The sequence below is a fragment of the Pseudoalteromonas sp. MMG007 genome, from assembly GCF_018100985.1.
Classification (GTDB): domain Bacteria; phylum Pseudomonadota; class Gammaproteobacteria; order Enterobacterales; family Alteromonadaceae; genus Pseudoalteromonas.
This window is the reverse complement of sequence record NZ_JAGJEI010000014.1, coordinates 1-57,671: the sequence shown is the minus strand read 5'-3', so window position 1 is coordinate 57,671 and position 57,671 is coordinate 1. Positions and strand designations below refer to the sequence as shown.

Genomic DNA, 57,671 nt, shown 5'->3' with positions numbered 1-57,671 from the left:
GCGACTGAAAATATTTTTTGCTGCTCTTTATTTCGTGGATTATCACCATAAATTGGCGCTGCATCTGGGTTATTAATCAGCTTTTTTAAGGGTGCTAAATTAATATGAGTACGTTTAACTTTGCCAGGCTCTGCTGAGTAAGTAAGAATTTTGCCGTTATCATCTACAAAATAAAATTCAAATGCGGGGCCTAATAGCATTAAGGTATGAAAAAGGTTTTCGAGTGCTTTGTAGTCGTACACCCCTTCTTTTATTAGTGGATTATCTTGTACTAAGTGCTCGGCAAGCGCCAAATGTAAGTTTTGCTCAGCATGATGTTTTGAGGTGAGCTCCAGTTGTTTGCTCCAGCTGTAAACTAATGCGCAAATAAAGCAAAATATAACAACTAACGACACTGCTAATTTTTTATACAAAGATAGTTTCATTATTAAAGCTCTTAAGTGAGTTGGCTTGGGTTGAGTTTGTAGCCAACCCCCCAAACAGTTTCGATAATGGGTGCTTGGTGATGCTGCTCAAGCTTTGCGCGTAGCCTATTTATATGTGAGTTAACGGTGTGCTCGTATCCGCTGTGTTGATACCCCCACACTTTATCGAGCAGTTGCTGACGGCTAAAAACATGGTTTGGATGGCGAGCAAAATACACAAGTAAATCAAATTCAGTGGCAGTTAGGTTAAGAGCTTGTTCGTCCAAATAAACTTGGTGTGAGCTAAATTCAATATTCAGCGATCCTACGTTTAGTGTTTGCTCATTGTGTGTGGGGTCATTATCGTTATTTTGAATGGCAAGTAGTTGTGCTCTGTGGCGTAGTTGGGTTTTTACTCTGGCTTGTAATTCGCGTGCAAAAAAGGGTTTACAAATATAATCATCAGCGCCCATTTCAAGACCAATTACACGGTCCATATCGCTGCTAAGGGCTGTCAGTAAAATAACTGAAATAGTGGGGTAATGTTCTTTTATTTTACGGCATAGGCTTAACCCGTCCATTTGTGGTAGGTTGATATCAAGTAAAATAAGCCCGTAAGGTTGTTTTGCTATTTTTTTTAGTGCGAGTTCAGCGCTTACAACATGATCTACGTGCAAATTTAATGAAGCAAGCTGTGTTGTGATTAATTGCCCTATTTCTCTGTCGTCTTCTACTACCAATAATTTTTCGTGTCGCATGATCAACCTCGTAAAAAGGGGACGTCCATGTCACCTCACTTCCCCATTACAAGCTGTTTTACTGTGTACGAGTGATCACGATTTTTGATACTGGGTTATCAAACTTCAGTTCAGCACCAAGTGCTGAGGTTGATAAGCCATCTTGATTAGACACAATACCTGGATGCATTGTGATCATATCGGCAATATCGTCGCGTATTTCGTTAAATCCTTCGCCGCCAGCGGCGGGACCAGGCACAGTGTCAGCCGTTTCTGTATTTGCTTCCGTACCTGCATCGTAAGCAGCGGTTGTTCTTGATATTGAACTGCCTACTTCCAATGCTGATACATCTACAGAACTAAGACCGGTAAAAGCGTCATTTGTATTCCCAAGCATTGCAGCAAAAGATAAATTAAGAACATCTTGTGCATCTACAGAGATAGTTACAGAGGTTGTTTCTCCAGGACCAATGGCGCCTTCAGCTGATACTGCAGCAAGTGCATTTTCGTCGCTAAGGTATTCTTCATTAGCGCCGCTTTCTGCAATCATTTCTAAACCGACAGAAGCCGATTCACCAAATTGCCATGGCGCGGTATCATCAAACGCAATAACAGATAATGGCGATAGGGGCTGACCGGCTGTTAGGTTACTAAAGGTAATAGTAAACTCATAAACTACTGGTTCTGGCTCAACAACAACGACAGGTTCTTGATCTTCAATAGGGTCGTTATTATCGTTATCGCCACACGCAGCTAATGAGCCGGCTAACATTAAAACAAGCGCACTTTTTTTGAAATTAGAAAGAGATGACATAATTAACTCTCCTATTTAACCGTCACAGTTAATTTTGCAACTGGGTTTAACCATCTGTGTACAGTGTTACTTAAATCACTATTACCACCTTCTAGGTCGTCATCGCCTAAACTACCAGGGTGAATGTGCACCATCGTATTTGTATCGCCCATTGTTACACCTGTACCCGCAGTACCTGCATCAGCACCTGGTGCTGCTGGAATACCTAAAACACCCGGTGCGCCAGAGCCTTCTACAACAAGCTCATTATTTGCTTCTGTACCTGCATCATAGCCATTTAGGTAAACAGTATAAGTACCCGCTTCAGTAGGAACTTTCCAGCTATCAAGACCTACGAAGCCATCGTTCGTTGGAAGTAGCATAGCGGTTACAGATAGGTATTCGTTGCCATCGGTCGTTGTTAGTTCTGCTGTTGCTGACGCCGCAGGGGCTAATAAGCCAGCTGCTGGGTTTTCTGCAATATCGCTACTTGATGCTGATGCCTGAGTAACAAGTGCTGAAATATCGCCGCCTTCAGCCATTGCTTGCAATGCAGAAGAGGCTTCGGTCGCTACTTCGAATAATTTGTCTTCGCTGTCGTGCGCTGTAATTAGTACCGGCGTAAAGTAAAGGCCTTTTGTAAGGTTTGTAATTTTAACGTCTAGCTCTGCTGCCATAGTTGATTGGCTAGCTACTGCTAGAAGAGTTGCAATTGTAAATGCTGAAGCTTTCATTGTTATTTCCTGTAAGTGATGATTCAGGTTAAGTATTAAATAACCACCTCAAGAAACTCTCACGAAGTTATCACTTTTTTATCACAGCATTTTGCGTTGTGATATTTAGCCTTATATAGGCTAATTTGTAGACACATAGCGAATAAAAAGGCAGTATAGATAAAATAAAAAGGAGAGCGTAATGCAAGAAAATCAACAGGTTGAACCAATCAATAAAGATGATAGAACATGGGCTATGCTCTGTCATTTAAGTGCCGTAGCTGGGTTTGTGATCCCGTTCGGCTCTATACTGGGGCCATTAGTAATATGGCTTATTAAAAAAGATGAAATGCCAATTGTAGATATACACGGTAAAAAATCACTTAACTTTCAAATTACTATGGCCATTGCTTACTTTGTATGTTTTTTACTAGTATTTGCCGTAATAGGCTTGGTTTTGTTACCTTTAGTGGCTATTTTTTCTTTTATTATGGTTGTTTTGGCAAGTATTAAAGCCAATGAAGGTAGGGAGTTTAACTACCCGTTTAGCTTAAATTTGATAAAATAAATCTTTAGTTATTATTCTGCAAGCCCAGCTATAAGCTGGGTTTTTAGGTTTAGCCTAAGGGCATTATGCTATATTTAACTTTATTTATTAGTGCATTTATATCGGCCACTTTATTACCAAGCTCCTCTGAAGTTGTTTTAATAACAATGATTACTCAAGCAAAAGCAAACCTATGGTTATTATGGTTAGCAGCCACGTTTGGTAATGTATTAGGCAGTTGTGTAAATTATTGGTTGGGCACGCAAGTATTACGCTTTAAAAATAAAAAGTGGTTTCCGGTATCCGCGCAGGGGCTTGAAAATGCGCAAAATCAATTTAATAGATACGGTGTGTATAGTTTGTTGTTTGCATGGCTTCCCATAGTAGGCGACCCGCTCACCGTGATTGGTGGGATATTTAAAGTACGTTTTAGTGTGTTTTTAATATTAGTTACACTTGGCAAAGGCGCACGCTACTTAGCGGTTATTGCCCTTGCCATAGGTATAGATAAAATAATTTAATGTTATTTAACCCAATCAAGCGTAAGTGACACCGAATCGGCAAAACGCAGTGCATGTGGTTTATCTACACGTGCTTTGGCGTAATGCACGCTTGGGTGTTTATGGCAAACAGCAAGTATCTCCGCAACGAGCTTTTCAAGTAGTAAAAAGTGCCCTTGCTCTACTAAGTTGATTACCTCTTTGGTAATCACTTTATAGTTAAGTGCTTGCTCTACTTCATCCGTTTTACACGCATCGTCGGCAGGGTAGTGAATCTCAAGGTTGATGACCACGTCTTGCTTTTTTTCACGTTCATCAGGGTTAAAGCCAATAAATGTACGCAAGCGTAAGTTAGTTACGTTTATAATTGCGTTAGCCATAATTAACCCTTAATAAGCTGTAAAAACTCGTTACGCGTTTTAGAGTCTGATCTAAAGTTACCTAGCATTACAGAGGTTCGCATACTCGAATTTTGCTTTTCTACACCGCGCATCATCATACACATGTGTTTAGCTTCAACAATAACACCCACGCCTTTTGCACCTGTTACTTCTTCCACTGCTTTAGCTATTTGGTGAGTAAGCTGTTCTTGAATCTGAAAGCGACGAGCAAACATATCAACAATGCGCGCAAACTTAGATAAACCAAGTACCTTACCATCTGGAATGTAGGCAATATGGCAGCGACCAATAAATGGCAATAAATGATGTTCACACATAGAGTAAAGCTCTATATCTTGCACAAGCACCATATCATCGGCGTCAGAGGTAAATACCGCATTGTTAGTAATTTCATCAAGCGTTTGACGATAGCCTTTAGTTAAATACTCCATCGCTTTAGCTGCGCGCTTTGGTGTGTCTAGTAAACCTTCACGGTTAGCATCTTCGCCTACAGCAGTAATAATATTTTGGTAACTTTGTTTTAGTTCGTCGTGCATAAGTTTCTCAGTTTAATGTGTGTTTTACTTTAAATGGCGTCCGCCATCTACAGGTAAAGCGCGGCCTGTTATGTAGTGGCTTTGCAGTAATAAATCAATACTGTTAATAATTTCTTGGCAGCCGGGCTCAATACCCATTAATGACTTTTTAAGCGTTTTTATGCGATACGCTTCATCGTCATGCTCATTAAAAATAATGAGCGATGGTGCAACTGCGTTCACTTTTATTTTAGGCGCATATTTAGCACTAAACGATTTTGTTAAGTTATCTAAAGCCGCTTTACTTGCGGCGTAAGCTAAATGTTTAGGGCTGCCAGTTTCTACAACGTAGTCAGTAAGGTGAATAATATCTGCAGGTACGTTACTACTTGCTTGATAGCTAAGTAGTAAATCAGCGCACATTAAATTAATTAAATAAGGCGTTTTAGCATGAATACGCATCATGCTATCAAACAGCGCGGCAAAGTCTGGGTTGTTAGCTTCGCAGTCCCAGCTTGAAGCGTTATGAATAATAGCGCGCAAGCTACTGGTGTGCGTCTTAAGTGTATTTATAAATGCGCTAATGCCTGCATCGCTATTAAAGTCAGCAAAAATACACACAGCTCCTTGTTGCTCTAATAAATCAACAGCCTTGTGACGAGTGCGATAAGTAATAATAACGCTTTGCCCTTGGGCTAAATAGTGCTTGGCAAGTGCGAGGCCAATGCGCTGGCCTGCGCCGGTAATTAAAATAGGCGATGTCATATAATGCAGTATTCTCTATGGCGGGCAGTTAAAAATATTGAATGCGTTTACTGGGAACAATATACGCAATACAGTTATAGCGCGATCAAAAAGCAACTAATGCATAGTTGCACTAGTTGCTTTTAACCGTTGTTTACAAATCGTCGTAAATAGTAGGGATGGCTTGGCGCTTATGTTGTGTGCGCAAGTATATATCTACAAGCTTTTGTTCAACGTCTGCCGCGACTTCTTTACCTTCTAAAAAGTCATCTATTTGTTCATAGCTCAACCCTAGCGCTTCCTCGTCAGTAAGGCCTGGTCTGTCGCTTTCTAAATCGGCGGTAGGCGCTTTAGTAACGAGTAAATCAGGCGCACCCAATGCTGTTGCAAGAGCACGTACTTGGCGTTTTGATAAACCAAATAATGGTGCTAAATCGCAGGCACCATCACCAAATTTGGTGTAAAAGCCAGTTATGTTTTCAGCACTATGATCGGTACCCACTACTAAGCCTTGGCAAAAACCAGCAATTTCGTATTGAGCAACCATGCGCTGGCGTGCTTTTACATTACCTTTAATGAAGTCGATTTTTGCTTGTTCAGGTAAGTTTTCGCCGCTACCTACAACAGCTGCGATTGCTTGGTCGTGCAGTGCATCAGCTGCTGGCTGTACATTTACTGTCATACGCTTGCTTGGCTTAATAAAATCGACTGCCATTTGCGCTTCGTCTTCATCGGCTTGTATACCATAAGGTAAGCGCACCGCAATAAATTGATACTTGTCGGTACTTTGCTCGGCATTTAATTCATCTACCGCTAATTGGCACAAGCGACCGCAGGTTGATGAGTCAACACCACCGCTTATACCTAGTACTAGCGATACACTATGAGCGGCCACTAAACGTGCTTTAATAAAGTTAACTCGGCGGGTTATCTCAGCGTTTACATCAATACTTGGCTGAACTTTCATTTCAGCCATAATTTCGGCGCGCATGGCCAGCTCCTCGTTGGTAAATAATTTTGTTTTTAAGCTTAATTATATTATGTGATTTAGTTAGGCGTAATTAAAGCCCTAAATGTGCTTTAATCTGACGAAGTTCTGCTTTTAACTCATCTATTTCAGTTAGCAGTTCATTTAATTCATCGCTTCTAACGGATTCGCTTGGTAGCCGAGTAGGTGTTACAGCTTGCGTTATTTTCTGATCGCCAAATAAGTGAATATAGCGACTTTCTCGCTTTCCTGCTTCTCGTTCTAACTTGCTGACGTAATCATCTTGGGCTAATAATTTAAGTGCATTTTCAACTTCACTCACATTATTAAATTCAGCTAGGCGTGTGCAGCGCGTTCTTAACTCGCCAGGGGTTTGTGCCCCCCTTAGTAGCAATAAGCACACTATGGCACGTTGTTGCTCGGTGAATTGTAAGTTACTAAATTCGGTATTACAAAAGCGATGCTCATATTTGTTTACTCGCCCTGAAAGGCCTTCATCAACCGTAACTAAACGCATTTCAATTAATTCATCAAGGGCATCTTGTACGTCGGTTTCGCTGAGAGATAAAACGGGATCTCGGTTAGATTTTTGGTTACACGCGTTGGTAAGCCCATTTAAAGACAGCGGGTAATGCTCAGGTGTGGTGCTTTGTTTTTCTAATAAGCAACCAAGAATACGTTGTTGATTTGCTGATAACTGCATAAATAATCTCAAATTAGTAAGCTTATTTAATTAGCTTACACCTTTATTGAGTGCCAAGCCATTGTTGAAGTTTTGGTTGTAATGCAGCGAGATCAAGTGGCTTACTTAAATAGTCGTCCATGCCTGCTTCTAGGCATTTTTCTTTGTCGCCCTGCATTGCATTAGCCGTTAAAGCGATAATCGTAATATCTTGATTATGCTTACCTGCATCACCTTCTCGAATAGCTCTTGTTGCTTGATAGCCGTCCATTTCAGGCATTTGGCAATCCATTAAAATAAGCGTGTATGGGTTACCTTGTTTTGCATTAAGTTTAACTATTGCATCAAGACCGTTTTCTGCAATATCAAAAGTAACACCTGCCTGTTTTAACAGTGCAGTGGCAACTACTTGATTGATTTTGTTGTCTTCTACAAGCAGTAATTGAGGCTCTGTTGAGCTGGTTATAGGTGCTTTTGTTAACTTGTTCTGTAGCTGTGCTTGACGCTGTTGCTGCTCTATAAATTTATCGTTGGTAAGAGAGTCAAATAAATCAGATGGCGTTAATGGTTTAAAAATCATGCAGTCAACGTTCATACCTAATTTTGAGCTTTCTTGGGAGTAGCTCATAGGTGCCATGATCACCAATTTACAGTTATGCAGATTTATAAAGTTTTTTAAGGACGTAATATGAGATTGCTGAGCTTTTTCAAAAAAGTAGTAATCAACTAAAACCGCACTGAGCTTAACGTCTGGATTATTAAAGTGCTCTGTTACTTGGCTGTAGTCGTTAATGCACTTTACTTTTGCACCCCAAACATTAAGTTGTTTATGGGCTGTATTAGCATTTAACGTGCACTCATCAATAATTAAAATATGCTTGTTTTTAATTAAGTGACTCGGTAAATCTTGCTCTTTACTCAGGCGAGGTTGTATTTGTATGGTGAACGAAAATGTACTGCCTTCGTCAACCATACTTGTCACGCTTACTTCACCATTCATGAGTTCACAAAGCTGTTTAACAATAGCCAGCCCAAGTCCGGTACCGCCAAACTGACGAGTAGTTGAAGCATCAGCTTGTGTAAATGAGTCAAATAACGAATTTTGTTTTTCAGGCTTTATGCCAATGCCTGTATCAATTACGGAGCACTGCAAAAACGAAGCATCTGTGGTTTCCTCAATGCGCGCAGTTACAATTATTTCGCCATTTAAAGTAAATTTAACGGCATTGCCGATTAGGTTATTTAATATTTGGCGTAACCTATTTGGGTCACTAATTATTTCACTTACCGTGATTTGAGTTGCGTCTAAAATAAGCTTGGTTTTATTTTGTTCTACCTTTAAAGCAAACGATTCAACAACTTCGCCTAGTAGTCTGGGGAGGTTAAATTGTACATTTTCAATATCCAATTTACCGGCTTCAATTTTAGAAAAGTCTAAAATATCATTAATTATATTTAAAAGTGATTGAGCCGATGATTGCGCCAGTTCTATGTGGTGCTCTTGTTGCTGATTAAGATGGGTCTGCTTTATAATATTTAGCATACCGAGTACACCATTCATAGGGGTACGGATTTCGTGACTCATACTCGCTAAAAATTCACTTTTAGCTTCTACTGCTTGTACTGCAGCATCTTTAGCTGTAACGAGTTGCTCTTCTGTTTCAATGCGTTTTTGACTTGAATGTAGGCTACCAATAAGTGCCGCAACAGCTATTAAAAAGCTCTCTTCATTACGAGACCATAGTTTAGTGCTTTGGCATTGCTCGGCGCATACAACACCAAGTGCGCCTGAGCCTCCAGGAATAACTACGCATAACATGGATTGAATCTGCAATGGGTCTAAGTAATGTGCTCTCAAAGGTTTTAGAATAGGGTGGTTAAGTGCATCGGGTGCACTAAAAACCGCTTGATGGTCTATTGCATTAAAAAGATCTTTAGTGTTTTTTCTTAGCCAAATAGGGTCGCTGTTATCACTCGAGGGCAGAGTGCTGTGTATCGCAAAAGGGCTTAATTGACTTTTATCATCATTAAAAAACCAAATGCTGGCACGTGTTACATCAAATGCTTGGCAAATTGCCTGAGTGATTACGTCTTTTGCTTGGCTTAACTGCCCACTCAATATGAGCTTGTTAACCGTTAAAGAAGCTAAAATTTCATTATGAAGTGCAATTTGGTTATTTTCGATTTCAACCTTTTTACGCGTATCTATATTTTGTATTGAGCCAAAAATACGGATACTTCGACCATTTTTTTGCTCTACCTCTCCATGGGCTAAGACCCATATTGGTTTGCCTTGAGCGTTAATTACTTCCAGTTCAACTTCATAGCTTTGCCCTTGTTTTATTGCACGTTCAATTAGCATCGCTACTTTTTCGCGGCTTTTGCCTGCTTTAAAGTAACTTAAATCACTAGGCCATTCAGGTTGCGTATCGAGTGGGTATTTAAATATTTTTTTGGTCATATCTGACCAATAAACTTGCTTGGTATCTAAATTAAATGACCATGCCCCTATTTGAGCAAGATCGCTCATAGCCTCAAGCATTTTTTCGTTTTGTTGCTGACGGTTAAGCATTTTTAAAAAGAAGAAAAATGCCCATGTTAGTAATCCACATATGATTATGATGGCGAGGCGAAGTGGCAATATAGCTGAGCTTGGTGGGCTCCAACCTCGTTTTGGGGCAACATAAAGTTGCCAAGTTCCGCCTTGAAAATTTAAAGTAAACTCAAGCGGTTCTTGTTGTGTAATATCTTGGTCACCGTAAAAAAATTCACCTTTTTTACCAAGGCCGTGTCGCCCCTGTAAGGCAACGTTATATTCTTTTTCAAGCTCATAGGTACCCGAGTTTTCATACACTTTATCAATATCTAAAACAACAGAAAGCAATCCCCAAAAACGATGTTCAGGTGGTATATATACAGGGACGCGTGCGATAAGTGCAATATCGCCTTGTATTAACTTAAGTGGGCCTGCCATGACAATTGTATTGGTGTCGCGTGCCCTAATTGCATCGGCACGTTGGTTTTTTGCTTCTAAAAAATTTAGGCCGAGTGCTTTTTCGTTACCTTTTAAAGGGTACGTCATTTGAATAATCATATTGGGAGCCCCACCGATATTACGAAGCTCCTTAGAGGTTTTAAATAATGGCCCAGCAATTTGTTCAAATCGTGTTTGTTGTAACTCAGGCTCTGCTGCAACAGCAACACCTAAACCTCGTACTAGCTGAATATTAGAAACCAAAATAGATTCAAGCTGTGCACGGTAGGTGCTTACTTCAGAGAGGATTTGTAGTCGATGCGCATCTTTCACGCGATTGTAATTAATACGATCAAGCACAATGCTTACTAATACTGTAAGAGTAAGTGATAACCAAAAGGTGCGCTTAAAGTTGTGAACTTTATTTTTATTGTTTTTTGGTGGTGACATTAATTACATCGTGCTTTTATTTTAGGCAATTTAACTATAGCTAATTTATTGCATAAATAAAAATGGCGCTAATACATTAGCGCCATTTTATTTTTATAATTAGTAGTTTAGCTTTATTAGCTCAACTATTAGTATTAACTATCGGCAACGTCTCGTGCCCAGTGGTTTTGCTTAGCTACATGTAGCTTGCGGTAACCATCAAGTAGCGCCGCATGCTTTTTAAAGCCGTTAAGCGATAAACCAGGGAAAGTTAAACCGTTAAATAATTTACGACCTTCTGCAATCTCAATGGCAAGTGTTACGTTGTCGCTGCCAAACATTAAACCAAGTGCATCTTGGTAGTCGGCGTATTCACGCTCGTCGTCGTATTTAATTTCAAGGATGGCTTTTAAGCAGCGGAAGTGGCGCATGGCCTCTTCGTTTACTTGGCCTGTGTGCAGTATCCAATCCACCCAATCGATTGCTTCTTCGCTGCCTGCGGCTAAACATAGGTGCGCTTTAAGCTCACCAATACGTAGCGTATGCCAAGGTGTATCGGCATCGGTTGCAAGGCCAATAAACTCTGCTGCGCGAATAATATCGCTGTGGCCTGCTTCTTCTAGGCTGTCGTAAATGTCCATCCATTGCTCAGTATCGTACTGATCAAGCGATAGGAATGCTTCACGGAATTTAGCGCCTTCGTTGTTGTTACGCCAAATAAGCTCATCTACTGGGTAAATATCTGACATGCCCGGTACTAAAATTCGACATGCATACACGTTAAGGTGCGTGTAATCCATGATATAGATATCGTGGTTCATGCTGTGTATTAGGTCAGTACAGAAGTTATATTCTTCTTCAGTTGTACCGCTAAAGTCCCAGTGTACAAAGTCAAAATCAGGCTTTGCACGGAAAAAGTCATGCGAAATTAAACCGCTAGAATCAATAAAGTGCAGCTCAATGTTCTCAGGTGTTGCGACTTCGTCGTTGTCAAACGTGGCAGGTTGAAAAACATCAAGCTGATCTAGGCGGCGACCTTGTAGTAATTCAGTAACGGTACGTTCTAGGGCTACTTCAAATGAAGGGTGAGCACCAAACGAAGCAAACACTGAACCATCAACAGGATTAATCAGCGTTACACTCATTACTGGGTATTTACCGCCTAATGATGCATCGGCGATACGTAAATGAAAACCATGGCTACGCAGTTCTTCACATGCTTCGTGAATTTGTGGATATTGCTTAACAACGTCTTCTGGCACGATTGGTAAACAAAGCCCTTCAGCGATGATGCGGTTTTTTATAGAGCGTTCAAATACTTCTGATAAACCTTGTACGCGCGCTTCAAACTTGGTGTTACCTGCGCTCATGCCGTTAGAGACAAAAATATTACCAATTACATTTACTGGAATGTATACGTCTTGGTTATCGCGCTGACGTGTGTATGGCAGTGTACAAATACCGCGCTCGTTATTACCCGAGTTAAAATCAAAAAGGTGTGATGCGTTAAGTTCGCGCTCTGGGTCAAAGTAATCCCAAAGGCTTTCATCCATAACGCCCTCTGGCACTTCATTTCCTTCAACTTTAAACCATTTCTCATTTGGATAATGAGTAAATTCGCCATTGGCAAATTCTTCACCTAGGTAAAAGTCGGCAAAAAAGTAGTTACAGCTTAAACGCTCAAAGTATTCACCTAGCGCAGAAGCGATAGATGCTTTATCGGTTGCGCCTTTGCCATTGGTAAACATTACACCGCAGTCGCTGTCTTTTATATGCACTGAATAACAGTTAGCTACAGGGTTAAGCCAAAGCGCTTCTTCAACATTGATGTTTAGTGCTTTTAGCTTGTTTTGCATGGTAGAGATTGACGATTCTAGGTCGCGGTCTTTACCTTTGATAAATGTTTTTTCAGTCATATAAGTCTCAACTAGATCTGCACAAAATGTGGAATGCCTATTATCGTGGATTTTGATGTTTATTTCACCCTTTGCGAGCAAGAACATTATTATTTAATAAAACTCTGTTTATTATAGGCTCTTACTGCGCAGTATAAATTTTTATAGGGAAGGCTGATGTTTAAAGTAATCAAACGGTTATTGTTATTAATTGTGATTTTAGCGCTTGCAAGCACGGCGGTAATATATGGTGTGCTGACTTTAAGCCTGCCAACACTTGATGGCAAAGGTCAAAGTAATCATGTGAGCGATAACGTTAAAATATCGCGTGACTCACTAGGTCAAGCTGTCATTAATGCCAATAATAGAAACGATGCCGCTTATGGATTAGGTTATGCGCACGGACAAGACCGATTTTTTCAAATGGATTTATTAAGGCGCAACGCCGCAGGTGAGCTAAGTGAGCTATTTGGCAAAGCGGCCATTGGGCTTGATAAAAAAATGCGCTTTCATCAATTACGCAAACGCAGCCGCGCTATTTTACAAACCCTACCAGAGGCCGATAAACAATTATTAAAAAGCTACGCACAAGGCGTTAACGAAGGATTAGCCCAAGTTGGTTATCCAAGCTTTGAATACTTACTTACAGGCGCGATGCAAAAACCATGGCAAAGTGAAGACAGCCTGCTTGTGATATTTAGCATGTATCTTGATTTACAAAGTGCAACGTTTGAGCGTGACCAAGCGCTAATACAGATTGAGCAAGCATACGGGCAACACATGGTTGATTTTTTAACACAACCTAGCCAATACCAAGCAGCGCTTGATGGCAGTAAACTTACGCCTTTTACAGGCGATATACCTACACTTCCAGCGCAAGCACAGCACACGGTTAAAAATATTCAGGCAAACCAAGAACGCGGTAGTAATAACTGGGCAGTAACCGGTGCGCATACCCAAACGGGAGCAGCCATGCTCTCTGACGATATGCATTTATCGATGGCGGTGCCGGTTATTTGGTACAGAGCGCAGCTTAATTACACGCAAAATGGCGAGCAAACTCAGGTAACTGGCGTATCGCTACCTGGCGCACCCGCTATTGTGGTGGGTACCAATAATAAAATTGCCTGGGGCTTTACTAATGGCTACATAGATACCGCTGATTGGATGGCGCTAAATGATGACAGTAAAACATGGCAAGTAAATGAGCCAATAGCGCTGCCAAATAATGAGGTAGAAAACTACCCATTAACGTTAAGCAAATATGGCCCAGTAAAATATATTAATAAAAAGCCTTATGCACTTAGCTGGGCTGCGCATAAGCCTTACGCGGTTAATATGGAATTAGTAAAACTTGAACAAGCAAATACGGTTGATGATGCATTAGCGATAGCGACTAATGTAGGCATTCCGGTGCAAAACTTGATGGTGGTTGATAGTAAAGGTAGTGCCGCGTGGCAACATATGGGCGGTATACCTGCACGTAAAACGCCAAGCGAGTTAAGTGTAAACGCAAACGAATATTCTGCACTTTTTGAGAAAAATGAAAATGAGCGCCCATTTGTTAAAAACCCGCAAAGCGGGCGGTTATGGACGGGTAACTCACGTGTTGTATCGGCAACTGATAACGCACGTTTTGGTAATGGGGGTTATGCATTAGGCGCTCGTTCAAGCCAAATACGCGATAGATTATTTGAAAAACAAACCTTTGCCGAGAGCGACTTTTACGCGCTACAGCTTGATAACCAAGCCCGTTTTTTAATGCCTTGGCATACATTACTACTTAATCAGCTTAAAAAAGATAAAAGCAAAAACAAGCAATACATTAGCGAGCTTGAAAACTGGCAGCAGTGCGCATGTGCAAGCTCTGTAGGCTATACCTTAGTTAAGCGCTATAGAAGTGCATTAATAAATACTGTTTTTGCAAGCATGGAGAATAAGCTCAATGAGCAAAGCGGTACACTTAAATACGTAAAACGCGATCTTGAGCCGGCAATATGGCAGCTTATTAATACACGGCCCGATTCGTGGGTAAACCCTGAGTATAAAAATTGGGATGAGCAGTTATTAGGTGCATTTAACCAAACAGTGACTGCGCTTAGGGCAGAGTATGGAGATAACTTACAAAACTGGCAGTGGGGCAAAGTAAATGCGCTTAACATTGAGCACCCGTTTGCTAAACAAATACCACTACTGGCTAAGTTTTTAAATATGCCAATAGCGCCTGGGTTCGGCGATAGCTACATGCCTGCAGTGCAAGGTAAAAGTTTTGGTGCGTCGCAGCGCTTTATTGCCCAGCCTGGGCATTTAGAAAATGCCATTATGGCAGTGCCAGGTGGGCAATCGGGGCATCCGCTATCTGAGTTTTATCGTGCAGGCTTTAGTGATTATGTAGAGGGTAAACAAACGCCTTTATTGCCACAAGAATTAGTGCATCAAATAGTAATTGAACCGGTGAAATGAACTAAATGAGCGCTAAGCACGTTCTATATTGGCTGTGATAATTAAAAATATAAACAGGAAAACAACAATGAAAAAAATACTACCCGTATTAATTACAGGCTTATTATTCAGTAGTACTGCGCATGCAGATGAAAGCCCAGTTACCGCTGAAAAGTTAAGTGACCACGTATACGTATTATTTGGTCAAGGCGGTAACATTGCAGCAAGTGTAGGGGATGATGGTATTTATATTATTGACGACCAATTTGCCAAGTTATCAGATGACATTAAAAAAACCATTAGTGATTTAAAACCCGGTAGCGCGGAGTTTGTAATTAATACGCATCATCATGGCGACCACACTGGCGGTAACGAAAACTTTGCCAAAGCCGGCGCGCATGTCATTGCGCATGACAACGTTCATAAGCGATTAGAAGAAAAGCATGGTGCAAACTCAGATTACCTGCCACGCATTAGTTTTGGCCACGATTTAAAACTGCATTTTAATAACGAACACGCACATGTAGTGCATTATGCGCATGCACATACCGATGGTGACTCGGTTATATTTTTTAATAACGATAACATAGTGCACATGGGCGACATTTATTTTAACTTTGGTAGCTTACCGTTTGTTGATGTAGATAGCGGCGGCAGTGTCGACGGTATACTCGCGGCCGTAGATGATGTTATTAAACAAATAGACGAGCGCACCATAGTGATACCCGGGCATGGGCCGGTAAGTGACCGTTCAGGGCTGGAAACGTATGCTAAACTAGTTCAAAAGGCTAAAGACTTAATGCTAAGTTCAATGCAAAACAATGCAAGCCTAGAGCAAGTACTAAAAGCCGATCCGCTGGCTACGCTTAATCTTAAGTACGCAGGCTGGCTGCCAAAGGAGAAAGTGACTACACTTTTTTATCGCAGTTTAAAGTAGTTCGCGTAACGTAAAAAACATGATACAAAGCTGAATGTATTTTCGTACATTCGGCTTTTATTTTCTTATGCCCAAAGGAGTTGTGTATGTCGGCAGAAAAAACCCACCTAGAAATTTGTAACTTAACAAAAGAGCAGTATCCACAAATTAAAACGTTGATGGATCAGGCTTACCCCGACTTAGGTGGCGCATGGCCAAGTCATACCATTTTTAGACTCATTGATCAGTTTCCCGAAGGGCAAATAGGTATAGTCGATGACGGCGTGCTGGTGGGCTTAGCACTGAGTGTGCAAGTAGACTACACACGCTTTTCAAACCCGCATACCTACGAAGACATAGCCGACGGGCATGATCGCGTATTTAGCGATGCTGCAGGCGATGCCTTATACGGTTTAGATGTTGCCATTAGCGATACTCACCGAGGCATGCGTTTAGGGCGTCGTCTTTATGATGCCCGTAAAGAATTGTGCCGCCAATATAACTTGCGCGCTATTTTAGCGGGTGGTCGTATTCCATGTTATTTCAATCACAGCAGCGAAATGACACCAATGGAATACATTGAAAAGGTAGACCAAAAAGAGCTTTACGACCCAATTTTAAGCTTTCAGCTTTCTAACGACTTTCAGGTAAAAAGGTTACTTAAAAAATATTTGCCAGAGGATCAAGAATCGGTAGGTTACGCCACGTTACTTGAGTGGAATAATATTATGTACGAGCCAACCGACACCGTGCTTGAATCGACTAAGTCGATAGTGCGTGTAGGAGCAGTACAATGGCAAATGCGCTGTGTTGAGTCGGTCGAAGAGCTACTTAAGCAAGTTGAATACTTTGTGGATACGGTATCTGACTACCAGAGTGATTTTATATTATTCCCAGAGTTTTTTAATGCGCCATTAATGGGACTCACAGAGCAAAGCAATCAAACCGAAGCTATTCGTTATTTAGCGGAATATACCGAAACATTTAAAAATGCTATGTCGCGTATGGCAATTGAGTACAACGCCAATATTATTACCGGCTCTATGCCACTTGCCGAAGACGATAAAATTTATAACGTCAGTTACTTATGCCATCGCAGCGGTAAAATAGATGAACAACGAAAAATACACATAACCCCTCACGAGCAAAATGATTGGGTTATTCAAGGCGGTGATAAAATTGCCGTGTTTGACACCGATGCTGGACGTGTAGGTATTCAAATTTGTTACGATGTAGAGTTCCCTGAACTTTCGCGAATATTAGCCAAACAGGGGCTTGATATACTCTTTGTACCGTTTTGGACCGATACTAAAAATAGTTATTTACGTGTGCGCCACTGTGCACAAGCGCGTGCAATAGAAAACGAATGTTATGTGGTTATTGCAGGCTCAGTAGGTAACTTACCCGAGGTTGAAAGCCTAGACGTACAGTACTCGCAATCAGCTGTACTAACGCCATCTGACTTTTCGTTCCCGCACGATGCAACACTCAATGAAGCCACACCTAATACCGAAATGTTATTATTTAGCGACCTTGATATGGATAAGCTAAAAATTCTTCATAGCGAAGGTACGGTGCGCAATTTAAAAGACCGCCGCGAAGACTTATACGACGTAATTTTGAAAAAGAGAGATGTTTAATGGCATGGGTTTATTTAGTCATTGCAGGTCTGCTTGAAATAGGTTGGCCAATTGGTTTAAAAATTTCACAACAACCCGACACTCGCTGGCAGGGTATTGCAATTGCTGTGGCATTTTTAACAGCCAGTGGCTTTATGTTGTGGCTTGCACAAAAGCAAATATCAATGGGCACTTCCTACGCAGTATGGACCGGTATTGGCGCCGCCGGTACGTTTTTAGTGGGTATATTGTTTTATAACGATGCAGCTACGTTTGGTCGTATTGCGGGAGTATTAATGATTATTAGTGGTGTGATAACACTTAAAATAAGCTCTTAGAATCAGTTCTTAAAGCTATAAAAATTATAACAGCGCAGGTATAAAAGCCTGCGCTTTTTTATGCCCTTAACTTGGCAACATGACCAAAACAGCGGCAATGGCTATGAGGATTAAGCCTGCGGTGTCTTGCTTTTTAAGCGGTTGTTTTAGCCAAAGCACAGCAATTAGCATCGTAAAAAATACTTCTACCTGACCGAGCGTTTTAACATACGCCACGTGCTGTAAACTCATTGCACTAAACCAGCCAATAGAGCCTACACAGCTAAAAATACTAATTGCTGTTGTAACGCTTTTATATTGCCAAAGTTTACTAAGAGTATGTGGCTCTTTTAGTAATAAATAGCCAAGTAATATAAGTGTTTGTAAGCTTATTACAAATAGTAAAACCCACGCCGCTGAGTGCGGAAATAATAACCCTGAATTTAAACTCGCTTCACGAACCCAAAGTGATGTAAGAGCAAAGCAAGTACCGCAGGCAAGGCCAAGTAATGCTGTTTTAGCATTAAAGTGTTTAACGCTTGTTATGCCGCTGAGTAGCAATACGGCAATAGCGCCAAAAAACACACCAAGCCAACCGAGCAAAGAAAGTGCCGATCCAAAAAATAATACACCTAAAATAGCAGCCACTAACGCCTCACTCTTAGCAAGCCCCGCCCCTACGGCGTAATTGTTCATTTTAAACAGCTTTACCATTAAGCTTGTCGCAAGTATTTGCATAACACTTGCGCCAATAATAAAAGCCCAAAAGGCATTATTAAATGTAGGCATGGCGGTATCTTGGTATTGATACAAGCCATACAAATACACTGCAGCAATAGGGCCTGCTAAAATAAAACGTGAAAGGGTAACGCCAGCAACACTTACATGTGCGCTTAATTTACTTTGCAGCGCATTACGCCAGGCTTGCATAAAAGCGGCTAAAAAAGTGAAAAAGATCCAAGTCATGGTGTTCGTCGATTAGAAATAAGGTCTTTAAGTTAACAATCTTTAGTTATTAATGCGATGCATTAAGGGTGATAGTGAATATTCATCATCTGCGACATTATGCCGCACTGTTTTATGAGTAAACTTAGCTATAGTCAGTGTGATGTTATTGTTTAGCCGCCAGCGTTTGTCATAAAACGTTTGGGCGGCTTTTTTTATGCGTGTATGTTATATGTATTGGTTAAATAATCAGGTTTTATAATAAGAGAATAAATTATGACGACGTTAGTTGTATGCGCATTATTAGCAGTGTTAATGCCTTATTTTGCAAAAGTACCAGTGGCAGTTGCGATGGCAAAACTTGGACAATACGACAATAAACACCCACGTTCCCAACAAGCAAAATTAACGGGCTTTGGTGCTCGGACGCTCGCTGCTCATCAAAATTGTTTTGAATCGCTTGCTGTGTTTGGCGTTGCTACTGCGGTGGTATTGGGTACTAATTCGGTGAATGCGGTAACCGAAACCTTGGCAGTTACTCATATAGTCTCGCGCACTTTATATTGTATTTTTTATTGGTTGAACCTAGATATTATACGTTCGCTCGTGTGGTTTATTGGTTTAGGTACTGCCATAGCCATGATTGTAGTGAGTATCTAATTTTTTTGTTAAAACCACAAAGCAAGCGGCCTAAAAGGGCGCTTGCTTTGTGTTCTTGTATTACTCAATAGCATTAATGCGATACTTTAATTCGCTCTATTAAATCGGTATTAGCAACCTCGCTGTTTATGGCAAAATCTAGCTGTACGAGTACATCATTAAAGCCTGCTTCAGAGATTTTATACTCCCACTTTGCCAGCGCTTCTTTAGCTGATTTATCAAAAACGTCTGACGGCTTAGATTGAATGACACTAATGTTTTCTGTTCTGCCATTGGCGGTAATATCGTATTTTAATACAACCGAGCCGCTAATGCCTTGCTTAGCTGCTTGGGCAGGGTAGACAGGTTCAATACGTATTGTTGGTGAAATATGATCCTCTTTCGTTATTTCAGCTTGGGGCTGTTTTGCAATGGCTAAACCGCTAAGCATGCTTGCTGCTATTAGCAGTAAGCCACCTTTGGCAAAGCGAGAGTTGCTGCCACTGTGCTTTATATTAGTAAGTCTTTGTAACATGGTCTTTTTATCTCCGTAGTGTGAATAAGCCATTAGGCCTGCGGGCGTTGCTGCCGCGCAGTTAACTAAGGCTTTGCTGTATAAAATGTGTTGATGTGTGGTTTTATTAGCAAGTACCCGTTCATCACAAGTCAGCTCTTGCAAGCGTCTACAGCTTGCGTAAGCCATCCAAGCAAGTGGATTAAACCACAACAAAATAGTAGGCAGTAATATGAGTGCGTTTGTTAAATTGTCTTTGCGTTTAATGTGTACGTTTTCGTGTTCTAAAATAAGCGCTAATGTGGCTTTATCAAACTGGGTATTATAGTTACTAGGTAACACTAGCTTGTTGTTTAAAATACCGACTACCATTGGCGTGGCTACATGTTGGCTGATATAAGTTTTAGCACTTGTAGTAAGTGTATGGTTAAAGTGTGTTAGTTTAGTTAGCTGCAGGCTTTTAACAAAACGAGTATGTGTAATAAAGCTGGCTATTAATAACCCCGCAGTAATAATTACATACATGAGTGCCCAGCTAATACCCATTTCATGTGTAAAAGGCTGGTTAGGGGTAATTAAGTAATGGCTAATATTGCTATTTTGCAGTGGTTTTATCGCATTAGGTAAATTAGCAATAACTAATGCCGTAGGCAGTAACCACGCTAACTTGTATACAAACCGCGCGCCAAGGGTTTTTAAACCAAATCGCTCGAGTAAAATAAATCCACAAAACAAAATACTTAATAGTAGTTGTTGCTCAATTAACCAATTAAACCCAGTTTGAGTAACCATGTTAATCCCTTACTTTTGGTTTTTTTCCCAGTCATCAATGACTTTTTTAAGCTCGTTTATATCTTGCTGAGAAAGCTGCTCCGATTTAGCAAAACCGCTTACCAGCGGCGCTATGCGGCCACTAAAAAAGCGCTCAATAAAGTTTTGGCTCTCTTTTAGGGTGTAGTCTGCGCGCTCCATACAGGGAGTATAAATATATTGGCGACCGTCTTTTTCAAAGGTCAGTGCGCCTTTTTTAACTAATCGACTCAGTAAGGTTTTAATGGTTTTTTCGTGCCATTGCTTATCACCGCTTAAGCGCTCAATAATTTGGCTGGCGGTTGCTGGGTAATTAATCCAAAGTGCGTCAAGTACTTCAAATTCTGCTTTTGATAACTCAATCATTTTGTTGCCTACAAATGTAATCTTTAATTCAAGACTACACCTGTAATCTATTTTTGCAAGGTTATTTTTTAACTTTTTTGTGCGCTATTTAAACGAAGGTTAAATTTTTGAAATATCAGTTTTACTAATTTGTATGTAGTGGTTTTCAGGGAGGTTTAGTTTTGAAAGAGCAAGATCGCTAAATTGCACTCTAAATAAATCAATTACTTTAAAGCCGCAGTAATGCGTCATTTTGCGTATTTGCCTGTTAAGCCCTTGTTTTAGAATAATACTAAATTGGTTGTCAGTTATTTTAGTTACTTCACAAGGCAAGGTTACTTGCTTATCAACAGGGATACCTGCGGCCATTTTTTCACAAAACTCGTTATTAATCGGTTTATCGACCGTGACTAAATAACGTTTAGGCTGGTGGAAGTCAGGGTGAATAAGTTGATTACAAAAATCACCATCGTTGGTCAAAATAAGTAAGCCCCGAGAGTCTTTATCTAATCGGCCAATGGGGTAAACACGGGTAAGTGTAGGTAAGTGGTGAATAAGGCTCGTAGGGTCATCTTTATTTAATTTGCAGTCAATACCTACTGGTTTGTGGTACGCAAAATAAACTAGCTCGGCTGCGCCTTTAACTGCTTGGTCATTAACTATTACTAAGTCTTGCTCATCAACGTGATCAATATGATTAGCAGGGCGGTTATTTACCGTTACTACTCCTTCATCTATTAAGCGCGATGCTTGTTTTCGTGAGCACACACCAGCGTGAGCAATATATTTAGCGAGTCGAATTTTGTTGCTCATAAGCTTAAAAAGCCAGTGATGTAATAATTTGATCGCGATTATAGCAAAGGTGCGTATCTATAAAGTTACTTTTTATAAAAAGGCGATTGTTATGGGTATGAAATTTTCTGAGCTAAAAAAACACGAACCATTACAAAAAGTGGTGGCGCACTCCCTAGAAATGGCGCTCTATCAGGTGTCTGTCATTATAAATAACGTAGAGTATTACATTACTGAAGAAAATGGCGAATTTGTAAAAGCGCTCAGCCCGCTACATATACAAAAACGTTTTGAAAAAATAGCCTACGCCGAAATGGTGCTACGACACACTAGTGCCTACGATGAAATGTGTGGCCAACCCGAAAAAACAACAAGTAATTTGCTCGAAGTACCTTATGGAAAAAACAACCTGTTTTGATAGAGCTAGTTTGCTAGTATCTGCTTCTTTAAGGGCGGTACATGTATCAATTACAAGCAGATAATACCGATGCGTTAAACTCAGCGCTTCGCACTAAAATAGTTCAGTTTAACGCGCAGCACTTTGATGCGCAAAGAGTGCCATTAGGCTATAAATTTGTTGATGAGCAAGGTGAGCTTGTTGCAGGTATTAGTGGGTGTGTGTTTGGAAATTGGCTGATGATTAGTTGGCTTTGGTGTAGCGATGTAGCGCGAGGTCAAGGGCTTGCAGATAAGTTACTAACGGCACTTGAACAATCAGCTGTTGAACTCGGTGCAACGACCGCTCAGCTTGATACACTCGATTTTCAGGCTAAGCCATTTTACGAAAAGCGCGGATATAGTATTAAGTATCAACTTAATAATTATCCGCGCTCTGGGATGCGCTACTTTATGGAAAAGTCGCTTTAATTTTTGCTGACTATTTTGCTTTCAGCGGCTCGCCTTCAAAGGTAACGCCCAAAAATGGCGTTGCCTCCGGCGCTAACATAAACGTGCGAATGTTCATGTGATCATCGCCCTTAGGGTTTTGCAGTACGTCTTCACGGTAAAACTTACCAAAGCAATCCAACGTATTTTGTTTACTTAAATCGTTTAATTTAGCAAACGCAAAAATTTTACATGAACCGTTGTTTTCACTTGCTGAGCTAAGTAAGCCGTGGTTATTAAATTCACATGCAGTAAAGTCGTAATTTGCTTCAATCACCGCCATTGTATCGGTAAATTGAATGTTTTTTGGATTGTCCGTAAGTTGCTGTAAAAAATCGTTTAGGGTCATATTATTTCCTTAAATTTTAGCTATTTAGCACTCAACACTAACTCATCTGTTTGCTGATTTATATTAAATTTAAATCGCGATAAAAAGTTCATCCCTAACAAACCTTGGCCGCGGGTATTTTCGATACTGAGCACTTCAAAACCGTAAATAGTTTGCATCCCCACTTTAAACGACTCAATTTGATAGCGCTTAACTTTAATTTGTCCATTTGCCGTGTTTACGGTTACATCGCCTAAATAAAGCGGTCTTGGTGAGAGTTGGCTAAGCACATCACTCGAAAGAGAAGTAATGCTCGCACCGGTATCTATCATTAGTTCGCTTTGCAAAGAGTTATTTAGCTCGCTACTAATTAAATAATGCGCGCCGTAAGGGGTAAGGGTAATAAAGTCATCTTGCGATTGAGCCTTATTAATTTGTGTTTTTAGTGTATTTACGTCTGTTTTGAGAGGGTTATTACGTGGCATACGCTCAAGAGTGGTTAATGCGCTTATAAAGTCATTTTGCTGGTAATAGGCATAAGCAAGTGCGTATAAAAAATGACTATTGTCGTTTTGATAATCGAGCCAAATTTGAGTTTGTTCGATAATTGCTGGCCAATTTTGCTGCTCACTTAAACTATGAAGCTCGTTTTTAGTCAAATTTTCCAAGCGCACATTTGCAGTGCTTTGCTGTTGCTCATTTAATAACGGGTATAGTTCAAATAAAGCAATAATTGCATTTTGTATTTGCCCACTATTTATTAAGTAATCGACCTGCAATGTAAGTAGCTCTGTATTGTAAGGGTCTTGATCTAATAGTGTGTTTAACAATGGCTCGCTAAGAGATAAGTTAGTATTTAGCCAGGTTTTTAATTGCAAAACCCACGAAGAGTAGAGTGTGCGAGCAAGGGCTGGGGAGCGTTGCTTTAGTTGCTGGTAAGTATTAAACGCCTCGTCAAATTGGTGTTGCTCAAATTGTTGTTTAGCCTTAGTAAGTAGCTCATTTTTAGGCGCTTTAATTGGTTTTTCAGAGGTTTTTTGGATTTCTTGTTTGCCAACAACCGCTACTTGTTCTGGCCATAGCAGGTAAGCATTGAGGCTAAGTGAGCCAATTAATAGTAAAGTTATTAGCTTGGTATAATGGCTCATTGCAACCTCTTAGTTGTATTTAGGTTATTTAATAAAATGCGCTAAGGCATGAATATTCGCAATTTCAACATCGGCAAGTCCTTTGTAGGCGTAGGTAGCGCCTTGATCGTTTAGCCATACCGATTGGCAGCCCGCATTATTAGCACCTTGTACGTCGGTATCTAGGCTATCGCCAATATGTAAAATTTCACTTTTAGGGATATCTAAATGCGCGGCGGCTTTATCAAATAATGTTTTGTGGGGTTTTGCTTTACCGTGCATGCCGGCTTGTAACACGAGTGAAAATTTATTGTGTAAGTTAAAGCGTTCTATTTCCACATTACCATTAGTGATGGCAACAAGCGTAAAATGCTGAGCTAAATTATCAAGTAGTGTTAGTACGTCGTCACTGACGACTATTTTGCTACGTGCGTCAGCAAAAGCGTTATACGCTGCATTTGCATGGTGCTCTACATCATCGGCGTTTAAATTTAATTTTGAAAGCGCTAAACGCAGTGTATGTTGGCGCCATTTGGTCACGTTATCGGCAAGCTCAGGTGATTGTAATACTGCTTCGTTACGACATTGCTGCCAATATTTTGGGCCTTGCTCTAGGTAGCTTGGCAGTGCGCTTAAGTAATCTTGCTGCGCTTTAACCGCCGCTTTTATTATTGGGTGGTTGTTGTACAGCGTGTCGTCTAAATCAAAGCTCATAACAGAAAAAGGGCGAAGAGCACGATTAAATCGGATCATAGTTATTTTCCTAATCGGTTTGTTTTTTAGCACGAGGATGGGTGTTGTCGTACACCTTGGCTAAATGCTGAAAATCTAAATGCGTATACACTTGTGTAGCCGACAAACTACTGTGCCCTAATAGCTCTTGTACGGCACGTAAATCGCCAGAGGATTCTAAGATATGAGAAGCGAATGAATGGCGTAATTTATGTGGATGAACCTGCGAGCTTATCCCTTGTTTGATGCCCCACTCTTGCATACGAAGGCGAACCTGACGCACCGAAATACGGTTTTTTTTACTACTTAAAAACACGGCTATTTCATCGGGTTTTGCAAATTGGCCGCGTATAGTAAGCCAATTTTGCAGGGCATTTAATGCTTTTTTTCCAACCGGAATTAAGCGTTCTTTGTTGCCCTTACCACGTACTAAAATCTCTCCGTTTTTAGTATTTATATCTTGCATGTTAGCGCCAACTAACTCACTAATGCGCAGCCCTGATGAATACATTAGTTCCATCATGGCTTTATCTCTTATGGCTAATGGATCGTCGTCGTTTATTTTCAGCAGGCTTGCCATTTGATCTACATCGAGGTTTTTTGGAAGTGGCTTTGAAAACTTAGGCCCTTTAATCCCTTGTGCAGGGTTATGGTAATGCGATTGCTGTGCAATATTTTTGGCTTTCAAAAATTTATACAAACTACGAATGCAGCTTAATTTTAAACTAATTGTTCGCCCGCTTAATTGCTTTGAACGAAGCGCCATACTGTAGCGGCGAATATGCTCGCCTTGCACGCCAAACCAGTCGTCACATAATTTACTAAAATAAAGCGCTGCAAAGCCAAGTTGGCTTACATACTGATTTACAGTGTGTGCTGAATATTGCTTTTCGTATTTTAAATATTCGCTAAATAAAGTAATAGGCGTACGCCAGTTATCGCTTAAATCGCTAATATTTGGCGTGGGGTTTTCGTTCATGCAAGTTCCAACAGCCTTAGCTGCAGGGCACGTACAAAATCCAGTACAAAGAGGTTGTCTTGTGCGGGTTCAAAGTGGTTAGCATCGTTACTACCAAAGGCTAAAATAGCTACTGGCTTTTTACTATCACCAATTAAATAAATAGCTGCCGATTGGGTTTTATCGCTAAATAATAGCTCGCACTCTTGTTGATTAATGCGCCCTAAATAATGCGTAGAATGTGTAAGGCGGTGCTCAATAAGGCTCTCATACTGTGCTGTATATTTAATTAACTTACAATTGCTTATATTTGGACTTGTACAAATTATATTGGTTAAGTTACTGGCAAGCGTATCGAAGTCGTAATTGCTCCAAAGCTGACTATGGCACTGGCTAAATAATCTATATACAAGCTCGTTTTGTGTTGCATGTTTACTCATGCTCTCTATTTGATTTTTTAACAGCGTGTTGTGCTCACGTAGCTGGCGCTGCTGTATATGAACTAAAGAGGTCGCGCCATTTTCTTTTTGCTGTAGCTCAAGCTTTGCAAGCAGCTGTGGTTGCTCAATTAAAAAATCAGGGTGATGAGCTAAATACTCAGCAACTTGCTCTTTAGTTAGCTCGCTCATAATGCTACTTGTCCATCAAATACATGCTCGGCTGGGCCGGTCATGCGTACTGGGTGGCCTTCGCCGCTCCAGCGCACTTGCAATGTACCGCCAGGTAAATCAACTTGTACCGTGGTGTTAAGTTTGCTTTGAATATGGCCAATAACCATCGCTGCACATGCGCCAGTGCCACAAGCAAGGGTTTCGCTAACGCCGCGTTCCCATACTCTTAACTTTATATGATCTTGCGATACAACTTGCATAAAGCCGATGTTGGCACGATTTGGAAAACGTTCATGGTTTTCCAGCAGTGGACCAAGTACATCAACTTGCGCGGTCGTTATATCATCAACTTCTAATACGCAGTGCGGGTTACCCATAGACACTGCGCCACTAAATACAGTGTGCTCTTGTGCTCTTATAATATAGGTCAGTTCACGTTTGCTGGCTTTAAGCGGTATTTTTGCAGGCTCAAAGTTAGGATGGCCCATATTTACGGTAACTTGGCCATCTTTTTCTATGTATAGCGTTAAGTTGCCCGATTTAGTCGATACGCTAATTTTATGTTTGTTGGTTAAGCCTTTCATACGCACAAAACGGGCAAAACAGCGTGCGCCATTTCCGCATTGTTCTACTTCGCTACCATCGGCATTAAATATACGATAATGAAAGTCGAGATCGGGTGAGTATGGCGCCTCTACCATTAGCAATTGGTCAAAGCCAATGCCAAAGTGGCGATCAGCCAGTTTTTTTATTTGATCGCGAGACAAAAATACATTTTGTGTAATGTTATCAATTACAACAAAGTCGTTGCCTAAGCCGTGCATTTTGGAAAAATTAACTAACATAGCGCTCTAATTCGGTTTTGCTCTGTGCTAATCATGCCACAGAGCAGCGAGTTGGCAAAAACGTTTATGGTAAAATTTTCTCGCCTTGATAAAGGCTTTCAATCGTTTCGCGTTGGCGAATAAGGTGGTGTTGCTGTCCGTCTACCATTATTTCTGCAACACGAGGGCGAGAGTTATAGTTTGAGCTCATAGTGAAACCGTATGCGCCAGCACTACGCTGTGCTAGTAAATCGCCCTGTTTAAGTGCAAGTTCGCGGTCTTTACCTAAAAAGTCACCGGTTTCACATACAGGGCCTACAATATCAAAGTTATGTTTTGGCGTGTCATCGTTTCGCACTGAAACCGGAATGATTTTTTGCCATGCCTGATAAAGCGAAGGGCGTAGCATGTCGTTCATACCCGCATCTACAATAGCAAAAGACTTCTCTTGATTTTGTTTAATAAATTCAACTTGGGTTACTAAAATGCCGGCATTGGCAGCTATAGCACGCCCAGGCTCGAAAATAAGTTCAAGGTGTTTGTAATTAGCTAAACGTTCAGTCACTTGTGCTGCGTATTCACTTGGGTGTGGCGGTTGCTCGTTGTTATACGGTACTCCTAACCCTCCACCAATATCTAAATGCGTAAGCTCAATACCGCAAGCTTTTAGCTCATCAATTAGCGCCATTAATTTATCTAACGCTTCTAAAAAGGGTCTTACTTCTGTTAGTTGCGAACCTATGTGGCAATCAACACCGGTAATTTTTAAACCCGGTAAAGACGCTGCATGCTGATAAACACTCACTGCTGTTTGAATATCAATGCCAAATTTATTTTCTTTTAAACCGGTAGAAATATACGGATGCGTTTTTGCGTCTATATCAGGGTTAACACGAATAGAAATAGGCGCTTCTAAATTTAACTCGCAAGCAACCTCAGAAATACGCTCAAGCTCAGAGGCTGACTCAACATTAAAACATTTAATGCCTAGTTTTAGCGCATACGCTATTTCGTCGGCTGTTTTAGCCACGCCCGAAAAAACCACTTTAGAGGCGTCGCCACCTGCTTTAATTACACGTGCAAGTTCACCCTTCGATACAATATCGAAACCTGAACCAAGGCGCGCTAAAATATTTAATACTGCAATGTTAGAATTTGCTTTAACGGCATAGCAAACCAAGCTTTTATGGTTTTTAGTGGCATTAGCAAAGGCTAAGTAATGACGTTCAAAAGTAGCGCGAGAATACACATAGCAAGGTGTACCATATTGCTGAGCAATAGCTGCCACACTTACGTCTTCGGCAAATAATTGGTTGTTTTGGTAGTTAAAATAATCCATTTATTGCTCCTGACTTTGCTGTGTGTTGTTTTGCTCTGAAACAGTTACTGGTTTAACTGTTTCTTGAGGTTGATTTTGATCAGCTTGTTGCTCTGGTAAATAAAGAGGGCCACTTTGACCGCAACCAGCTAATGCGCTTAGCAGTACAGTGCTCATTATTAGTTTTTTTAATTGTAAGGTATGTGTCGCTTTCATTAGATTAATATGGTTGCTGGCTTTATAATCGCAGAGTAACAGAATATCTAAAAAATGCAGCTATTCGCGGATGATTTTATTCCTGTTACACTAGCTGCACACTTTTAAAGCTAATTATAAGCTGAAATGTACCCAATATTAGGCGGCTCGCCTGCAAAGGAAAATTACAATGACTGAACACGAATATCACCAATTAGCCGAAGCTCTTATGTTCACAATTGAAGAGCAAGTTGATGATTGCGAAGCTGATTTAGATTATGAGTCGGCGCAAGGTATTTTAGAAATTATATTTGCTGATAAAAGTAAAATTGTAATTAATAAACAAGCGCCTTTACACCAAGTATGGGTGGCAACTAAATTTAATGGTCACCACTTTGAAATGCGCGACGGCCAATGGATTGATAACCGTTCTGGCGCTGAGTTTTGGGAGTTTATGAATCAAGCATCTACTCGCCAAGCAGGCCAAGAGATTAAGTGGCAATCATCACTATGAGTTTAGAATTTGTAGAATATCCGGCGCAATCAGAACACAAAGCAACGGTAATTTGGTTACATGGTTTAGGTGATTCAGGCGATGGTTTTGCGCCTGTAGCACCGCAGCTTAATTTACCCAGTGAGCTAGGTATACGATTTGTATTTCCACATGCACCAGTGCAGCCGGTCACCATAAATGGTGGCATGGAAATGCGTTCTTGGTACGATATTAAATCTATAGAATTAGATAAGCGTGCCGATGAGCAAGGCGTAAGAGATTCAGCTGAGAAAGTTCAAGCGCTTATTAATCAAGAAATGGCTAACGGCATACCTGCTCATAAAATTATTTTGGCTGGTTTTTCACAAGGTGGCGTAGTGTCGCTACATTTAGCGCCACGTTTTGAGCACAAACTAGGTGGTGTTATGGCGCTATCTACGTACATGTGTGTGCCTCAAAAATTTGCAGACGAAGCAAAACATACCGATTTAAACGTATTTATGGCGCATGGTAGTCAAGATAACGTAGTGCCGCATAGTGCGGGAAGAAGTGCGTATGAAGTATTAACAGCACATAACATGGATGTAAGCTGGCAAGATTACCCAATGGCTCACCAGGTTTGTGCAGAAGAATTGCAAGCTATTCGCCAATGGTTAATTGCCCGTTTAAGCTAATTTTGGAGCCGCTGAGGTCAATATGAGTCAAAAAATAGTAATTAAAGCAAATGTTAAACGCGAACCACAAAATAATGTGCCTACGGTTAGTTATGAGTGGCACTGGCGTCGTATTGTGAGTATTTCTATGTTGGTAGTAATGACCTCTGCTGCTGTAGCGTATGGGCTAACTGCATCGGTAAATGCTGACCAAGGTGAGCATGCTAACGAGCAAGCGCAATTTTTAAGCGTTGATGAGAGCCTGCAAAATAGCGAAAAAGTCGACGAGGCAAATATAAATAGTGAAGCACAGCAAAGTGATTTACTTGATGAGCCTGATAACATGACACAAGCGAGTATTGACCCGCTGTTAGCTTCACAAAATTTACAAAATGAAGAGCCTCAATCTGTGGCTTCTGAGAATACAGATTTTGTAGGCGATGAAAATGCGTTAGCGGCAAATAATATACCGCAAAATAATAGCGCTAATACAGCCTTAGACTCTGAGCTTGATAATGAAATACAGCAAGAACAAGAACCTGAAAGCGAAGAGCTGCAAAGTAGCGAGCAACCTGTAAGCGCTAGCGATTTATCAGTTGAATTAGACAGTGATGATGGTGCCTTGACTAGCACAGAAGGGTTTTCTGCTGATGCACATGTAGCAAGTGTAGCGTTAGGCGCACAAATAGATACAGGCAAAATTAGCCGTGCAGTACTTACTCGCGAAGTAAGTAAACGCGAGCCTACAAATGTATTTGCAGCCGATATAAGGTTAAATCAGTTTGATGAGGGTTTGTCATTTTTTAGTGAGCTTAAAAATTTACAAGGGCAACAAGTTAAACATGTATGGTCCTTCGAAGGTGAAACTATGGCCGAAATATCACTAAGCGTGACATCACCCCGTTACAGAACTTACTCAACAAAAAAGATTATGGATACACAAACAGGCCACTGGCGTGTAGATGTTGTTGATGAGCAGGGCAACTTAATTGCTCAAAAAGAATTTAGAATTTTAGCTGACTAAGCTTAGCTATTTAGCAGTAACTATTTGGATACCCCTATGACAGAAAAAACAAAACTAGTACGCATTGCCACCCGTAAAAGTGCTTTAGCACTTTGGCAGGCTGAATTTGTAAAAGCACAACTTGAGCATTTTCATAATGATGTGCGTGTAGAATTAGTCCCAATGTCGACTCAAGGGGATATTATTTTAGATACTCCACTTGCTAAAATTGGCGGTAAAGGCTTATTTGTTAAAGAGCTTGAGCAAGCTATGTTAGATGGTCGTGCAGATATTGCCGTACACTCTATGAAAGATGTACCAGTAGAGTTTCCTGAAGGGCTTGATCTACATACTATTTGTGAGCGAGAAGATCCACGCGATGCATTTGTTTCAAATAACTTTGCTAATTTAAGCGAGTTGCCAAAAGGTGCTATTGTAGGAACTTCGAGTTTACGTCGTCAGTGCCAAGTAAGAGCGCTTCGCCCAGATTTAGAAATTCGTGATTTGCGCGGTAACGTGAATACACGTTTGGCTAAATTAGATGATGGCCAATATGATGCTATTATTTTAGCGGCTGCAGGGCTTATTCGTTTAGAAATGGGCGAGCGTATTGCCGATTACATTGAGCCAGAAGTATCATTACCTGCAAATGGTCAAGGTGCTGTAGGCATTGAGTGTCGTATTGATGATGAAGTAACTAAAGCACTACTTGCACCGCTTGAACATACGCAAACACGTATTCGTGTAAATGCAGAGCGCGCAATGAACCGTCATTTAGAAGGCGGTTGTCAGGTACCAATAGGCGCTTATGCATTAGTTGATGGCGAACAGGTACATTTACGTGGCTTAGTTGGCGCCGTTGATGGCAGTGAAATTTTACACGATGAAGTTACTGGCCATATCAATGATGCAGAGGAAATTGGTATTGAGCTTGCTAAAAAGCTACTAGCTCAAGGTGCAGATAAAATATTAGCTGAAGTTTATAGAGACGCATAAATGACACATATTCTGATAACTCGGCCCGAAGGAAAAGGCGCAGCCCTTGCTCAACAACTTGAGGAAGCGGGTTATCAGGCGTCATTATTTCCTGTTTTAAAACTGACTCATTTAACGCCCTCAAGTACCGAGTTGAGCCCCCTGTTAAATGCCGATAAAATTATATTTATATCGCAAGACGCCGTAACCGCTCTTGCTCAATTAAAGCCAAATATAAATACTAAAGCGCAATTTTATGCCATTGGGCAACAAACAGCCGATACTATTTATGAGCAGTTTGGTGTTAGGGCTGCCGTACCTAAGCAATATGATTCAGAAGGTTTATTAGCATTAAAGTCACTAGCTGAGGTTGATGGCAGCAATATAGTGTTAATAAAAGGCCAAGCGGGTCGTCCCGATATAGCCAAAACACTAAAGGAACGCGGCGCTTTTTTAAATAATTGCGTTGTTTACAAAAGGGAGCCCGTATCCGCTGAAAAAGCCAACTGGACAGACCACTGGCAAGGCCTGAAGGTACAAGGTATAGTCATTACAAGTAATGCAGCAGTAGATGCAATATTTGATAAGCTAACTCAAGAACAATTACAGTGGTTACAACAGTGCCGATTTTATGTTGCTAGCGAGCGCATTGCCGCTTATTTACAGCAGCAACAGGTAAGTTCGGCTAATATACACATTGCAGCAGGGGCAGGCGACAACGCTATGTTTTCCTGCATCAAACAGCAAGGTAGCAACATGAGCGAACAGTCAAAGCCAGTAACGGCAAATAGCAAAACCGCAGCTAAAGCAGCCGCGCCTTCAAATAAAAAAGATCCTGTAAATACAGCTAATAAGCCTAATAATAGTAAGCAAAAAATAAGTAAAGTAGCGGTACTTGCGCTTATTATTTCGCTTGTTGTAGCAAGTGGGGTAGGTTTTGAGTTTTACCAAAAATTGAATGCAGGTAAGGCTCAAGATAGCGCAGTTAATGAGCTGAATGAACAAAACAAGTTACTGGCTCAAGAGCTGCAAGCGCTTAAGTCTGCACAATCTAATTTGCAGCAAGCGCTGTTTAATAGTGAGCAAAAGGTAACGGCAGCGCTAAAAGAAAGTACAGCCAATAATCAGCAGCAATTAAAAGCAGCTCTTCAGCAAGCTCAGCAACAAGGTGTTTCGCTTAACCCGCAAGAAGTAAGTAGCTTACAGCGTATGGCTGAATTTAAGTTATGGGCTGAAAAAGATTACCAAGGTGCAAGTGCTGTACTTAAGCGTTTAGATTCATTACTAAGTGAACATCCTGGAACTGTAGAAGTTCGCCAAGCCATTATGCAAGACATGCAAATGCTTGATAGTTTAAAACCAATAGCAACAGAGGCTATTTATTTACAATTAAACAGTGTTTTAAACAGCATTGATGACCTAGTTTTTAATGCGGTTAATGTGCCTTCGGATAAAGAAGAAGTTGAGAAAAACGCACTAAGTGAAGACATAAGCGATTGGCAGCAAAACTTAAGTAATAGCTGGAATAAAATAGTTGATAGCTTTATCACCATTCGTCATCACGAAGGTGTGGCAATTGAGCCGATGTTAACTGACCAAGAACGCCATTTAATTAATCAGCGTATTAAACTTAATTTAACTCAGGCGCAAGATGCGTTAATGAGTAAGCAAGCGAGTATTTATTTTAATGCCCTAGGTGAAGCTAAGCGCTTGGTTACTGAGTATTTTAAGCAAGACGATGATGCAACTAAGTCAGTATTAAAAGTACTAGCAAACCTTGAAAAGGAGCAGCTAAACTTTAACCCTAAAGTGACCTTAAAAAGCACAGAACAGGTTAAGGAGTGGATGCAATGATAGGGATAATTATATTAATTGTAGCTATTGTTGTAGTACTGGCGGTCACTCCGTTTGTATTAGATGAAAAAGGCTATGTGCTTATTTCGTTTAATAATACAACGATTGAAGGCACTATAGTGTCGTTTTGTATTATGGCGGTGATTACAGCAGCTGTGCTGTACTTAACTTATAAGTTAATACGTTATTTACTATCGATATATCATAATACTAAACATGGCTTTTTTGCGCGTAGCCAAGAGCGTAAGCACGCTGCCATAGAGCAAGCTCTTTGGAGTGCTATTAACGATGATTACGAGCATGTAGAGCAGGCATTATCGGGTAATGGCGTGCCAAGTAAATTTGAAGATATTCGCTTAGCATTATTGGCCAAAGCAGCCCTCACTAATAACCAAGCAGATAAAGCACTAGAGCGTTTATTTGAAATAAGCCCAGAAAACCAGCTCAAAGTAGCAAAACTGTGGCTTGCAAGTGGCGATAGTAGCGCAATTGAGTCGCAAATGCGTACCAGTGCAGATGCTAAAAAAGCAACGCCTTTGGAGCTTAAACTTTATGCCGAAGTGCTGGTGCAACAACAGCATTTTGATGCCCTTGAAGAGTATTTGCCGCGCTTGTATCGTAAAAAAGTGCTCAACGAGACGCAGTGGACACAATTATTTAATGCTTATTTTAGTGCGATCGATGACGACAAACTCACTAAAAAGTATAAACAGTTACCTAAAAAGTTACAGGCTCATGCCCATAATGCTTATTTAATGCAAATGGCACAAGCTGGTCAATTAAGCGTAATTGAGAACGATTTAATTAAAATGGTCAAACATAATGAGCAGCACTTATTACTTGCTAATATATTAAGTAAAACCACTGCTGCCGATGCTGTTAAGTTACAAACAACTATTCAAGAACGCCTTAAGAAAGACGATTCAAACAACGCTTTATTGCTTTCGCTAGCATGTTTAGCTAATGCGCAGGGCGATTATACATTAGCTGCAAAGGTGTTTGATAAAGCGCTAAACGCAGAAAATAAAAAACAATTTAGTGAACAGGCGGCATTGAGTTATAAGCAAACAGCTCAAGCCGATAAAGCACTCGTTTTGTATCAATAAAGGCTACACTGTAATTTATTAAATTTGATGTTCAGGAGCGCAGGCGTTGAAACAGCTTTTTTTTATTACTTTTGGTTTAGCGTGTGCTTATTTTTTTACTGGATATTTTAGCAATTCACTTTTAGCAATAGACGGTTATGCAGTTGCAGCATGGCCGCCTTCAGGCATTGCGCTCGCAGGTTTTTTGATTTGGGGGCGAAGGTCTTTTTTAGGTGTATTTGTTGGTGCTTTTTTAACTAACTTTATACATTTAGAAAATGTATTAGAAATTTTTAAGCTCAGCGTATTCGTTCATGCTGCGGCTGTAACTCTTGCCTCTACTTTACAAGCGTGGATTGGTGCACAGCTTATTATAAAAGTAATAAAAGCCCCGCTTGATTTATCCTCTTTAAAACATTGCGTTCAAAGCTCGATTGTTGCAGGTCCTCTGTGTTGTGTTTTTGCCGCTGGCGTGGGCACTAGTTTATTAATTTTTAACGGCGTGATCCCAAGTTATGCTTGGTCTGATACTTTTATTGCTTGGTGGATAGGAGATAGCATTGGTGTGCTTATCTTTACTCCACTTATGCTTGCGGCATTTAATTATTCAAATGTAAATTACCGCCTACAAGTAATACTGCCTTCGTTATTAATTTATGCGTTAATCAGTATTAGTTTTTACGGTGCTGCGAGCGCAAAAAAAGAAAAAAACATTCAAAAATTAGAGCTTAAAATATTAGCTACGCAAGATGCCATAAATAATCAAATCAACGAAATAACAGCACATTTAGCACTTTTAGCAACGTTTTTTTCTAGCAGTGATGAAGTGAGCTTTACCGAGTTTAAGCAATTTACCTCTAAACAGCTTAGTTATAGCGAAGATATTTTAGCTTTTGAATGGGTGCCGTACCTTCCACACAACCAATTAACTGCATTTAAACAGGCTAATAAAAACACTGAGCTGGCTGGTTATGATTTAAAAGAAGAAGCTGAGAACGGACGTTGGCAGCCAGTTACTCCACGAGACTTTTATTACCCCGTTCAATACGCGCACCCCTTAGCAGGAAATGAAGATGTTATTGGTTTTGATCTTGCTTCAAATGAAATTAGACGCTCAGCGTTAATTAAAGCTAAAGTGCTCAATGAGCTTGTAATAAGCGAGCCGCTAAATTTAGTGCAAAATGAATCTGAGCGAGGTGTATTGTTTTTTCACCCTGTGTTTGGAAATAATATAACAGAGGATGACTTTAAAGGCTTTGTGGTTGCCGTTGTTAGCTTAGAGCGGTTATCTAACTCGTTATTGTTTAATAAAAATAACAATGTTGCAGTGAGCTTTACCGATACGACGCTAGAGAATAGCGCGCAACCTATTTTTATTGCTAAACACCAACAACTACTGCCATTAAAAGAATATAAGTTACTCGTTGGTAAGCGCGTGTGGCATGTAGAGCTTTATCAGCCGATACAAAGAGAATCTTGGTTAATTTACTGGCTCGCACAGATTGTAGGTATGTTATTTGTTTGGTTATTAATAATATTTTTAATTTCGGTCACCGGCACTAACATACGAATTCGTGAGCAAGTTGCAAAGCAAACTAAAATACTGCGACTTGAAAAACAAAAAGCAGATGAAGCGAATCAAATAAAAAGCCAGTTTTTAGCTAATATGAGCCATGAAGTGCGTACGCCTATAAACGGTATAAAAGGGCTTCATTATTTGGCGTTACAGCAGAGTGATTGGCAACAAGCGCGAAGTTATATCGAACAAGCAGACGGCGCACTGAGTGTGCTGCTAAGGGTGTTAAATGATGTGCTCGACTTTTCAAAAATGGAGGCTGGAAAGCTCGATTTAGTACAAGAGCCTATAGAAGTAGATAAGCTTACTGAAGAGGTGGCTAATTTACTGCAATTTGATATTGAAGCAAAAGCATTAGACTTTAATATTGATTACGATAAATCAACTAACTTAGTCATTGAAACCGATCCTATTCGGTTAAAACAAGTGCTGTTAAACTTAATTAATAATGCAATTAAGTTTACTGCTAAAGGCAGCATTACACTTAAGGTATGGCAGTCTAAAAAAATGACTTATTTTAGTGTTAACGACACCGGTATAGGAATTAGTGAAAAGGCACAAAAACAGTTATTTAAGCCATTTGCGCAAGCTGATAGCTCTACCTCTCGTCAGTATGGCGGTACAGGCTTGGGCTTAAGTATATGCAAAAAATTGGTCGAATTAATGGGCGGGGCCATAGATTTAAGTAGCCATGAAGGGCATGGATCTACTTTTACATTTAGCTTACCTATTTATTCACCGCTTCCTAAAGCTGAGCAAATAAAACAGCAATACGATGAAATAGATGTAAGCATGCTTGCACTCGATACCTATAAAATACTGCTCGTAGAAGATAACCCTTTAAACCAACATGTGGCGAGCGCCATTCTAAAAACAAAAGGATGCGTTGCTGACATTGCTAATGATGGTTTTGAGGCTATTGAGAAGCTCACAGAAAATACATATGACCTAGTGCTTATGGATATACAAATGCCAAAAATGGACGGGCTTGAAGCTACCCGAGTTATTCGTAACGAGTTAGGTTTACTTGAACTCCCAATTATTGGGCTATCTGCTAATGCACATGATGATGATGTAAAAAAAGCAGTCGCAAGTGGCATGGATAATTATATTACCAAGCCCATAGAAGCGAATACCTTATTTAAAACTTTATGGCATCACTTATCTCATCAAAGTTAGTGAACAACTTTTATTTTGTTCACTTTTTGAGTAAAAAGCAGACATATGACCGCTAATATTTACTTTAACTGCTCTACACTTGAAAAATAACTGTACCTGCGTATCATGCGCGCAATTTTAACCTAACCGAGTAGCTATTATGATAAATAAAAAAATACCTCTGCTAGACATTCATCGCCACTTAGATGGTAATGTACGTGCGCAAACCATATTAGAACTTGGTCGTCAGTTTAATATTGAGTTACCTGCAGATAACGTTGATGCGCTTATTCCTCATGTGCAAGTGATTGACCCTGAACCAAACTTAATGGCTTTTTTACAAAAGTTAGATTGGGGCGTTACAGTACTCGGTGATTATGATGCATGCAGACGTATTGCAATTGAAAACATTGAAGATGCTCAGGCACAGGGCTTAGATTATGTTGAGCTTCGCTTTAGCCCTTACTACATGGCACAAAGCCAAGGTTTACACCCACAGGGCGTAGTCGAGGCTGTTGTTGACGGTATTAAATCAGCAACACAGGGCACAAATATAAAAGCCAATTTAATTGGTATTTTATCGCGTACTTATGGCGTAAAAACATGTCAGCATGAACTTGAGGCATTACTTGCTTTTAAAAACGATTTAGTTGCTGTTGATTTAGCGGGGGACGAAATTGGTTTTCCGGGCGAATTATTTATTGATCACTTTAAGCAAGTTCGTGATGCTTATTTAGCGTCAACTATTCATGCAGGTGAAGCGCTCGGTGCCCCAAGCATTTGGCAAGCAATTAATGAATTAGGTGCAAGCCGAATCGGCCATGGCGTTAAAGCTATTGAAGATCCTAAATTAATGGACTACTTACGTGATAACCGCATTGGTATTGAATCGTGCCTAACAAGTAACATTCAAACAAGTACAGTCAACGACTTAACTAAACATCCGCTTAAACAATTTTTAGACCATGGGATTTTGGCGTGTATTAACACCGACGACCCTGCTGTTGAAGGGATTGAAATTGAACATGAGTACTTAGTAGCAGCACCTAAAGCAGGCCTAACGCAAGCCGATATGGAAAAAGCCCAAGCAAATGCCTTAGAAATTGCATTTTTAAGCGACGATGACAAAAAAGAGCTTTCAGCGCTCGTTAGTGCACGTTAATTTTAGAGTATTAAAAATGCCGCTTTAAAGCGGCATTTTTGTAACTGTTATTTAGTGCGTTTGGCAGCTAATGTAGTTATCGTAGAGTGCCTTAAGTATATCTGCTCTACTAATCATACCTATAACTTTAACGCCGTCTACTACAGGGTAATTTTTAGGTTTACCTGTTTTCATTTGCTCTGCAAGCTCAATAATGTTGGTATCGCCACTAACGGTGACCACATTAGTTTGCATAAGCTGAGACACTTTAACCATTCCGTCGCAAAAATAACTGCTTTGCGTCAGTGGTTTAAGTAGCTCTTGCTCTGATATAAATCCAACTAGTGATTTGTGCTCGTCAAATACAGGAGCGCCAAGTAATTTAAATTTTTGTAGCTCTGCAATGGCTGTGGTCATTTCTGTATTAGGTGTAATGTTTGGCAACTTGCGTTGCATAAAATCTTTTACTTTTGTATTTAGCATTTGGGTCTCTCCCGCTGATGTTCTATACAAAGTATGGTTTATAGATGTGTTTTTAGGAAATTGTTTATATTGATATAGTTGATAGGTAATACCGATTAACTGTCTAAAGTTTATGCAATAAAAAAGGCACCGAGGAGGTGCCTTTTTTCAATATTTTATGCCTTGTTACTTAATAAAGGCAAAAGCATCTGCGTACATGTTTTCACGTATCGCGCCGTGAGTGATAAAGTCATCACGAACAATTCCTATCATGTCAAAGCGACCCGCCATGTAAATATCGTAAGGTTCGAGCGATACAATATCTTGCATCACAGCTTTATGTACGTAGCCAGTATGACCTTGCCAATTAGCCGATGGGTTTTCTACAACAGGAATAAACTTAAAGTTTTCGTTAGTGTCTGCCCAAGCTTGCATTTCAGTGTGTGCATATAAAGCCGATTCTTCTTTTACACCCCAGTAAAATAATACCGGGCGATCACAATTAATTTCAGCTAAATGATCAGCCATTGATTTTGCGTAAGAGAAACCAGTACCACCGGCTAGTAAAATAATAGGGCGTTCGCACTGAAGGCGTAATTGCGATACCCCAAGGCCTGCTTCAATATCTACCGGGGTATTATCAGCATAGGCACTACGAAGATGTTCAAGCGATTGCATAGCATATGAGTCTGCACCCGATGCACCAATGTGTAATTCAATTTCGTCACATTGTGAAGGGCGGCTAGCAATAGAAAACGCACGTTTGTCTTTTTCACCTAGTACTAATTGCATGTATTGGCCTGCTTCAAACGTAACAGGTTGTTGAGGCTTTAAAATTACTTTATGTACAAATTCTGTAAGTGGGCTGATAGCTACAACTTCAGCTTTTAATGTTTGCATTTTTTACCTTTTAGTAGCGCTTTAAGCAGCAGATACGCAATAGAATGACTCGATTCTAGCATATCTGCAGGGTTACTTTATAGCCTGTTATGTACTTACATATAAACGTTTACAGAATATTCAAGCTTTGCCAAATATCATCTACACGCTCTTTCGTGGCTTTATCCATAACAATAGGTTCGCCCCATTCTCGTGTGGTTTCACCAGGCCATTTGTTGGTCGCATCCATTCCCATTTTTGAACCGAGCCCTGATACAGGTGATGCAAAGTCGAGATAATCAATAGGGGTGTTTTCTATTAATGTAGTGTCGCGTGCAGGGTCCATGCGGGTAGTAATAGCCCAAATAACGTCTTCCCAATCACGCGCGTTAACATCGTCATCGCATACAATTACAAATTTTGTATACATAAACTGGCGTAAAAATGACCATACACCCATCATTACGCGCTTGGCGTGGCCTGGGTATTGTTTTTTCATAGTTACAACAGCCATGCGGTACGAACAGCCTTCCGGTGGTAAGTAAAAGTCGACTATTTCAGGAAACTGTTTTTGTAATATAGGCACGAACACTTCGTTTAGTGCAACACCTAAAATAGCAGGCTCATCAGGCGGACGACCAGTAAAGGTGCTGTGATAAATTGGATCTTTACGGTGTGTTAGGTGAGTCACCGTCATTACAGGAAAGTCATCAACTTCGTTGTAGTAACCGGTGTGATCGCCGTATGGCCCTTCTGGCGCCATTTCGCCTGGCATTATATAGCCTTCAAGCACTATTTCAGCGCTGGCGGGTACTTGTAAGTCGTTAGAGATAGACTTTACTACTTCCGTTTTGCTACCACGCAATAAGCCTGCAAACGCATATTCGCTTAATGTGTCTGGCACAGGTGTAACCGCGCCTAAAATTGTGGCAGGATCTGCGCCTAATGCTACCGATACCGGATACGGTTCGCCTGGGTGTTCTTTACACCACTCTTGAAAATCAAGCGCTCCACCACGGTGTGACAACCAGCGCATAATAATTTTGTTTTTACCTAATAACTGCTGACGATAAATACCTAGGTTTTGGCGTTTTTTGTAAGGCCCTTTAGTAACGGTTAACCCCCATGTAATAAGCGGAGCAGCATCCCCTGGCCAACAATGTTGAATTGGTAGTTTGGTCAAATCAACCTCGTCACCCTCTAAAATCACTTGCTGACAAGGCGCTTTTTTAACTTCTTTAGCTGGCATATTAAGTACTTGCTTAAATACCGGTAATTGTCCTAGTGCTTCTTTAATACCTTTTGGCGGCTCTGGCTCTTTTAAAAAGGCGAGCAATTTACCTACTTCGCGAAGTTCGCTCACATCTTCTTGGCCCATTCCCATAGCTACTCGTTTAGGTGTACCAAACAAGTTAGCAAGCACAGGCATGCTGTGTCCTTTAGGATTTTCGAACAATAATGCCGGGCCTTTTGCACGCAATGTACGGTCGGCTATTTCGGTCATTTCAAGATACGGGTCGATTTCTTGGGTAATGCGTTTAAGTTCGCCTCTTTTTTCCAGCAAATCGATAAAATCACGTAAATCTTTGTATTTCATTATGGGCCGCTATTAAGCAAAAAGTGAAAGTATTATACCCAACTAAATAGCAAATGCATGTGCAGTTATTTAGCAAAGGCGATGGTTAAAGCTCGACTAGTATTACGCAGGTTAATAAAAAAAGGATTAGTACAATAAGACTTTTATAGGCAGCATCACGCTATTACAAGTCAGCGTTTGTTAGTTTACAGCGGTATTTATTGCCAGATACAAATAACATGGCTTCATTCGCCTTTGACCAAAACAACACGCGTTCACTAATGTACTTTACTCCAGAAGCGCTGGGCTCTTTTGTTAACGAATAGGTCTGCTTATTTAAGGTAAGAGTTGCAGCCTCATTTCGAGTTGTTAGCTCTACAGTGTGGTTATTACATAAATAGCGGGTACTCGTAGACTCGTTGTCACAGGCAGATAAAAAAAATATACCTATTAAAACAACCGCGAGTGCTTTCATTAATATCTCCCTGTTTAAGTTTGTCACAAGCTATTACTGCTTTTTATCAGCATAACAAAGCAAAATTAACCGTTGGTGAAAATGTCTGATTAAGCTATGTTGATAGCATTATTTTTTAGCTAGGAAGCAACATGGCAGGTATAAACCTTTTAACTTTATTAGACGATATAACGACCTTACTTGATGACATAGCAACAATGAGTAAAGTTGCCACAAAAAAAACAGCCGGTGTATTAGGTGATGATTTAGCCCTCAATGCACAACAAGTAACGGGCGTGGCTGCAGAGCGAGAGTTACCAGTAGTGTGGGCTGTCGCTAAAGGCTCGTTTTTAAATAAAGCTATTTTGGTCCCCGCAGCGCTATTAATTAGTGTGTGGTTGCCATGGTTAATAACACCGCTTTTAATGATTGGTGGATTATTTTTATGTTTTGAAGGGGCTGAAAAAGTATTCGCTAAGTTTTTACCTCATCATGAAGAAGTAACAAATGAAGGTGAGAAACTTGATTTAGTTGAGTATGAAAAACAAAAAGTAAAGGGAGCTATACGCACTGACTTTATTCTTTCAGCCGAAATTATAGTCATTACTTTAGGCACTGTTACCGGAGCCACTTTAGTTAATCAAGCATTAGTACTTTGCGTAATCGCAATTATAATGACCATAGGCGTTTATGGTTTAGTGGCAGGTATTGTAAAGCTTGATGATGCAGGGCTTTATTTATTAAATCAATCAAAGGTATCGGCTAATAAATTTAAAGAGTTACTAGGCAAAAGCTTACTTGCGGCGGCGCCTCGCCTTATGCAATTTTTAGCCTTTGCTGGCACAGTTGCTATGTTTTTAGTGGGCGGTGGTATTTTATCTCACGGTATTGAGTTACTTCATCATTGGCAGCTAGAAGTCACTAGCATTGGTAAATCTTTATTTAATGGCATCGGTGAAGTGTTAGCACCTCTTATTTTTGATGGCTTGCTGGGTGTAATAGCTGGGTTATGTGTTGTTCTTATTCACGTGACTTATACAAAAACATTAAAAAAATAGCTGTTATGTGAATTTTTTTAGGCTGCGCTTAGCTTTGTATTTGCATTAAAGCGCATACTAATAATTATTTAACCACAATTTAGCTTATTTACATTGGTTGTTTTCACAAAGCTGTTCTAGCTCATATTTAGCTTTGCTATTACCTTGCGCTATTGCTTGCTCATACCAATGTTTTGCTGTTTGCACATTTTTAGTTACGGCTTGTCCGTCTCGGTACATTTGTGCAAGGTTTAACTGCCCCCATTGCGATCCGGCATTTGCTGCAATAATAAAACTCTCAAGCGCATCGCTATACTGTCCGTTTTTAAAATACGTAATGCCTTGTTGGTTATTTTTGTCGAGCTTTAAGCCTTTATATAGGGGTTTTGGTTTAGGCGGAAACATTACAAACCCACCATATAAACTATTCGCTGATGGGCGCAGCACATCGTAAATCACATCGTCGTTATAAAGTCTTGTTACTTCGCTACGAGGCAGCGTAATTTTGTCTGCCGAGAAGTAACCCCTTTGTACCAATAAGCTGGTACGCAGTGCTGTAGTAATGCCGTTATTACGTTTATAGCTGTAGTTACTTACCTGAAAAGTAATAAATTGATCGTCAAAACTTAAAACTTGCGCCACTTTTAAATTGGTTAGCGTTAAGGGTTCGTGTGTGAATTTGTCTGCTTGTACCAAGTAGGTATCGTAGGCTTTAGGGTTATTTAAATACTCTAGTTTTTGTGTTTGTGCATCTAAATACTGTTGATAAAAAAAACAGATAACTAAAAGTATTAAAAAAATCCCAATAAAGTATTTAGGTAAACTGAGTTTTTCAATTAAGGGAAGGTGTTTTACTTGAGTCAGTTCACTGTATCCACAGTGATAGCATTCATGCTTATAGCTTAGCTTTAAAGGAAAGACAGGTATAATAGTAAAACGTAAAAAGCGGCTTTGATTTACTAAATGGTAGGCATCACTTTTACAGTTTGGGCAGCACTGTGTTTGTGTAAAGTGAGGGAAAGATTGACTCGTATTGAAAAGCAACATACAAACACACTCCTTGTTTTACCTAATTAATTTATGTTAACGGTAATCCAAGGAGCGTATTAATTAAAGCTGCAAACTGTAAGTAAGTATGTCTGTTATTACTTATTTTGAGTTTTTGGTTTAATTGTTGTTTTTGCATCTGCTGCCATTAAAGCAAATACCGCGTAGGCAGCTGTATTTTGGCGCAGCTTTGCAGGCGTTACTTTATCGAGCGTATCATCTGCTGTGTGGTGGTAATCAAAGTAGTCGGTACCATCTTGGGCAAGTTCAAATATAGGTGCCGATGTTGCCTTTTTAAGCGGAATCAAATCAGGTCCGCCATTGGCTTGATTTTTACCAATATACTCAACATTTAATGACGCCAGTTCTTTTGCTATAGCACGTACAACAGGGAGTGATGCCGCATCTACATTCGATTCAAACCCGTATACTACATCTGCGCCAAAATCAGACTCAGCAGCTGCAACTATGTTGTGTAAATCGTTTTTATGTTTTGCAAAATAAGCTTTTGCTCCCCAAAGGCCAAGTTCTTCTGCTGCAAAAAGCACAACGCGAATACTGCGCTTAGGGCGTTTTACATCGCTAATATGTTTAGCAGCTGCCATAGTTAGTGCTACGCCAGCACCATCATCTAATGCACCTGTGCCTAAATCCCAAGAATCTAAATGGCCGCCAATTAATACATATTGTTCAGGGTTTTCAGTGCCGTTAAACTGGCCTATTACGTTATAGCCTGTGCCTTCACCTAAATTTTCGGTTTGCACGTTAATGTTTACTGACACGTCTTTGCCTAAGGCTACTAAGCGGGCAATTTGATCCGCATCAGGGTTGGCAATCGTCACGTTAGGTATTTTTTTAACGCCGTCTTTATAGTAACTACCGCCAGTATGAGCAAAACGATGATGGCCGGTACTTACTGAGCGCATCATGTAGGCAACAGCGCCTTTTTTAGACGCCTCTATAGCACCTGTACCGCGTGCTTTTACCGCAGGGCCATAACCATTACCGTCTATATGGCGGTTCATACGGTAATTAATATAGGCTATTTTACCTTTTAAGCTATTTGCTGGGGCTGCGATTAGCTCATCAAGCGTTTCGAACAACACTACGGTCGCTGTAATTCCCTCTTTTGGTGTGCTAATACTGTTACCAAGTGCAGTTAAATGAAGCGGCTGCTCGCTTGGGGTTAGTATTTTTCCGCTTTCGCTGTATCGGCGCCACTCAGGAAAGGTTGCTTCTTCAAGCCATACTTTATCAAAACCAAGTTGGTTAAATTTTGCTTTGGCCCATGCCACTGCTTTTTTATCGTTGTCTGTACCGGGTAAGCGCGGGCCAACTTCAGTAGTCAAAGACTCAAGCAGTTCATAGCTCAAACTGCTATTAAGCGCGGTTGTTCGAAGCTGCGTCACTTGTTTTAATTGCTCAGTGCTAAATTCGGGCTCAGCGGCACTGGCTAAAAAACTGCTGGCCAGCAGTATTGTTGTAATTATTTTATTCATTGTTAACCTTGGCTTGTAAGAGACTTAATAGCTATTAAACCATTAAATACCTTGGTTAAAAAATACAATGAGACAAAATACAAAAAGCCCGCACTTTTTTACAAAGTGCGGGCTTTTTTAACGTATTTAATCTTAAAAATTAAATTGTGCCGCTAGGCGTAAGTTAGTGCCTTCGCCAATAGTTACATTACCATTGCCGCCGCCACCTAAGTAATCAGTATCAAATAGGTTTTCAACGTTAAGGCGAAGATTTATATCTGTATTGCTCATAATAAATTTATAAGTTGCACCCACATCTATACGTGTATAGGCATCTTTGGTAATAGAGTTGTCGTTATCAGCAAAGCGTTCACCTTCATAAAAGGCACCCGCATTAAAAGCAATTGCATCATTTAACTCATAACGAGTCCACAGAGATGCTGACCATTTAGGGGCATCTACAGGGCGTTTACCTTGTAGGTTTTCGTTCGCTCTTTCATAGTTAGCATCTAAATACATAGTTGATGCCATAACAAATAAGCGGTCAGTAGCTGCACCTTGCGCTGCCATTTCAAAACCTTTATGGCGCTGTTCACCAACTTGGTTTGTTTCAGAGGTAATTGAACCGATAGGTGTTTCAAGTTGTTCTGTAACTAAGGTTCCATTTTTACTTATATCGAAAATAGCACCGCTAAGCATTAAGCGCTCATCAAATAGCTGCCATTTAATACCAAGCTCTCTTTGTTCAGAGGTGACAGCATCTATTTTCATACCAAAGTTGATATCTTCTTCGTCAGTAATGGTTTCGTTTTGTGGCTCAAAACCTTCTGTATAACTGGCATAAAGAGTTGCAGATGCATTCGGGTGATAAAGTACGCCGAATTTAGGCAAAAACGACTCGTTATTTTGTCCTTCACGTGTTTGCTTATCAAAGCGACCGCCAACAGACACTTGCCATTGTGGTGAAAAAGTAATTAAATCTTGGGCGTATACACCGTAGTAGTCATATTCAGTTTCGGTTATTGTATCATCTGTTTTATAGCTTATTGATGGACGAGATGGTTCGTCTTGACCTGCTGAATAGTAAAGGTATTCTTCTTCAGGCAGTGCTGTGCGTAATTGCCCGTAGTAGTAATCAAGCGAGTTAGCGCCTACTAATAACCGGTGTTGAATGCCCGCGGTTTCAAACTCACCAATAAAATCAATAAATGCAGTTTTAAATTGCCAATCATCAAAGCGATCGTAAGGGCGAGATTCATAGCTGTCACCTTCAGCAAAGCCATTAGACATGCGAGGTGCTGACTCAAAGCGTTGGCGTTCAAAAGTCTGCTCATTATAACCTAGGTTTACTTGCCAATTGTCAGATAAGAATACGTTAAAATCGATCCCTACGTTTTCTACAGTGATATCAGTAAATGCCCATGACATATCACGAATAGTTTTATCGTCGCCAATAATATTGGCGTTATCATCAATCCATGCACCCGTATCTAGGCCCGCTTTGTCATCTGTACGATCATAATGAACACGTACAAGTGCATTATCGCTAATGTCATAATCGACGACTACAGCGCCTAAAAAGCGGTCTCGCTCTCGGTTTTCACCATTTTGATATTCACGCCAGTAGTCTACATCTTGCTTTACTAATATGCCGCGTGCACGTAAATCTTCAGCTTCTGTTAGTGCGCCGCCAGCATCAATCATAAAGCGAGTTGAACCATGCTGATCAACATCAGCTGAGGCGTTTAGTAACGTTTTCGCCGTTGGTTTTTTTGTTACCATATTCACCAAGCCACCAGGACCTGATTGACCATATAAAATGCTTGAAGGGCCTTTAATAACTTCAACTTGTTGAAGAATCTCGATGGGTTGCTGATAGTGCGACCAATGCTGGTGGCCATCACGTAAATAGCCCGTACCAGATTCTAATTCAAAACCACGAAGGTTAAATACTTCACGGTTACGTTGCTGTGATCCTGCCGTTAAACTTGCATCGTTGGTAAGCACTTCGCCAAGCGTGGTTGCTAATTGCTCGCTAATTATTGTATCGCTAATAACAGTTACTGATTGCGCTGTTTCTAATAATGAAGCTGATGTTCTCATAGCACCATTAGCGTTATCGACTTTGTAGTCGTTGAAGTAGCTACCTTTAACTTGAATTCGCTCTATATCGGCGGGGGCAGCAAAAACGCTTGAGCTTGCAGCTACAAGTGCTAGGTATAAAGAGTTCAGTTTCATTCGTTACATCCAATGTCATTGTGTTAATTTTTTACGGATCTTAATGAAAACTAGTATCATTTTCAACATCCTTATTAACAAGGTTTAACAAGCTATCTGAAAATTGGGTATTAATGGTTGCCCAATATGAATTCTGCTATTATATGGACCATATTTGTGGGCTATGCCCTGTGTTGTTTTTTATTATTTTGGAACTAACTGTGACTTCTACTGCATTTTCATCTTTGGCTTTACCTGCTGGTTTAGTTGATAACTTATCAACACTCGGCTATTCGCAAATGACACCTGTGCAAGCGCAAAGCCTGCCACCTGTACTTGAGGGTAAAGACATTATTGCGCAAGCAAAAACCGGTTCAGGTAAAACGGCTGCGTTTAGCTTAGGTGTATTGGCTAAATTAAACGTAAAACGCTTTCGTATTCAGTCGTTAGTTTTATGCCCAACCCGAGAGCTTGCTGAGCAAGTTGCGGTTGAAATGCGCAAATTAGCGCGCGGTATCCACAATATTAAAATATTAACGTTATGTGGCGGTGTATCAATTGGACCGCAAATTGGATCGCTTGAGCATGGCGCGCACATTATTGTGGGTACGCCTGGGCGTGTAGACGACCACATTAGAAAAGGTACATTACGCTTAGATGATGTTGAAACGTTAGTACTTGATGAAGCCGATCAAATGTTAGATATGGGCTTTCAAGACACCCTTGATGCTATTATCGAACGTATACCGCAAAATCGCCAAACCTTACTATTTAGCGCTACGTTCCCCCGTGCAATAGAAGCTATAGCAAAGCGTGTGCTAAAAAACCCAGAAATGATTAAAGTAGAAGAAGAGCAAGCAAAAAGTACTATCAAACAATACTTCTACAAAATGGATAACAATAAACAGCGTTACCCAACTCTTAAATTATTATTACTTAAATTTACACCGCAAAGCTGTGTTGTGTTTTGTAATACCAAGGTAGAAACTCAACAAGTATGTGACGATTTAGCCGACGAGGGCTTTAGTGCAGTTGCGCTTCATGGTGATTTAGAGCAGCGCGATCGTGAGCGTACACTTATTCACTTTGCTAATAAAAGTGCGTCTATATTAGTGGCAACCGACGTAGCTGCCCGTGGTTTAGATATTGATGATATGGATATGGTGATTAACTACCATTTAGCTCATGATACGCAGACTCATGTACACCGAGTAGGGCGTACTGGTCGTGCCGGTAAAAAGGGCATAGCATGCTCTATTTACGGTGAAGCTGAAGTATTTAAAGTTGCGCAAATTGGCGATCATTACGAGCGTGATATCACGCCAGAACAAATGCCATCATTTAACTTATTAGATAAACCACCGTACCGACCTGAAATGGTTACGCTAATGATTGATTCAGGGAAGAAACAAAAAGTGCGCGCTGGTGATATTTTAGGTGCCTTAACGGGTAAAGATGGTATTGCAGGTCGCCAAGTAGGTAAAATTAATGTGCTTGATAACGTTGCATTTGTTGCCGTGGAGCGTAATTCGTCTAAGCCTGCGTTACGTAAGCTAACAGAAGGCAACATTAAGGGCCGTAAAATTCGTGCTCGTCGCCTTACGCGTTAATTTAAACGACTAAATTAACAGATTAACGAGCAGCTGTTTTAAGCTGCTCGTATTGTAACTTTATTTTTTTAAACTTTTCCGCACAGCCACTTAGTTTGTCGGGGTGGTTTTGCAGCGCAAGTTGTCGCCAGCGTTTTTGCAAGACCTTAAGCGTAAAATCCTCAGGTAAATTCCAATTTAAAATCAGCTCATTGTATTCTTTATCTGTTAATACATGCTTTTTAGGTGTTGCTTTAAAACGATGCCAAAAGCTATTTAACAACTCTTCTACTTGCTGCTCACTCGTGTCGTAATTATCCCAATCTAAATAGTAATCTCGTAAATTATTGCTGGTTGCGAGTAAATGTTTGGCCTCTTTTTCTATAAGCTCGATATGTAAAGTTGAAATAATTAGGTTTTGCGGCTTTAATTGTACCTGTAGTTGGTACAGTGCGTTCATAATTAAAAAGTTACGCTTAAATAAATCGCGCTCAGGGCTTTGATCAAGCGTTGCTATGGCACCTTGATGGGACAACTGCGCAGCTAAAGTATGAACTTGCCAAACTTGCTTTGTTAATATTAGCTCAAAAATCTCATCAATCAGTGGGTTAAGCATTGTTTAGGGCCTAGTAATTGGTGTATCTTCAATAAAGATTACACTGATATAAGTAACGGTTTGAAGGATTAAAATTATGCTGGGCAAGTTTAAGTGCCTCTTATTTACTATATGCTGTGTACTAATGGCTTCAAGCTATGCCCAAAATGCCGACTCGTTATATGCACAATTTAAAGATGAAAAGCAATGGGAGCCAAAATTACAACTGGCTAATACTTTACTTGCCAATCAAAGCCTATCTAAAAAAGAGCGTGTCGCTGTTTACTCTGCATTAGGTGACTCTGCGTTATCGATTGATAATTTTAAAGAGTCTTTACGCTTTTTTAAATTACTTGAGCAGCATACGTCAGATTCATTTTTTCCTGAAGAGCACTTTCGTGCAATAAAAATGCAAGGTGTTGTGCTTTTCTATCAGGGATTATTTCAAAAAGCGATTATCGAATATACTCGCACTCTTGCACTTGCCAAACAAAATGAACAATTATTAGAGCAGGCTAACCTATTTAATAACATTGGTTTAGCTTATTTTAATATGAATAAATTAGGTGAAACACTAGAGTATTATTTAAAAGCTAAAGCAATTTATGAAGAGCATGGCAGCGAGCAAGACCAGACGGATATTTTACTCAATATAGCGGGTGTTTATATTCGCTTATCGCGCTATGACAGTGCATTTAGTTTATACCAAGAAGTGCTTAAAGTTTATAAACGCTTGGGTGATAAAAGTGGAATAGCGCAAGTTTATAATAATATGGGCGTTGCTTATAGAGAGAGTAATCAATTTGACTTAGCGCTTCACTACTATCAATTAGCGTTGAGTTATTATATTTCAGCTAATGATTACAATAAGTTGTCTACACAATACACTAATTTAGCAAATGCTAATCTTATTTTAGAAAAAGTAGATGAGGCATACGAGCAAGCTAAATTAGGAGAGTTCTATGCGCTTAAAATAGATAACCATAATTTAGAGTTGAATGCGCTTCATGCACTAGCCAAAATTCAATTTGTAAAAGGGGATTTAGAACAAGCGCAGGTAAGCTTAGAAAGAGCTATTTTACTCGCTCAGGAATATGGCAGTGAGCGCATAATTAGAGACAGCTATGGGACAAAAGCCCTACTAGATGCGAGTAAAGGTGATTACTCAAGTGCAATGATTCAACAGCAAAAGTATATTAGTGAGCAGCGTAAGCTCAGAAGTACCTCAATTATAAATGCACTAGCTGTTTTACAGCATCAATTCAAAGCCACCCAATTAAATCAAGAAATAGAAAAACTTAAGCAAGATCGCAGAGTACAAGAACTTAAAATGTCGCAGCGCTCTCAGCTTACTTTATTTATATTTTTGCTATTACTTTTAGTTGTTGTTACAGGCATAGCTCTTTCACGACGAGGGGCTGAAAAACGTGCTAAACAACACTTAACGGAACAAGTGGCACAGCGTACTGCAGAGCTACAAGCTACGGCGCAAGAGTTAAGAGAGGCCAATGATGTTAAAAGCCAATTTTTAGCTAATATTAGCCACGAGATCCGCACACCATTAACGGCTATTTTAGGGCAAACAGATGCCTTAATTAATGAGTTGTACGAGCCAGAATCACTTAAAGATGAGCTTAGAGTGATCCAGCGCCATAGCGATCATTTAAAAAGCTTAATTAACGATGTACTTGATTTAAGTAAAATAGAAGCTAACCGTTTAGAGCTAAATATTTCGTGCTTCGATATTGTTGAGCTTATAAACGATGTACACGCTATGTTTTATACTCAAGCTAAAGCTAAGAGCTTGCAGCTTATTTTAGATAACCAAGTGGGTAATGAGTTCTACACTAAGCTCGATCTTATTCGTGTTAAGCAAATTCTTATCAATTTATGTGCTAACGCTATTAAGTTTACTCACTCTGGGCAAATTATTATCGCCTTAAATAAAACAGAGCAAGGGCTGGTTATTATTATAAAAGATACTGGTATTGGCATGAGTTCAAAGCAGCTTAAGCTTATTTTTGAATGCTTTAGCCAAGCCGATAACAGCATTAGCCGTCGATTTGGTGGCACCGGCTTAGGTTTAAGCTTATCGCAGCAACTTGCGTCAATGATGGGCGGTTATATAAGTGTGCAAAGCGAATACAAAAAAGGCAGCCAGTTCTCGTTCTTTTTGCCCTGTGCAGAGGTTGATAAATCACAAAGTGTGGTTGAAAAAAACAAATCGTCTAAAGTTAAAAAGCTACTATCAGGTCGGGTGGTGTTAGCTGAAGATCATCCTGATAATAGGCGTCTTATAAGCCGTTACCTGCGTTCTTTAGGGCTGGAAGTAATTGCGGTTGAAAATGGCGAGCAAGCTGTAGAGCAATGCTTGCAAGAATACCCTGACTTAGTGCTGCTAGATATTCAAATGCCTGTAATGGATGGGCGGGCTGCATTTCAATTACTTAAAAAATGCGGCTTTGAGCAGCCTATATTTGCGTTGACCGCAAATGCTATGAGTCATGAAGTAGATGAGTACTTAGCACTAGGTTTTACTGGTTATTTAGGTAAGCCTATTGATAAAGACTTATTTTATAAAGCGCTGAGTGCGCATTTAGACAGCAACAACAATCAACCTTCATCAAAATACAGTGAAGTTGACATGAGCGATTTGGTTATTAGCTTTAAGCAAAGCTTTGCTTTAGAAAGTGAAACGATTACTCAGCACTTTATTAATGAAGATTTAGAAGCATTACAAAAAGACAGTCATCGTATTTTAGGGGCTGCACAAATGTTTGGCTTAGATGAAATTGCACAAGCGGCTAAAAATCTAGATAGAGCACTGTTAAACAGAGTAAAAAGCAACACCGTAAACGACTTTAAAATACTGGTGGATGAACTACAACATGTACTTAAAAAATACAATGAAAGCTGAGCGGTTCTATATTTAGCGTATAAAAAAAGCGCCTTAGGCGCTTTTTTTTATTCAATTAAAACGCGCTTATTGGCGTCTCATTGAATCAAAGAATTCATCGTTGGTTTTACTCATCGATAATTTATCGATTAAAAACTCCATCGCATCAATCTCTGACATTTCATGAACTATTTTACGCAGAATCCAAAGCTTTTGCAGCTCATCTGGTTTAGTCAGTAATTCTTCACGACGAGTACCTGAGCGGTTAAAGTCGATAGCAGGGAATACACGCTTTTCAGCAATCTTACGATTTAAGTGTAGTTCCATGTTACCTGTACCTTTAAACTCTTCGTAGATAACTTCATCCATTTTAGAGCCAGTATCGATAAGGGCAGTTGCGATAATAGTTAAACTACCACCTTCCTCAACGTTACGTGCAGCACCAAAGAAGCGCTTAGGCTTGTGAAGTGCATTAGCATCAACACCACCGGTAAGTACTTTACCTGATGAAGGAATAACTGTGTTATAAGCACGCGCTAAACGGGTAATTGAATCCAATAAGATAACGACATCTTTTTTGTGCTCAACTAAACGTTTTGCTTTTTCGATAACCATTTCGGCAACTTGCACGTGGCGAGAAGCTGGTTCATCAAACGTTGATGCAATTACTTCACCTTTAACTAGGCGTTGCATCTCTGTAACTTCTTCCGGACGTTCATCAATAAGTAAAACCATTAATGTAACATCAGGGTGATTATGAGTGATTGATTGCGCAATATTTTGCAGTAGCATTGTTTTACCCGCTTTAGGCGGTGCTACTAACAGACCACGTTGGCCGCGGCCAATTGGAGATGCTAAATCAAGTACACGGGCGGTAATATCTTCTTTACTGCCGTTACCACGTTCCATACGAAAGCGTTCGTTTGCGTGTAGTGGGGTAAGGTTTTCAAAAAGAATTTTTGTGCGAGAGTTTTCAGGTTTATCAAAGTTAACTTCGTTTACTTTAAGTAAAGCAAAGTAACGTTCGCCATCTTTAGGTGGGCGGATAAGGCCTGAGATAGAATCGCCAGTACGCATGCTGAAACGGCGAATTTGGCTAGGTGAAACATAAATGTCATCTGGGCCAGCTAAGTAAGAGGCTTCTGATGATCTTAAAAAGCCGAAACCATCTTGTAAAATCTCTAATACACCGCCGCCGAAGATATTCTCTCCGCCTTTGGCGTGGGCTTTAAGAATGGCAAAGATAATATCTTGCTTTCTTAAGCGGGCTACGTTTTCGAGCCCCATGGACTCAGCTAAGTTTACAAGTTCTTTTATAGACTTGTCTTTTAATTCGCGTAAATGCATATTGGTGGGTTCTTTATTACAATTGTCATACTCAAAATCGCTTTGATAGTTGAGTGAGGTTTGTTGAATATAACTAAGGATTAGTTGGCTTTATAAACTAGCAGTTCACTGGCATAGCGTCCAGTCTTTATACAAAATAAACACAAAAAAAGGGCAAAAAGCCCTTTTTTATGGTTTTAACCTAGATATTGTTTTCTAAAAACTCAATTAGTTGAGTTTTAGAAAGTGCACCAACTTTCGTTGCAGCAACTTGGCCATCTTTAAAAAGAAGCAATGTTGGGATACCACGAATACCAAATTTTGGTGGTGTACCAGCATTTTGGTCAATATTTAGTTTAGCAACAGTTACACGGCTGTCGTATTCATCAGCAACTTCATGAAGAATAGGGGCGATCATTTTACAAGGTCCACACCATTCAGCCCAGAAATCTACTAGTACTGGTTTGTCTGATTGTAATACGTCAGCTTCAAAGCTATCGTCAGTAATTTGGATAATTTTCTCGCTCATTGCGCTCTCCGATTTAGTTAGGCGAAATATTTAGTGCGTATTTAAACACTCTTGTTTCTTATTGCAAGTTTAAACGTTATGCTTAAACGCTATGACTAAGACACATTTAACCGATAAAAAGTTTTCAGACTTTGCTATCGCACCGGAAGTGGTTGCCGGTTTAACCGAGAATGGGTTTGAATATTGCACACCTATTCAAGCAAAATGCCTACCTTTTATTTGTGATGGCCGCGATATTGCGGGCCAAGCTCAAACAGGTACAGGCAAAACGTTAGCTTTTTTAACAGCTACGTGCCATCGGTTATTACAATCTAGCAAAGCACCTAGTAAACATCCAAGAGCCCTGATCATGGCCCCAACGCGGGAGCTTGCGATTCAGATACACAAAGATGCTAAAATTTTAGCGCCGCACTGTAATCTTAACTTAGGTTTAGTATATGGTGGCGAAGATTACGAAAAACAACGTGCACAATTAGAAAAAGGCGTTGATATTTTAATTGGTACTACAGGTCGCCTTATCGATCTGTATAAGCAAGGCTGTTACACCCTTAATGAAATTGAGGTAGTCGTGCTAGATGAAGCTGATCGTATGTTCGATTTAGGCTTTATTAAAGATATTCGTTATATGTTCCGTCGTATGCCTGATACAGCGCAAAGATTGAACCTATTATTCTCTGCAACGCTTTCTTATCGCGTGCAAGAACTCGCGTTCGAACATATGACTAACCCCGAACACGTTCAAATCGAGCCAGACGTTAAAACAGGCAAACGGATTAAAGAAGAGCTGTTTCACCCTTCGCAAGAAGATAAAATTAAGCTCTTGTTAACTTTAATTGAAGAAGAATGGCCAGACAAAGCAATTGTATTTGCTAATACTAAGCACAGCTGTGAAACAGTTTATGCGTGGTTAAAAGCTGATGGACATCGTGTAGGCATGCTAACTGGTGATGTTAATCAGAAAAAACGCCAATCTATTTTAGCTCAATTCACTAAAGGTGAATTAGACTTTTTAGTCGCGACAGATGTTGCAGCACGTGGTTTGCATATTCCTGAAGTAAGTCATGTGTTTAACTTTGATCTACCTGATGATTGTGAAGATTACGTTCATCGAATTGGCCGTACTGGTCGCGCAGGTGCCTCTGGCCATGCAATTAGTTTTGCTTGTGAGCAATATGCTTATAACTTGCATGAAATTGAAGAGTATATAGAGCACAGCATTCCTTTATCACATTATGATAAAACAGCATTGCTAGATGATTTAACAAAGCCTACTATTCAAAGAAAGCGCAACTATTCTTCAGGCCCACGTAATCGTAGTAATAACAACGGACGTCGCCCAAATAATAGTTACCAAAAAGGACGGTCGTAATTCGGCCGTTACTATAAGTAGTAGTAACTAGAGGTTTTTGAACGGTGGGGCAACTTATACCGCAAAAAAATGTGTATGCAGTTATTGATTTGGGCTCAAACAGCTTTCATATGCTTATTGCCAAATCAATTGCTGGCGGCCTACAAACAATAGGTCGCGTAAAACGCAAAGTAAGATTAGCAGCAGGGCTTGATAAAGATAACGTATTAAGCACTGAAGCAATGCAGCGAGGCTGGGAATGCCTTGCTCTTTTTGCTGAGCGTCTGCAAGACATTCCAAAGCAAAATATCACCATAGTGGCAACCGCTACACTGCGTTTGGCAACTAATGCCGATGTATTTAAAACTCAAGCCGAAAAAATACTAGGCCACACTATTAATGTTATTAGTGGTGAGCTAGAGGCGAGAACTATTTATAAGGGCGTAGCTCATACATCATCATGTAATGGTAAGCAGCTGGTTATAGATATTGGTGGTGCAAGTACAGAAGTGGTTATAGGTAAGGGCTTTGAAGCACTTCACTATAAAAGCTTAAATATGGGATGTGTTACTTATTTAGAGCGCTATTTTAAAGACTGCAAGCTAAGCACTAGCAACTTTGATGCAGCAATCAAAGCGGCGCGAGATGTAATAGATGATATTGCCGATGAATATAAAGCAACGGGATGGCAAGTTGCTTCTGGTGCTTCGGGTACTGTGCAAGCTATCCAAGAGATTATGGTCGCTCAAAATCTTGATGATCTCCTTACTCTTGAAAAGCTTTACACTATTAAAGAGCAATCTATTGCGTTTAGCACTATTGCAGCACTAGACCTACCAGGTTTAAGTGAAGAGCGTAGGCTTGTGTTTGTATCTGGGCTTGCCATTCTAATCGCGTTATTTGAATCACTTGAAATAGAAAAAATGGGCCTTGCAGGCGGAGCACTTCGAGAAGGTGTTTTGTACAGTATGGTGCCAGAGCTTCACAATAACGATATTCGCAAACGCACTATCGATGGCTTTATGGATCGTTACCATGTTGATCAAAAGCAAGCATATCGTGTTTCGAGTCTTGCAATGCAGTTAGCAGGTAAAATTAACCAAAGCTGGCCCATAGAAAGCTTAAATGGATTGCCCTTGTTAAAAGCGGTGGCTGAACTTCACGAAATTGGATTGCTAATAGAGTATAAGCAGTACCATAAACACACAGCCTATATTTTAGAAAACACAGATATGCCTGGCTTTTCACAATCAGAGCATAAAGTTATTGCAGCAGTAGCTAATGCACATCGTTCAGATATCCAAAAAGGGTGCTTTGATTCGCTAGGAGCTAACAGCATACTTGCGCAGTATTTGGTGCGATTACTCCGCATTGCTGTAATCCTATCAATGCGTCGCCAAGACGACGTGCTACCTAAAATAGAGTTAATTGCTAAAAATGAAGTCTTAGACCTTAAGTTTGAAACTAATTGGTTAAAAGATCACCCATTAATGGCAAGTGAGCTACAACAAGAGTCTAAACAACAAAGTAAGCTCGGTTGGAAACTCATAGTTAACTAGAATAAAAGGCCCGAAAGGGCCTTTTTAGTGTTTAAAGTAATCACTTCGATGTAAAATTGCGCGAACAGTCATTTATTTCAGGTTTTCTTCAAAAAAGGGTTG

The 57,671-nt window shown here is 40.2% G+C and carries 55 protein-coding genes (1 of these 55 running past the window's edge); 22 read left to right on the top strand and 33 right to left on the bottom strand.

All coding sequences use genetic code 11. The features are described from left to right. The 4 genes in view from J8L71_RS15050 to J8L71_RS15035 are tightly spaced (at most 58 nt apart) and all read right to left on the bottom strand, a layout consistent with a single transcriptional unit that may run on beyond the window. A protein-coding gene (locus J8L71_RS15050; protein WP_211001253.1) for a HAMP domain-containing sensor histidine kinase crosses the window boundary here: on the bottom strand, positions 1 to 425 show its 5' end (the start). Its footprint begins 1,063 nt before the window's first position; the window shows 425 of its 1,488 coding nt (coding positions 1-425); its start codon is at positions 423 to 425; its stop codon lies beyond the left edge, outside the window. A gap of 11 nt (positions 426 to 436) precedes the next feature. Continuing rightward, complete coding sequence (locus J8L71_RS15045; protein ID WP_211001252.1) at positions 437 to 1,162, bottom strand: response regulator transcription factor; 726 nt, start codon at positions 1,160 to 1,162, stop codon at positions 437 to 439. Between the two features lie 58 nt (positions 1,163 to 1,220). After that, on the bottom strand, positions 1,221 to 1,955 hold the full coding sequence (locus J8L71_RS15040; RefSeq protein WP_211001251.1) for a spondin domain-containing protein: 735 nt from the start codon (positions 1,953 to 1,955) through the stop codon (positions 1,221 to 1,223). Between the two features lie 11 nt (positions 1,956 to 1,966). After that, on the bottom strand, positions 1,967 to 2,668 hold the full coding sequence (locus J8L71_RS15035) for a spondin domain-containing protein (protein WP_058547730.1): 702 nt from the start codon (positions 2,666 to 2,668) through the stop codon (positions 1,967 to 1,969). A gap of 181 nt (positions 2,669 to 2,849) precedes the next feature. On the opposite strand from J8L71_RS15035, the gene J8L71_RS15030 reads away from it, so the two are divergent. Beyond that, positions 2,850 to 3,215, top strand: a complete 366-nt coding sequence (locus tag J8L71_RS15030; RefSeq protein ID WP_138683411.1) for a DUF4870 domain-containing protein — start codon at positions 2,850 to 2,852, stop codon at positions 3,213 to 3,215. A gap of 65 nt (positions 3,216 to 3,280) precedes the next feature. Continuing rightward, positions 3,281 to 3,715, top strand: coding sequence for a YqaA family protein (locus J8L71_RS15025; protein ID WP_211001250.1), 435 nt, complete (start codon positions 3,281 to 3,283; stop codon positions 3,713 to 3,715). A 2-nt stretch (positions 3,716 to 3,717) separates the two neighbouring features. On the opposite strand, the gene folX is transcribed toward J8L71_RS15025, so the two are convergent. The 7 genes from folX to ycaO all read right to left on the bottom strand — a co-directional run bounded on the left by folX (position 3,718) and on the right by ycaO (position 12,343). Then, positions 3,718 to 4,074, bottom strand: a complete 357-nt coding sequence (gene folX / locus J8L71_RS15020) for a dihydroneopterin triphosphate 2'-epimerase (RefSeq protein WP_058547727.1) — start codon at positions 4,072 to 4,074, stop codon at positions 3,718 to 3,720. Between the two features lie 2 nt (positions 4,075 to 4,076). Then, the gene (gene folE, locus J8L71_RS15015; RefSeq protein WP_055015863.1) at positions 4,077 to 4,631 is read right to left on the bottom strand and encodes a GTP cyclohydrolase I FolE; all 555 of its coding nucleotides are present in this window, start codon (positions 4,629 to 4,631) and stop codon (positions 4,077 to 4,079) included. 24 nt (positions 4,632 to 4,655) lie between these two features. Continuing rightward, positions 4,656 to 5,375 carry a dihydromonapterin reductase gene (gene folM / locus J8L71_RS15010; RefSeq protein ID WP_211001249.1) on the bottom strand — a complete coding sequence of 240 codons (720 nt, stop codon included), beginning with the start codon at positions 5,373 to 5,375 and terminating at the stop codon, positions 4,656 to 4,658. Between the two features lie 133 nt (positions 5,376 to 5,508). Further along, a complete protein-coding gene (gene nadE, locus J8L71_RS15005; protein ID WP_211001248.1) occupies positions 5,509 to 6,345 on the bottom strand; it encodes an ammonia-dependent NAD(+) synthetase in 837 nt (278 codons plus the stop codon). Positions 6,346 to 6,415: 70 nt separating this feature from the next. Beyond that, the gene (locus J8L71_RS15000) at positions 6,416 to 7,045 is read right to left on the bottom strand and encodes a DUF480 domain-containing protein (protein ID WP_211001247.1); all 630 of its coding nucleotides are present in this window, start codon (positions 7,043 to 7,045) and stop codon (positions 6,416 to 6,418) included. Between the two features lie 43 nt (positions 7,046 to 7,088). Continuing rightward, positions 7,089 to 10,448, bottom strand: a complete 3,360-nt coding sequence (locus J8L71_RS14995; protein ID WP_211001246.1) for an ATP-binding protein — start codon at positions 10,446 to 10,448, stop codon at positions 7,089 to 7,091. 134 nt (positions 10,449 to 10,582) lie between these two features. Further along, the gene (ycaO, locus tag J8L71_RS14990) at positions 10,583 to 12,343 is read right to left on the bottom strand and encodes a 30S ribosomal protein S12 methylthiotransferase accessory factor YcaO (RefSeq protein ID WP_211001245.1); all 1,761 of its coding nucleotides are present in this window, start codon (positions 12,341 to 12,343) and stop codon (positions 10,583 to 10,585) included. A gap of 156 nt (positions 12,344 to 12,499) precedes the next feature. Here ycaO and J8L71_RS14985 point away from each other — a divergent pair, with 156 nt between their 5' ends. From J8L71_RS14985 to J8L71_RS14970, 4 genes are all read left to right on the top strand, one after another. Further along, positions 12,500 to 14,785, top strand: coding sequence for a penicillin acylase family protein (locus J8L71_RS14985; protein ID WP_211001244.1), 2,286 nt, complete (start codon positions 12,500 to 12,502; stop codon positions 14,783 to 14,785). Between the two features lie 67 nt (positions 14,786 to 14,852). After that, a complete protein-coding gene (locus tag J8L71_RS14980; RefSeq protein ID WP_211001243.1) occupies positions 14,853 to 15,701 on the top strand; it encodes an MBL fold metallo-hydrolase in 849 nt (282 codons plus the stop codon). An 86-nt stretch (positions 15,702 to 15,787) separates the two neighbouring features. Then, complete coding sequence (locus J8L71_RS14975; protein WP_211001242.1) at positions 15,788 to 17,320, top strand: carbon-nitrogen hydrolase family protein; 1,533 nt, start codon at positions 15,788 to 15,790, stop codon at positions 17,318 to 17,320. Then, the gene (locus J8L71_RS14970) at positions 17,320 to 17,637 is read left to right on the top strand and encodes a multidrug efflux SMR transporter (RefSeq protein WP_211001241.1); all 318 of its coding nucleotides are present in this window, start codon (positions 17,320 to 17,322) and stop codon (positions 17,635 to 17,637) included. Before J8L71_RS14975 ends, J8L71_RS14970 begins: the two co-directional genes overlap by 1 nt. A 66-nt stretch (positions 17,638 to 17,703) precedes the next feature. Here J8L71_RS14970 and J8L71_RS14965 read toward each other — a convergent pair whose 3' ends face one another. After that, positions 17,704 to 18,582, bottom strand: coding sequence for a DMT family transporter (locus J8L71_RS14965; RefSeq protein ID WP_211001240.1), 879 nt, complete (start codon positions 18,580 to 18,582; stop codon positions 17,704 to 17,706). Positions 18,583 to 18,837: 255 nt separating this feature from the next. Here J8L71_RS14965 and J8L71_RS14960 point away from each other — a divergent pair, with 255 nt between their 5' ends. Continuing rightward, positions 18,838 to 19,221: an MAPEG family protein gene (locus tag J8L71_RS14960; protein WP_211001239.1), complete on the top strand. Its 384-nt coding sequence runs from the start codon at positions 18,838 to 18,840 to the stop codon at positions 19,219 to 19,221. A gap of 73 nt (positions 19,222 to 19,294) precedes the next feature. Here J8L71_RS14960 and J8L71_RS14955 read toward each other — a convergent pair whose 3' ends face one another. From J8L71_RS14955 to J8L71_RS14945, 3 genes are all read right to left on the bottom strand, one after another. Beyond that, on the bottom strand, positions 19,295 to 20,506 hold the full coding sequence (locus tag J8L71_RS14955; protein ID WP_211001238.1) for a M56 family metallopeptidase: 1,212 nt from the start codon (positions 20,504 to 20,506) through the stop codon (positions 19,295 to 19,297). A gap of 9 nt (positions 20,507 to 20,515) precedes the next feature. Continuing rightward, positions 20,516 to 20,890, bottom strand: a complete 375-nt coding sequence (locus J8L71_RS14950) for a BlaI/MecI/CopY family transcriptional regulator (RefSeq protein WP_211001237.1) — start codon at positions 20,888 to 20,890, stop codon at positions 20,516 to 20,518. Positions 20,891 to 20,989: 99 nt separating this feature from the next. After that, positions 20,990 to 21,682: a pseudouridine synthase gene (locus J8L71_RS14945; protein ID WP_211001236.1), complete on the bottom strand. Its 693-nt coding sequence runs from the start codon at positions 21,680 to 21,682 to the stop codon at positions 20,990 to 20,992. A 91-nt stretch (positions 21,683 to 21,773) separates the two neighbouring features. On the opposite strand from J8L71_RS14945, the gene J8L71_RS14940 reads away from it, so the two are divergent. Both J8L71_RS14940 and J8L71_RS14935 read left to right on the top strand, forming a co-directional pair. Next, positions 21,774 to 22,079, top strand: a complete 306-nt coding sequence (locus J8L71_RS14940; RefSeq protein WP_211001235.1) for a DUF6482 family protein — start codon at positions 21,774 to 21,776, stop codon at positions 22,077 to 22,079. 41 nt (positions 22,080 to 22,120) lie between these two features. Beyond that, positions 22,121 to 22,528 (top strand): GNAT family N-acetyltransferase, encoded by a 408-nt coding sequence (locus J8L71_RS14935; protein WP_211001234.1) that lies wholly within the window; start codon positions 22,121 to 22,123, stop codon positions 22,526 to 22,528. Between the two features lie 10 nt (positions 22,529 to 22,538). Here J8L71_RS14935 and J8L71_RS14930 read toward each other — a convergent pair whose 3' ends face one another. From J8L71_RS14930 to J8L71_RS14895, 8 genes are all read right to left on the bottom strand, one after another. After that, positions 22,539 to 22,895 carry a HopJ type III effector protein gene (locus J8L71_RS14930; RefSeq protein WP_211001233.1) on the bottom strand — a complete coding sequence of 119 codons (357 nt, stop codon included), beginning with the start codon at positions 22,893 to 22,895 and terminating at the stop codon, positions 22,539 to 22,541. Positions 22,896 to 22,915: 20 nt separating this feature from the next. Beyond that, entirely contained in the window at positions 22,916 to 24,022 is a 1,107-nt protein-coding gene (locus J8L71_RS14925) for a retroviral-like aspartic protease family protein (protein WP_211001232.1), read from the bottom strand. Positions 24,023 to 24,046: 24 nt separating this feature from the next. Next, positions 24,047 to 24,754 carry an HAD-IA family hydrolase gene (locus J8L71_RS14920; protein WP_211001231.1) on the bottom strand — a complete coding sequence of 236 codons (708 nt, stop codon included), beginning with the start codon at positions 24,752 to 24,754 and terminating at the stop codon, positions 24,047 to 24,049. Between the two features lie 10 nt (positions 24,755 to 24,764). Next, positions 24,765 to 25,712, bottom strand: a complete 948-nt coding sequence (locus J8L71_RS14915) for a tyrosine recombinase XerC (protein WP_211001230.1) — start codon at positions 25,710 to 25,712, stop codon at positions 24,765 to 24,767. Then, on the bottom strand, positions 25,709 to 26,320 hold the full coding sequence (locus J8L71_RS14910; protein WP_211001229.1) for a DUF484 family protein: 612 nt from the start codon (positions 26,318 to 26,320) through the stop codon (positions 25,709 to 25,711). Before J8L71_RS14910 ends, J8L71_RS14915 begins: the two co-directional genes overlap by 4 nt. Next, a complete protein-coding gene (dapF, locus tag J8L71_RS14905) occupies positions 26,317 to 27,147 on the bottom strand; it encodes a diaminopimelate epimerase (protein ID WP_211001228.1) in 831 nt (276 codons plus the stop codon). Before dapF ends, J8L71_RS14910 begins: the two co-directional genes overlap by 4 nt. Before the next feature lie 64 nt (positions 27,148 to 27,211). After that, on the bottom strand, positions 27,212 to 28,465 hold the full coding sequence (lysA, locus tag J8L71_RS14900; protein ID WP_211001227.1) for a diaminopimelate decarboxylase: 1,254 nt from the start codon (positions 28,463 to 28,465) through the stop codon (positions 27,212 to 27,214). Further along, on the bottom strand, positions 28,466 to 28,660 hold the full coding sequence (locus tag J8L71_RS14895) for a lipoprotein (RefSeq protein ID WP_211001226.1): 195 nt from the start codon (positions 28,658 to 28,660) through the stop codon (positions 28,466 to 28,468). Positions 28,661 to 28,829: 169 nt separating this feature from the next. Here J8L71_RS14895 and cyaY point away from each other — a divergent pair, with 169 nt between their 5' ends. The 8 genes from cyaY to add all read left to right on the top strand — a co-directional run bounded on the left by cyaY (position 28,830) and on the right by add (position 38,598). Then, entirely contained in the window at positions 28,830 to 29,153 is a 324-nt protein-coding gene (gene cyaY, locus J8L71_RS14890) for an iron donor protein CyaY (RefSeq protein ID WP_058547701.1), read from the top strand. Continuing rightward, positions 29,150 to 29,806, top strand: a complete 657-nt coding sequence (locus J8L71_RS14885) for a dienelactone hydrolase family protein (RefSeq protein ID WP_211001225.1) — start codon at positions 29,150 to 29,152, stop codon at positions 29,804 to 29,806. Before cyaY ends, J8L71_RS14885 begins: the two co-directional genes overlap by 4 nt. Before the next feature lie 22 nt (positions 29,807 to 29,828). Next, complete coding sequence (locus tag J8L71_RS14880; RefSeq protein ID WP_211001224.1) at positions 29,829 to 30,809, top strand: DUF2914 domain-containing protein; 981 nt, start codon at positions 29,829 to 29,831, stop codon at positions 30,807 to 30,809. A 36-nt stretch (positions 30,810 to 30,845) separates the two neighbouring features. After that, positions 30,846 to 31,784, top strand: coding sequence for a hydroxymethylbilane synthase (hemC, locus tag J8L71_RS14875; protein ID WP_211001223.1), 939 nt, complete (start codon positions 30,846 to 30,848; stop codon positions 31,782 to 31,784). Next, positions 31,785 to 33,617, top strand: coding sequence for a uroporphyrinogen-III synthase (locus tag J8L71_RS14870; protein WP_211001222.1), 1,833 nt, complete (start codon positions 31,785 to 31,787; stop codon positions 33,615 to 33,617). It begins immediately after the preceding gene. Further along, positions 33,614 to 34,723 (top strand): heme biosynthesis HemY N-terminal domain-containing protein, encoded by a 1,110-nt coding sequence (locus J8L71_RS14865; RefSeq protein ID WP_211001221.1) that lies wholly within the window; start codon positions 33,614 to 33,616, stop codon positions 34,721 to 34,723. The genes J8L71_RS14870 and J8L71_RS14865 overlap by 4 nt, the downstream gene beginning before the upstream one ends. A 46-nt stretch (positions 34,724 to 34,769) precedes the next feature. Continuing rightward, on the top strand, positions 34,770 to 37,457 hold the full coding sequence (locus J8L71_RS14860; RefSeq protein WP_211001220.1) for a CHASE domain-containing protein: 2,688 nt from the start codon (positions 34,770 to 34,772) through the stop codon (positions 37,455 to 37,457). A 139-nt stretch (positions 37,458 to 37,596) separates the two neighbouring features. Further along, positions 37,597 to 38,598: an adenosine deaminase gene (add, locus tag J8L71_RS14855; RefSeq protein WP_211001219.1), complete on the top strand. Its 1,002-nt coding sequence runs from the start codon at positions 37,597 to 37,599 to the stop codon at positions 38,596 to 38,598. Between the two features lie 51 nt (positions 38,599 to 38,649). Here the strand turns inward: add and J8L71_RS14850 are convergent, their stop codons facing one another. From J8L71_RS14850 to J8L71_RS14835, 4 genes are all read right to left on the bottom strand, one after another. Beyond that, positions 38,650 to 39,060, bottom strand: coding sequence for a CBS domain-containing protein (locus J8L71_RS14850; RefSeq protein WP_211001218.1), 411 nt, complete (start codon positions 39,058 to 39,060; stop codon positions 38,650 to 38,652). A 165-nt stretch (positions 39,061 to 39,225) separates the two neighbouring features. Then, positions 39,226 to 39,939, bottom strand: coding sequence for an NAD(P)H-flavin reductase (gene fre, locus J8L71_RS14845; protein ID WP_211001217.1), 714 nt, complete (start codon positions 39,937 to 39,939; stop codon positions 39,226 to 39,228). A 109-nt stretch (positions 39,940 to 40,048) separates the two neighbouring features. Then, complete coding sequence (gene ubiD / locus J8L71_RS14840; RefSeq protein ID WP_211001216.1) at positions 40,049 to 41,515, bottom strand: 4-hydroxy-3-polyprenylbenzoate decarboxylase; 1,467 nt, start codon at positions 41,513 to 41,515, stop codon at positions 40,049 to 40,051. Positions 41,516 to 41,678: 163 nt separating this feature from the next. Further along, a complete protein-coding gene (locus tag J8L71_RS14835) occupies positions 41,679 to 41,969 on the bottom strand; it encodes an MliC family protein (RefSeq protein ID WP_211001215.1) in 291 nt (96 codons plus the stop codon). A 131-nt stretch (positions 41,970 to 42,100) separates the two neighbouring features. Here J8L71_RS14835 and J8L71_RS14830 point away from each other — a divergent pair, with 131 nt between their 5' ends. Next, entirely contained in the window at positions 42,101 to 43,006 is a 906-nt protein-coding gene (locus J8L71_RS14830; protein ID WP_211001214.1) for a DUF808 domain-containing protein, read from the top strand. Positions 43,007 to 43,090: 84 nt separating this feature from the next. On the opposite strand, the gene J8L71_RS14825 is transcribed toward J8L71_RS14830, so the two are convergent. From J8L71_RS14825 to J8L71_RS14815, 3 genes are all read right to left on the bottom strand, one after another. Continuing rightward, the gene (locus J8L71_RS14825) at positions 43,091 to 44,032 is read right to left on the bottom strand and encodes a tetratricopeptide repeat protein (RefSeq protein ID WP_211001213.1); all 942 of its coding nucleotides are present in this window, start codon (positions 44,030 to 44,032) and stop codon (positions 43,091 to 43,093) included. Between the two features lie 98 nt (positions 44,033 to 44,130). Further along, positions 44,131 to 45,531, bottom strand: coding sequence for a M20/M25/M40 family metallo-hydrolase (locus J8L71_RS14820; RefSeq protein WP_211001212.1), 1,401 nt, complete (start codon positions 45,529 to 45,531; stop codon positions 44,131 to 44,133). A gap of 132 nt (positions 45,532 to 45,663) precedes the next feature. Then, positions 45,664 to 47,748 carry a TonB-dependent receptor gene (locus J8L71_RS14815; RefSeq protein ID WP_211001211.1) on the bottom strand — a complete coding sequence of 695 codons (2,085 nt, stop codon included), beginning with the start codon at positions 47,746 to 47,748 and terminating at the stop codon, positions 45,664 to 45,666. A 200-nt stretch (positions 47,749 to 47,948) separates the two neighbouring features. Between J8L71_RS14815 and dbpA the strand changes: the two genes are divergently transcribed. Next, positions 47,949 to 49,337, top strand: coding sequence for an ATP-dependent RNA helicase DbpA (gene dbpA / locus J8L71_RS14810; RefSeq protein WP_211001210.1), 1,389 nt, complete (start codon positions 47,949 to 47,951; stop codon positions 49,335 to 49,337). A 22-nt stretch (positions 49,338 to 49,359) separates the two neighbouring features. Here the strand turns inward: dbpA and J8L71_RS14805 are convergent, their stop codons facing one another. Next, positions 49,360 to 49,932 (bottom strand): DNA-J related domain-containing protein, encoded by a 573-nt coding sequence (locus J8L71_RS14805; RefSeq protein WP_211001209.1) that lies wholly within the window; start codon positions 49,930 to 49,932, stop codon positions 49,360 to 49,362. 76 nt (positions 49,933 to 50,008) lie between these two features. On the opposite strand from J8L71_RS14805, the gene J8L71_RS14800 reads away from it, so the two are divergent. Next, positions 50,009 to 52,828, top strand: a complete 2,820-nt coding sequence (locus J8L71_RS14800; RefSeq protein ID WP_211001208.1) for an ATP-binding protein — start codon at positions 50,009 to 50,011, stop codon at positions 52,826 to 52,828. A gap of 66 nt (positions 52,829 to 52,894) precedes the next feature. Here J8L71_RS14800 and rho read toward each other — a convergent pair whose 3' ends face one another. Together rho and trxA are read right to left on the bottom strand one after the other, a co-directional pair. Further along, positions 52,895 to 54,154 (bottom strand): transcription termination factor Rho, encoded by a 1,260-nt coding sequence (gene rho / locus J8L71_RS14795; protein ID WP_058547681.1) that lies wholly within the window; start codon positions 54,152 to 54,154, stop codon positions 52,895 to 52,897. 181 nt (positions 54,155 to 54,335) lie between these two features. Then, complete coding sequence (trxA, locus tag J8L71_RS14790; protein ID WP_002960942.1) at positions 54,336 to 54,662, bottom strand: thioredoxin TrxA; 327 nt, start codon at positions 54,660 to 54,662, stop codon at positions 54,336 to 54,338. A gap of 91 nt (positions 54,663 to 54,753) precedes the next feature. Here trxA and rhlB point away from each other — a divergent pair, with 91 nt between their 5' ends. Next, a complete protein-coding gene (gene rhlB / locus J8L71_RS14785; RefSeq protein WP_058547680.1) occupies positions 54,754 to 56,031 on the top strand; it encodes an ATP-dependent RNA helicase RhlB in 1,278 nt (425 codons plus the stop codon). Positions 56,032 to 56,075: 44 nt separating this feature from the next. Then, the gene (gene gppA, locus J8L71_RS14780; RefSeq protein WP_211001207.1) at positions 56,076 to 57,569 is read left to right on the top strand and encodes a guanosine-5'-triphosphate,3'-diphosphate diphosphatase; all 1,494 of its coding nucleotides are present in this window, start codon (positions 56,076 to 56,078) and stop codon (positions 57,567 to 57,569) included. The last annotated feature ends 102 nt before the right edge of the window (positions 57,570 to 57,671 follow it).

Coding starts and splice junctions, on each gene's coding strand:
- J8L71_RS14930 (WP_211001233.1), bottom strand. CDS start 22,895: ATGACCCTAAACGATTTTTTACAGCAACTTACGGACAATCCAAAAAAC.
- J8L71_RS14815 (WP_211001211.1), bottom strand. CDS start 47,748: ATGAAACTGAACTCTTTATACCTAGCACTTGTAGCTGCAAGCTCAAGC.
- J8L71_RS15045 (WP_211001252.1), bottom strand. CDS start 1,162: ATGCGACACGAAAAATTATTGGTAGTAGAAGACGACAGAGAAATAGGG.
- J8L71_RS14955 (WP_211001238.1), bottom strand. CDS start 20,506: ATGGTTACTCAAACTGGGTTTAATTGGTTAATTGAGCAACAACTACTA.
- nadE (WP_211001248.1), bottom strand. CDS start 6,345: ATGCGCGCCGAAATTATGGCTGAAATGAAAGTTCAGCCAAGTATTGAT.
- J8L71_RS14870 (WP_211001222.1), top strand. CDS start 31,785: ATGACACATATTCTGATAACTCGGCCCGAAGGAAAAGGCGCAGCCCTT.
- folX (WP_058547727.1), bottom strand. CDS start 4,074: ATGGCTAACGCAATTATAAACGTAACTAACTTACGCTTGCGTACATTT.
- J8L71_RS14995 (WP_211001246.1), bottom strand. CDS start 10,448: ATGTCACCACCAAAAAACAATAAAAATAAAGTTCACAACTTTAAGCGC.
- rho (WP_058547681.1), bottom strand. CDS start 54,154: ATGCATTTACGCGAATTAAAAGACAAGTCTATAAAAGAACTTGTAAAC.
- J8L71_RS14985 (WP_211001244.1), top strand. CDS start 12,500: ATGTTTAAAGTAATCAAACGGTTATTGTTATTAATTGTGATTTTAGCG.
- ubiD (WP_211001216.1), bottom strand. CDS start 41,515: ATGAAATACAAAGATTTACGTGATTTTATCGATTTGCTGGAAAAAAGA.
- J8L71_RS14820 (WP_211001212.1), bottom strand. CDS start 45,531: ATGAATAAAATAATTACAACAATACTGCTGGCCAGCAGTTTTTTAGCC.
- J8L71_RS14950 (WP_211001237.1), bottom strand. CDS start 20,890: ATGATTGAGTTATCAAAAGCAGAATTTGAAGTACTTGACGCACTTTGG.
- J8L71_RS14880 (WP_211001224.1), top strand. CDS start 29,829: ATGAGTCAAAAAATAGTAATTAAAGCAAATGTTAAACGCGAACCACAA.
- folM (WP_211001249.1), bottom strand. CDS start 5,375: ATGACATCGCCTATTTTAATTACCGGCGCAGGCCAGCGCATTGGCCTC.
- rhlB (WP_058547680.1), top strand. CDS start 54,754: ATGACTAAGACACATTTAACCGATAAAAAGTTTTCAGACTTTGCTATC.
- trxA (WP_002960942.1), bottom strand. CDS start 54,662: ATGAGCGAGAAAATTATCCAAATTACTGACGATAGCTTTGAAGCTGAC.
- fre (WP_211001217.1), bottom strand. CDS start 39,939: ATGCAAACATTAAAAGCTGAAGTTGTAGCTATCAGCCCACTTACAGAA.
- J8L71_RS14925 (WP_211001232.1), bottom strand. CDS start 24,022: ATGAGCCATTATACCAAGCTAATAACTTTACTATTAATTGGCTCACTT.
- J8L71_RS14980 (WP_211001243.1), top strand. CDS start 14,853: ATGAAAAAAATACTACCCGTATTAATTACAGGCTTATTATTCAGTAGT.
- J8L71_RS15040 (WP_211001251.1), bottom strand. CDS start 1,955: ATGTCATCTCTTTCTAATTTCAAAAAAAGTGCGCTTGTTTTAATGTTA.
- J8L71_RS14910 (WP_211001229.1), bottom strand. CDS start 26,320: ATGAGCGAGCTAACTAAAGAGCAAGTTGCTGAGTATTTAGCTCATCAC.
- J8L71_RS14920 (WP_211001231.1), bottom strand. CDS start 24,754: ATGATCCGATTTAATCGTGCTCTTCGCCCTTTTTCTGTTATGAGCTTT.
- J8L71_RS14965 (WP_211001240.1), bottom strand. CDS start 18,582: ATGACTTGGATCTTTTTCACTTTTTTAGCCGCTTTTATGCAAGCCTGG.
- J8L71_RS14935 (WP_211001234.1), top strand. CDS start 22,121: ATGTATCAATTACAAGCAGATAATACCGATGCGTTAAACTCAGCGCTT.
- J8L71_RS14960 (WP_211001239.1), top strand. CDS start 18,838: ATGACGACGTTAGTTGTATGCGCATTATTAGCAGTGTTAATGCCTTAT.
- add (WP_211001219.1), top strand. CDS start 37,597: ATGATAAATAAAAAAATACCTCTGCTAGACATTCATCGCCACTTAGAT.
- hemC (WP_211001223.1), top strand. CDS start 30,846: ATGACAGAAAAAACAAAACTAGTACGCATTGCCACCCGTAAAAGTGCT.
- J8L71_RS15030 (WP_138683411.1), top strand. CDS start 2,850: ATGCAAGAAAATCAACAGGTTGAACCAATCAATAAAGATGATAGAACA.
- J8L71_RS14895 (WP_211001226.1), bottom strand. CDS start 28,660: ATGAAAGCGACACATACCTTACAATTAAAAAAACTAATAATGAGCACT.
- J8L71_RS14830 (WP_211001214.1), top strand. CDS start 42,101: ATGGCAGGTATAAACCTTTTAACTTTATTAGACGATATAACGACCTTA.
- lysA (WP_211001227.1), bottom strand. CDS start 28,465: ATGGATTATTTTAACTACCAAAACAACCAATTATTTGCCGAAGACGTA.
- J8L71_RS14835 (WP_211001215.1), bottom strand. CDS start 41,969: ATGAAAGCACTCGCGGTTGTTTTAATAGGTATATTTTTTTTATCTGCC.
- J8L71_RS14885 (WP_211001225.1), top strand. CDS start 29,150: ATGAGTTTAGAATTTGTAGAATATCCGGCGCAATCAGAACACAAAGCA.
- J8L71_RS14970 (WP_211001241.1), top strand. CDS start 17,320: ATGGCATGGGTTTATTTAGTCATTGCAGGTCTGCTTGAAATAGGTTGG.
- J8L71_RS14825 (WP_211001213.1), bottom strand. CDS start 44,032: ATGTTGCTTTTCAATACGAGTCAATCTTTCCCTCACTTTACACAAACA.
- J8L71_RS14940 (WP_211001235.1), top strand. CDS start 21,774: ATGGGTATGAAATTTTCTGAGCTAAAAAAACACGAACCATTACAAAAA.
- J8L71_RS14865 (WP_211001221.1), top strand. CDS start 33,614: ATGATAGGGATAATTATATTAATTGTAGCTATTGTTGTAGTACTGGCG.
- J8L71_RS14945 (WP_211001236.1), bottom strand. CDS start 21,682: ATGAGCAACAAAATTCGACTCGCTAAATATATTGCTCACGCTGGTGTG.
- J8L71_RS15035 (WP_058547730.1), bottom strand. CDS start 2,668: ATGAAAGCTTCAGCATTTACAATTGCAACTCTTCTAGCAGTAGCTAGC.
- J8L71_RS14800 (WP_211001208.1), top strand. CDS start 50,009: ATGCTGGGCAAGTTTAAGTGCCTCTTATTTACTATATGCTGTGTACTA.
- J8L71_RS14805 (WP_211001209.1), bottom strand. CDS start 49,932: ATGCTTAACCCACTGATTGATGAGATTTTTGAGCTAATATTAACAAAG.
- ycaO (WP_211001245.1), bottom strand. CDS start 12,343: ATGACTGAAAAAACATTTATCAAAGGTAAAGACCGCGACCTAGAATCG.
- folE (WP_055015863.1), bottom strand. CDS start 4,631: ATGCACGACGAACTAAAACAAAGTTACCAAAATATTATTACTGCTGTA.
- J8L71_RS15025 (WP_211001250.1), top strand. CDS start 3,281: ATGCTATATTTAACTTTATTTATTAGTGCATTTATATCGGCCACTTTA.
- J8L71_RS14915 (WP_211001230.1), bottom strand. CDS start 25,712: ATGAACGAAAACCCCACGCCAAATATTAGCGATTTAAGCGATAACTGG.
- J8L71_RS14975 (WP_211001242.1), top strand. CDS start 15,788: ATGTCGGCAGAAAAAACCCACCTAGAAATTTGTAACTTAACAAAAGAG.
- dapF (WP_211001228.1), bottom strand. CDS start 27,147: ATGTTAGTTAATTTTTCCAAAATGCACGGCTTAGGCAACGACTTTGTT.
- J8L71_RS15000 (WP_211001247.1), bottom strand. CDS start 7,045: ATGCAGTTATCAGCAAATCAACAACGTATTCTTGGTTGCTTATTAGAA.
- cyaY (WP_058547701.1), top strand. CDS start 28,830: ATGACTGAACACGAATATCACCAATTAGCCGAAGCTCTTATGTTCACA.
- J8L71_RS14850 (WP_211001218.1), bottom strand. CDS start 39,060: ATGCTAAATACAAAAGTAAAAGATTTTATGCAACGCAAGTTGCCAAAC.